The organism is Chloracidobacterium sp., assembly GCA_016716305.1.
Lineage (GTDB): Bacteria > Acidobacteriota > Blastocatellia > Pyrinomonadales > Pyrinomonadaceae > OLB17.
In genome coordinates, this window is the sequence record JADJWP010000001.1 from 1 (window position 1) to 57671 (window position 57671).

Sequence of the window (57671 nt, forward strand, 5' to 3'; positions counted from 1 at the left end):
CACGTGTTTGATTGTTGTTGATTGATCGCGAGGCTTTTCTGAGAAGGTCATGTTCTATTCCCTCAAAACACAATCCAATCCGATCGCCGGGCATAAAATCCGGGACGGAGTGTGAGGAGGTTCCGCGGCACACGTCTTGCATCTGCCTATTCACCGAGCAAACACAGATCGAGAAATTCGAAACGTGCTAGATAATTTTGTTTACATTTGCGTGTCGTAAGTTGTATAACAGTCAATACTTAAGCAGAACAGGAATTCAATGGCCGGTTGGAAAGAAGGTAACGTTTCTAACCTCTAAAAAAGCGTCTCTACGAATAATGTCAGTTATCGATAAGAACGTTGGATAACGCCATTTGTTTAATATGATCTTGTTATAACGAGTCCGGTAAAGGGAATTAAAATTGTGGATAACCCGATCCTTTCCAAGTTGCAAACTTCACCAGGCGATCCGCCGAGTGGGTCTGACGGTGCGCTTGATCGGGAGGGCTTTTTTGCAGAATCGTTAAAGCTGATTCGCAAAGTAATCGCTGGTCGTAGATCCGTTCTGGCCGATGACGTGCCGGATATTTCGCAGGAGGCTGCGTTAAGGCTTTGGAAGTGGCTCACGAAGTTTGAGGACAAAAGCTCACGAATGGCAGAAGCCGATTGGAAGTCCTTCACCGCGCGTACTGCTCACAACGAAGTAAATCGAAACCTCTCAAATCGAAACAAACGGATCGAGACATCTCTCGATGAAACCGAGGCTCTCGGTACCGAGCTAGATGCTTCGTCCGCAGAGACTTTTGTTTTGGTCAAAACGGTCTGGCAAGGTATTTGCAGGCTGAGTCTTTATCAACGCCAAGCGCTTATTTTCAATTCGGTAGATCTCGTGCTTTATCTTTTCCAATTTGGAATCGAAGAGAATGAACTGTTAGCAAAGCTCGAACTGACAAGGGAGTCTTGGGAAAGGATTTTAGCACGAATGCCTCTAACCGATATTGAAATCGCTGAGATAGCAAACCCGAATTCGGCCAATGGCCCAAAGATTGGCAACCGCAGGCGGTTAAGAAGGCAGATTTGACGCTCGCAAGAGACTTAAGGAGTTGATGAAATAAATGAATCAAGATCACTTATCAGCTGCTGAGGTCGCCATGTTTCGGGAAGACAGTTTTTCCTCGCGATCGATTGAGATCGGCCGACATCTTCTCGCCTGCAAAGAATGTCGAGCAAAATTACCATCGGTAACGCCGCAGGAGTTCCGGGACTGTGTTCTCGGTGCCGACGGTTCACGACTGGATGAATCTGAACACAAATCCCGATTTTTCAATTTACCGGTGTTGTCCGTCGCTAGAGTGACTGCTTTTGCAGGATTCGCAATTCTGCTTCTGGCCGGAATCTATTTTGTTGGTGTTCAACAGTTCGGTACGTCGAATACTGTTGCAAAAGCGAGAATAACCCAGCCACGAATGATTTGAATCCAGTCAACGACACTGTTGCCAATCAGACAACCCGTGAGAAGGAGCAGTTACCGACAAAGAGTGTGGACGTGCCAAAAAGAGATTCGAGGCCCAAGCCCCTTTGCCAAAACCGATCCAAGGAAAGTGGCGGGCGTTCGCAAGCAACCAAAGTTTACAACGCCGAAACTGCGGAAGCGAAAATCTGCTCGGGCGGGGCCACGATCAATCTTGAATCCAAATCCGATGGGAAAGAGGTCTTTCTCAAATGGAATTCTGTAAAGGGGCCGAGTCCTACGACATTTACATTTCAGGACCCTCGATGAGAACCTGATCAGACCATTTCGAGTCAAAATCTCAAACATATTACCGTTTGACGGTGAAGCTCGATCCGAAAGCCCTATCGCTGGAAGCTGATCATTACGCTAAAGAACGGCAAAGATCGTTGGTCCGCCCAAATTCTTACTTCGGGAACGCACGGAAGACGCCCTAAGATCGGGGGGCAAGGAAAAACAACGAGGGTCGTTTGAATTGCGGTGCGTGGAATCAAAATGAACAGAATAAATCACAACCAAATGAAGATTCAGACGCTGGCGGTCATCCTTTCTTGCTTGCTCATCTCAGTACACGGCCAGCAGTCTGACGATTTTCCAGTGCCAGCTAGCTTCCAATCAGAGGGTATTCCGCGCATCAAGAACGACGATGTTAAGCACCTTTTCTTTGAACCATCTGCGATAAAGAGCAATTTGATCTGGGACGTCGATCGAACCGCTCGCAAATTACTTGTCACCGATGAAAAGAACGCCATCTACTCTGTGGATTCTCCTTTGTCCGCGCCAAGGTTGGCCCTCGACGGAAGGGTGCCAAGCACTCTACGGGTAAATCCGACTTCGTCGGTTGTTGCCTTCAACAATGACAAGGAAGATCCAGACAATTACGCCCTTTTCCTTTGGGACGGAAAATCTGAGGCTCGAAAGCTATCGCGTTTTGACGGTAAAGACGATTCAGTCGATTCGTTTGTCTGGGATCGGGATGGAAAGAGTATCTTTTACACCCTGAACGACTACGAGGCAAAAACGACAAAGCTCTGCCAAAGCGATCTCACAGCAAGCAAGTGCTTCGCGGTGGAGCTCAAGGGACTATGGAATGTAATTGACAATAACCGAGGCAACATTCTGCTTAAGTACTGGAAATCTTCGAGCAACCAGCACATCTACCTATACTCGATAGGAAGCGGGAAACTCACACCTCTTTCGGAATCGGGAAATGCAACAAAGGCATTTTTCCTGGACGGAAAGCCACTCGCGTTAAGCGAAGACTCGCCAGAATGTGGTGGAGGTCGGTGCTTAATTTCCGTTGATCCGCGTTCCGGAACCAAAGAGATCATCAGCCTTAAAAATGTGCGCGGCCATCTGGGCGACCTAAAACCTTCGCCCGATGGAAAATCGCTGTTGATTCAAGAGGCGTTCGACGGAATCGACAGTTTATGGATCGGAAAACTCAAGAGCAAAAGTATTGTGCCGGTCGTTCCGAACTTTCTAAACGGTTCTTACGTTGTTTGGAACACCCGTTGGCTTTCAAGCAGCGAGGTCGTTTTCACTGTCGAGAACATCGGTCAACCCGCATTCATAAAGTCGTTTGATTTGAAAACTAAAAAGACAACTGTTTGGACAAAGCCCCGACTTCCAGAGGTATTGACCGACTCTGTAAAGCCGCCCGAGACGATACGCTGGAAATCCTTTGATTCTAAGGAGATTTCGGGATACATCGTCAAACCCGCGAAGATTGAAAAGAAAAGTCCCGTTCTGGTGTTTATCCACGGTGGACCCCAGGTGCTCGACCGTCCGACATTTAGTTCTCTCGATGTCCGGTTTGCGACGTTTCTCGGATTGTCAATTATCCACACCAACATCCGAGGATCGAGAGGATTCGGAAACGACTTCATGGACGCTGACAACGGGGCCAAAAGAGAGGACGCTGTTCGAGATATTAGCTCGCTTCTCGATTGGATCGAAAAGCAGCCAGACCTCGATGCGGATAACGTATTCATCCGTGGCGAAAGCTACGGGGGCTTCGTGGCTCTAGCGACCGGGCTAAAGGAATCTTCCCGAATCCGGGCCGTCATCGCCGAATATCCGCTCGTGTCGATCAGGAATTATCTGCAGCAAAGTTGGATCGATGAATTTGCAAAGAATGAATACGGAGATCCGAAAGACGAAATCTTGATGAAAAGCTTGATGAGCTTTCGCCACTGAACAATGCTTCGAAATGGAAAGGAACGCCGTTGTTCTTGACCAGGGGAAAACTCGACTCAAGGGTCCCGGAAGGGGACGTTCTTGGTCTCAAATCTCAACTTCGAGATGCAGGGGGCCGATGTTTGGTTCATATTTGCCAATGAGGCGGGACATGGCGTCTCAGGACGCTTCGTCACAGCGGCTATGTATGAATTTATTAAGACTCACCTAAGGAGGAAATGAAATGAAACGAACTAAAGCACTTCTCTTGGCGTTGACCATGACAACTTTGTTGGCTGGCAACATTTTCGCGACAGGCGGAGCATTGCCCGCGGCCAACAGTATAGTCACCTATGCGTTGACGGCCCTGCTCTCACTCGCTGGCGGCAATGATCAATGTCCCCTGCGCCAATGTACGACTTGTAGACCAAACAATGAGGGCGGAGACAACGGTGATTGTCGACCGACGCCGGACTAGGAGCGACGTTGATGAGAAGCATACCGAACATGTGGGCTAATGCGAAAAGGGCGATCCTGGTCATCTTCGCATTAGTTCTCATGTCGGAAATATCTCTGAGCCAAACCCGCTCACAATCCATATCTACGCTGTATTCAAAGGGTTACTTCGAAGAAGTAGCCAAAATTGCACCAGCTCAGATTTCAAGACTCTCCAAATCTGGACGGGTCCAAGAGGCGTCTGATCTGGCCGTGATATCTTGTCGGACGTTCATTCAACTGGGTCGGCTTGACGAAGCTGCTCAAATCGTTGAGCGATTCATTTCTGATTCCAGCTTACGAACTCGCTCTCCCGGATCTGTCGCTTCCCTTTACCTGTGTAAGGCGGGCGTTTCTCGCTCGAAGCGCTACGCGGAAAAATTAGTTACAAAATCCTCGATCGGAGAATACGAACATCGAAATAGGATCGCCCATCTTGAGTTTGCGAGTCTCCTCGATCTTACCGGCCAGACACGACGATCGAAGGACCTTTATCTCAAAGGCCTTGCCCTTTCGACTCGAGCTAAAGTGAACTATCACACCGGACAGTTCCTTTCCAGCCTCTTGCTGCGATCGTTATACGAAAATGATATCGAGTCCGCGAAAAGCTATCTAGCCAGGTTGGAGACAATCGATAAAGAAAAGCAATTCAGCTTTGAGCGTCTTCTAGGTAGAGCCTTGGTTGAGAACTTCAACGGAAACCGTACCCTTTCAGACGACTATTTCGCAAGACTGGCAAACGAAAAAGGTACATCCGATTTCGTTGTGCCATATTGGAAAAGCACGATCGCTGAGAAAGAACAAAACTGGAAAGAACTTATCGCGAATGCTCATCATCTACGCAAATTGACCGAAGATGAGAAGTTTCAAGACGACCTTCCCCAGATCTATTACAAACTTGCATTGGGTTCATGGCGACTAGGCGAGGAGAAATCCGCCAAAGAATATGCGGTGAAATCGCTCTCATTGTTCGAGCCATTTAGAAACGCATCGACGGTGGATCTTTCGATCGCTATGATGGAAGCCCACCATTCCGTCTATCGACTGCTCAGCGAGATTGAGGTAACCGACAATCCCACAAAGGCCTTTGAATATTCTGAGCTACTCAAAGCAAATCTGCTAAGAGACAGGATCGAAGGGTCGGTGTTGAAGCCCCGTCCTGATCTGTCCGAGGCAGCCCGAAACGAACTGATTAAGACTTCTCGCAACTACATCGAAGGAAAAGAAAATGAATCGGCTCTAACAAAGCTGGAAAATGGCATCGTGGCCGATAGACAAACAGCGAGCCAGCAAACTCAGGATTTCTCAACGCAGGGTTTGAAACTTCCAGATGGTGTAGCGATCGTTTCCTACGAATTCACGCCATCAGGTGAGCTATTCGCATTTGTTCTTGAATCAGGAAAACCGCTACGTGCCGTCAAACTTACTGTCAACGAAGAACGGGTCGTAAAACTCGCCTCAGAAACCCAAGCTAAAATAAAGGATCGCATTTTCTTCAAAATCGATGGGAAAAACTATTCGATCTTTGTTGAAACCATTGGACTTGAACTCAAGTCACATAGTTATCGTCCCCGACAAACTATTATGGAGAATACCTTTCCATGCCCTGAGCCCAGACGGTAATAAGTATTTGATCGAGACGAATACGGTTTCGTATTCACCTTCTGTTTATTTGCTGAAGCAGCAGCTTTCATCCGAACCACCACGAAGAAGAACAATTCAGATCTTTGCGAATGATACATTCAACCGCCAGAAACTAGCCTATGTAAATAGCGAAGCGACAAGTATTGGGAAGTTGTTCGGAATTTCACCTCGGCTGAATGCCGCTAAATCGGATTTCCTCAAATCTTCGGCAGACGCTGACATCCTTCATTTCTCCATGCATGCACAACTCGATGGCGAAAATCCTCTATCTTCATTTCTTGCCTTTCGGCAAAATTCCGCAGACGCTGGCAGATTAACAGTCAGCGACCTCTTATCGGTTCGTCTAAAGCCGAATAACCTAGCATTCCTTGCATCCTGTGACACAAGCAAAGTGCACAGCGGCGAAGGGCTGGTTAGTATCCCGTGGGCAATGCTGGGATCTGGGAGCTCATCGGTAGTTTCGTCGCAATGGGAAGCAAGCGATCGTGCAACCCAAACATTCAGCGGAATTTTCTACCGAGAACTTCTTAAAGGGTCATCGACGGCATCTTCACTGCAAACAGCTGCACGTGAATTGATTAACGACAAGTCATCTGGATTCCATGAACCCTATTTCTGGGGAGGTTTCACACTCCTTGGAGATTTTCGGTAGACAGGCTCGAAAGGATCTGAATTGGATTCGTGACGACCTTCGTCTTAGAATCCCTCGCTACTCAGCCATAGTCTAACTAGCCATCAGGATAATCCGCATAGAATCCAAGAAATACTTAAATAAGCGAAAGGCGATATTTAAAAACTATTCGGAAATGAACAAATCCAGATTTGGATCCGGCATAGGTGTGAGCGTAACTACGCCAGCGGAGAAATGTTCATGAAACCAAGTTTTTCAATTGTTTTGCAGAAGGCTGAGCGGCAGAATCGGAATTCTCTCATGCAGAAGGCTTTTTTGGCGAATCGAATCGCGAAAACGGTTAAGGGATTTTCTAGAAAGAACTCCTATACGGTTAAGGCTAAAGCACTTAATGCTATAATTGAGAAGTTCCCTAATGAAGTGGAGATTCGACAAGACGCTGCTCTTCCGGAGATGGTCGTTGTTAGCGTTATTCAAACGAGGTTTGGTTTACATGCTCCGAGAATTGCATTGGAAGCCTATTGCTAATCATGTCACTTTGGATCGAAGCGCTTAAATCGGCGGGACGTGGCTATTCTGATCGGGCCAGAGATCTGCTGAATGAAATTATTATCGCTCTTCGGTACCCGAAACAGGGTCGGACAGCCGCAGACTGTGCCTACGACGGCCCTGTCGCGAAGGCCGTTCTTCATGCGGTCAACGGTTTTACGGACACAGAAGATAGGCAACTCGCGTTAAACAATGCGGAAGAACTGATTGACTATATCGTCGACCAGATTGGCAGGAAGATACAACGGACTATCGAGTTGGCAGAGTATTGTCTGACACATTCTGATAAAGGTTTAGACTCCGTAACTAAAGACTTTGAAGGACTAGGTGCTCTAAAGCGAAGTCCGGCGGCCTTGCAGGCGTATGTGGCTCTGAGACTTCAGTCGATGGTCTCAGTTGGTGTCGAATTCGCGATACAGAGTGTCGCAGTAAATCAAGCCTGTGCTCTACAGACTGACGAGACGAGACTGCTGGGTTTTGACGAACGCCAGCTTCTTAAAAGCCTTCAAATAAATGAAAAGTGGCTGGATTTCCGCGAACGCCAAAAGTTGACTTACAAGCACGAAAGCTATGACTTGTTGTATGAAAATGTTTCATCGGAAGCTTCTGATTTCGGAGCAATTGCTTACAAGTTCGCCAACTTTTCATTTGAACATGATCTGGAATTTGACCAGCTTACAAAACAAATTTCGGAGTTGTTGAATCAGACGCTCAATGAATTTCATTCAGACAAGCCAACTCTCGGATTTGGTCCGATTGCTTGGCATCGTGTTTGGTGGAGTTATGACCAAGACGGGTACTTAAATCTAACTTGCTTAGCTCCCGAATGTTCAACAGATGAGATTTTGGCGGCACACATTTCAGGAGAATATCCAGAAGTACAAAATATGAACCGCCTTATAGCTCAGCGAAGGCGCACAAGACTCGAGTATGTCTGCCAAGAACGGGTGACGGAACTCTATCAATTATACGGACGAGCAAGGTAGCTAAGTTATCATGAACGCGAATATCAGACTTGAAATTACCCGCGAGGTTCTAGAGAATGCCGCTGCATCAGCGCAAGCAGCGTCCACGAAGAAGGCAAAACAAAGATTACTAGTTTCGCAAGCCGTTAGCCTAACCTTCAGGGATCATCTTGAAAAAGATCATGGCTTAGAGTGTTTCGATGGGCGAGCTGAGAAATCAGATTATTCTGACCTTCTTGATGTTAACGATTTCGCTGTCAACGGTTGGAGTGTCGAGGTCAGGACCGCAACTGACTCGGATGAACGTGCAATCTACATTCCCACAATTCCGATGATTGTTGGATTCCTGTCTGACTATTATGTTGCGGCAATTGTTGATCGTCATTTAACCATTGTAGAAATTCTAGGATTCGCTAACCGAAAGCTTGTTGCGGATGCCGATTTAGCACCGAATGGCCTTATGGCGATACTTCCGGAAGATGAGTTACTTTCCATCGAAGAATTTGTTTCCTTGATTCATGCAAGTCACACACAGGATGCTGAAAGTATTCGGCTATTTGAAGAATGGACAACACGAGCGGGCCGCCTATCGCGGAAGCTCGAGCAAATCTTAGGTGGCGAGTCAGATCTAACACTTGAGGATCGTGACCGTCTTGCGGCCTCGCTGAGCGACGAGGTACTTCGCCTATACGGCGAAAAAGCTCCGCCACTGGGAATTGAGCAATTAATGGTAAAGCTCAAGGATCGCTTTAATCTAGGTGAAGTCATTCGCAAGCATCCTAGCAGTCCAATCTTATTCTCAAATTCTACCCGGGAAGAACAGGTATCGTCTGATCCGGCAACGGAGCGCAAACTTCTAAAGGACGAATTACCAGTCGCAAGGCGCGTTGGCCTCTATCGACGCTTTCTCGAATCTCCTGAAGAGCACAATGCCCATAAGAATACAGTTACGCTGATCGACAAGATAACTGACGGTAGTTATCAAGTCTCGCCTCCCAAGCGAGCCCAACAAAGAGAACTCAATAGTTTGGATGCTAAGACCTCTGAATCTCAAGCAATTCCCCCAATTTCGGATGATGTCGAGCAGACTGAAACAGACGAATGGTTTTCGGAATTGGATCGCACGTCAACAGAAGAACAATTAGAAAAACAGGACGCGTTCGATCCAAAACAAATTATGGCAGAGATAATACCAAACGTTATACTCGTGGGCTCACTGTTCAATGAACCCGTCCGGGTAATCACTACTCAATCGGTTGGCGAGAAGTTGAAGATAATTGGAAAGGGCCTAAATACCGGCAAGGTGCACGAGCCGATTCTAAGTGCAGAACAGATCGCAACCCTACAGATCACTAGTGACACGCCGACATTTGACGGTAACCCGCTGAAATTCAAGTTGGGAATCGAATCGCTCCGGCTGAAACTGGCTTATGAGTACGATCCGTTCTTTGCATTGTCGGTCGCGCGCGTCGATCCCCTTCCACACCAATTGGAGGCTGTCTATGACTACTTTCTGAAGTTGCCAAGAATACGATTCTTGCTCGCAGACGATCCGGGCGCTGGTAAAACAATAATGGCCGGATTGCTCATTAAAGAGTTAAAACTCCGTGGGTTGATCAAGCGGATCCTCATCATCACTCCAGCTGCATTGTCGTTTCAGTGGCAACGTGAAATGAAGGATAAATTCCGTGAGGATTTCCGAGTAATTAAGGGCGGTGATATGCGTTCTCAATATGGGGTGAATCCTTTTCAGGACATCGATCAGGTCGTAACTTCGGTAAGCTGGGTTTCCACGCAGGACTACGCAAAGCAGAGCCTCCTTCGAAGCGAGTGGGACCTAATCGTTGTCGATGAAGCCCACAAACTAAGCGCTTACGGTAACGATAAGACAACACTGGCCTATCGGCTCGGAGAAGATCTATTCCCTAAATCTGATCACTTGTTGTTAATGACGGCAACACCACATAAGGGTGATCCAAAAAATTTCCGTAAGTTTCTAGAGCTACTTGACCCTGACGTCTACGGTGACATCGAGAGCTTAGAGCAAGCTATGGAAAGGAAAGAAGCTCCGTTTTACCTTCGACGTACAAAGGAGGCTCTCGTAACCTTTCCTGACCCTGAAACTGGCAAGTCGAAAAAGTTATTTACAAAGCGTAACGTTCACACGATCGCATTCAACATTGACGCCGACGAGGCCGACCTTTACAACGCTCTCACCGGGTATGTCGAAGAACAATCTATCAAGGCCTCACACGCTGAGAACCGATCGCAAGGGCGAATTCTAGGGTTTACGATGGCGATGCTTCAAAGGCGGTTTGCATCGAGTATTTACGCACTACGCCGTTCGTTGCAGCGGATGAAAGACAAACGACAAGCCATTCTGGACGATCCGCAGAAGTACATCGAGGAGCAGAAACGAAAGCAACTGCCAGACAACTACGAAGACCTTCCCGACGAAGAACAGCAGCGAATCATGGCTGATCTTGAGGACTTCGTGGCCTTCTTTGATCCGGACGATCTCCGAGAAGAGATCGAAAAGCTTGGCGAACTAATCATAATGGCCGAGGACTTGGAATCCCGCGAGATTGAAACCAAGCTCTCCCGGCTAAAGGAAGAGATTACAAGTCGAGGCATTTTTGACGATCCTAAGAACAAGCTTCTGATATTTACCGAGCACGCGGACACGCTTAAATATCTTGTGGAGAAGATTCGTGAATGGGGTCTATCGGTAACCCAGATATCCGGTTCGATGAAGGTGGGTGATTCGGAGGAACGCGGCACTCGTATATTTGCCGAGCGCGAGTTCAAGGAATCAGTACAGGTAATGGTCGCAACCGAGGCCGCCGGCGAAGGTATCAACCTCCAGTTCTGTTGGTTCATGATCAACTATGACATGCCATGGAATCCGATGCGGCTCGAACAGCGAATGGGACGAATTCACCGCTACGGCCAGACGAAGGACTGCTTGATCTTGAATTTTGTCGCGGAGAACACCCGTGAAGGTAGGGTGATGGAAAAACTGCTTACAAAACTTGAGGAAATCAGTTCTGAGCTTGGGCGTGATCATGTTTTCGATGTTGTTGGCGAGCTGCTCCAGCCTAACGAGATTGAGAGGCTTTTCCGAGACTTGTACGCTCACAATTTAACCGAAGATGTTATTACGTCCCGAATCGTGGAGCAGGTCGATATTGAGAAGATCAAGAAGATTTCTGAGTCCACATTGGAAGGTCTCGCGAAGCGGAATCTCAACATTTCGGCCCTGACGCAAGAACGTGAGAAAGCGAAAGAGCGGAGACTTGTTCCAGAAGTAATCGAAGATTTCTTTTTGAGTGCCTCTCCGGTTTCAGGAGTTCAACCTAAAGAGATCGGTGGAAAGGAAAAAACTTTCCGTGTCGGACGCCTTCCTCGCCCATTACAAGTGATTGGTGAAAGACTGGAGCCAAAATTCGGAAGACTCACGAGAGACTATAAACAAATTGTATTCGCTAGAGAGTTTGCAGAAAAAGACCCGTCCTCAGAATGGGTCACTCCGGGACATCCGCTCTTCGAAGCTGTCCGAGAAGATGTTGAGGAAAAGGTCAAGAAGGACCTCCAGAAAGGTAGTTTTCTTTATGATCTAAATACAAGCGAACCCTACCGCCTAGACGTATTTACAGCCGCAATCAAAGATGGGCTTGGGGAAACCGTACACAAACGGATTTTCGTGGTCAAAACGGCGATGTCAGGCGAGCAAGAACTTCGCGAGCCAACCCTTTTCCTCGACCTAGCTCTTAGCGACAAAGGGTCTGGCGTTTCAGAAAGCGTAACGAGTTCGTCACTGCCAGGAAAGGACGACAGTGAAGCTTATTTGCTCAGCGAAGCTATGGACGGGCTGCTTGCAGACGTTCAGGCTGAGCGCCAAAAACAATCAGGCATGGTGCTCGAACACGTTCAAATTAGCCTTAATGCCCTTCTCGCTCGTCAGAATGTAAGGCACATGGATCTACTGGACAAGCAGTTGCGCGGTGATTCGTCTGAGCCTCTTGAGGCGAATCTAAAGACTGTTGAAGACAAGCTCGACGATCTTAATAAACGTCTCGAAAAACGAACTACCGAGATCGAGCAGGAAAGAAATTGTTCGATCGGCGACGTTACATTCGTTGGAAGCTGTTGGGTGCTACCCCATCCGGAACGCCAAACACCTGAGATCGCACGAATGGTTAGCGATGCAGATATAGAACGGCGGGCTGTAGATTTCGTGATAGCCCACGAACAGGCTCATGGCCGAATCGTCGAGTCGGTCGAATCTCAGAACCGTGGATTCGATCTGATATCGCGACTGCCTCACCCTGAAGATCCTCAGACTGCAATGGATGTCAGGTTCATCGAGGTAAAAGGAAGATCCGCAGTTGGTGAGATCGCACTAACCACGAACGAATATAAAACGGCCGGGCGACTGAAACACGATTACTGGCTTTATGTTGTTTTTGACGCAGGGTCCGAAACGCCAGACCTAAACATTATCCGCGATCCGGCTCGACTTGGCTGGGAGCCGCTTTCGATTGTCGAGCGTTATCATGTAGGAGCAAGTGTTATCCAGGCTGCCGGTTCACAAGAGAGATGAAAGTAAGGAACTCATCGGGCCGCGAATATTACATTCAGCGTGCAAAAGACGACCGGATGGCAAACTGGTGCTCGCGCGTTACGCCCGTAGTTCTGGAATTTGACGGCGTGCGGGCCGACGCGTACGCGGATACTGATCGGTCAGACTGGATCTACATCCGGTTCAACGACACTACGTATTGCCATTGGGCAAAAGAAGCCGGTGGATTCGACCTTTTGGATGAAACCCACCTTGAGATCTCTGATCACGGCCGGACATATCGCAAGAGAGATCATGTTGGTGACAATGTTGATAACCGGTCCTCTTCGAAATCGGATGGTGATGACCGCTTATTGACGCGTGAGGATTTGGAAGCAGTTGTCGCTCATTTGCCTGCTCTTAAAGCGGCCGTTGCCGAACGTGACACTGACCCAGCCACGAAAGGACACGAGTATTCGAAAGATTTTGGTTCGATCGTGAGGCAAATCGTTCATGAGTTCCATTCCCGTCAGTTCATGTATGCGTTCGACTACATGGGCTGGATGGATGAAGGCCGACGCCTCATGGAGGATTCTGAAGGCTTAGCCGCAGCAGATCTTGAAACCATCCGCAAGTTGCTTGTTGTCCACTGGCGATCGGATTACTGGGATTCGGATAATGAACATTGGGAACACATCGCCGCGACCGGACATCTTTCGGCTCTGCTTGAACGGCTAGCAGTAATAGCGATTGAGTTGGAGCCGTCACCACAAAAAAGCGTCGGTAAATTTACTTGGGAAGATGGCGATATTGACAAAACGTCAATTCAGTTGCCCGAATCAGATTCCGACAATACGCAGGAATTTGTTCCGCCTGGATCGGACAAATACAAAGCAGCATTTGCAGAGGTCCGCGAGAGTTTGACGGAGAATCAGTTAAGAATGCTTCGCGCACACTATCATTCCGGTGGTCGAGCGATCACGGTACGAGAACTCGCTACCGCAATGGGCTATGACGATTTTAATCAAGGGAACCTCCAATATGGATCACTTGCAAAAAAATTGCTCCGCGCAATGGGCCGGGACGCTCGTGTCAAGATAATGGTATTCGGTGAACTCGTTTCCCGAAGAGAATTTGGTTTAGAAATGCATATCGTAATGCATGACGCCGTTGCCGCAGCCTTAAAGGAACTGAAATGGTTCAATGAAGTAGCAACAGATTAGAGGCAGAAGAAAGAAGGTAAATGAATCAATATCCCAAAAGACTTATCGAAGTGGATCTTCCGATCAAAAGGATCTCCGCGCACGCTCGACGCGAAAAGAGTATCCGACATGGACATATCTCGACGCTTCATATTTGGTGGGCACGACGGCCATTGGCCGCGTGCCGTGCAGTGATCTGTGCCTCATTGTGGTTTGACCCGGCGGACAAGAACTGTCCAGAAAGTTTTCGAGGGATTGCTCGTGAACAGATGCGTCTTTGGGGTGAACATCAACGCTCTCTAATGAGCAGCGAGAGCTTTGATGCGTTTGAGAAAGCAAATAAGAACGCTAATTTGTATGAAGACAATATATATCTCCGGGGACTGTTACTAGATTTCGTAGCTGATTTTTCCAACTGGGACAACTCTACCAATGAAAGCTTCTTGGAAACAAGTCGTTTAATAACGGACGCAGCACACTTAGCTAACGGGGGCGAACCCGGAACACGGCCGCTTGTTGTGGACCCTTTTGCTGGCGGCGGAGCGATACCGCTTGAAGCCTTGCGAGTAGGGGCGGATGCATTTGCATCAGACTTAAATCCGGTCGCTGTTTTACTTAATAAGGTCGTTCTCGAATACATTCCGAAATACGGCCAACGCCTTGCCGATGAGGTCCGCAGATGTGGCAAAGAGATAAACAAACAAGCTTCAAAGAAACTTGAGGCTTTCTATCCAAAGGGCTCGGACGGATCAATACCCATTGCGTACATTTGGGCCCGCACCGTAAGGTGTGAGGGCCCGAGTTGCGGAACTGAGATTCCGCTACTACGCACACTTACTCTGACGAAATCAGGGCATAAATGGCATTTGCAACTAGATCCTGATGAATCCGGCGAGATACGAGTCACAATATCTGAAGGAAGTAAGTCGTCCGGAATGCCGACCGTTACGGCCGGCAAGGCGATTTGTCCGCGATGCGGGCACACCACTGCGGCAAGTGCAGTAAAAGCGCAACTCTCCAGCCGACGCGGGGGGACTAACGACGCTCGACTAGTGGCGGTTTACGTTCTACGTAAAAGCGGTGACAGGGCCTTTCGAGTGCCCGAAGTCTCGGAGAAAGAATTGAATTCGGCAGCACAATCTCATTTAGACGTCGAATCTCTACCAACGGACAAAATAAACCCGACAAGACCGTATAAGAACAGTCGTGGTCTTAGCGCAGTCACAAGAATTGGCATAACTCAGTTTCGCGATCTCTACAGTTGGCGTCAATCACTCGTATTGCAGAGCTTTCGAAAACTTGTAAAAGATCTAGAGATTTCGAAGGACGACGTGGAATTTGAAGTTGCCGTCCGCACGGTTCTAAACTGCGCTCTCTCGAAATTCATTCCGCAGAACTGTACTCTTGCTCGCTGGGATGCGGGCCGCTCAACGGTGGTGGGAGCGTTTGGCAAACAGGCACTACAGATTACGTCCGATTTTGCCGAAGTGAATCCGATTAGCGACGTCGGAGGAAGCTGGTCCAGTGCTCTGGACTGGGTAGATCGAGTTATTCACGCGAATCTTGCAATAACCAACCCGGAGGCAATCGGAGCTCTTCCGAGCTCAAGAACAAGTTCAACCAGACGACAGCGTCGATGCATTGATAACCGATCCGCCGTACTTTGCTGCAATTCCCTACGCCGACCTGTCGAATGTTTTCTATGTTTGGGAACGGGATTTCATTCGAGATGTGCATCCGGAGTTATTTTCCAATGGATTGGTTAACCAGGTAGACGAGATAATAGTGACGAACGCGAATTGTGCTCGTGATGGTGTTGAAAAGACCTCGGAGTTCTTTGAATCTGAAATGAGAACCGCTCTATCCGCTCAACGTCGAAGTATTCGGCCCAACGGAATTGCATTGATCGTATTCGCGGATAGCGCCACAGATTCCTGGGAAGCCATTCTCAAAGCTATCGTCTCTTCCGGCTGGTATATTACGGGTCTTGGCCAATTGATACAGAACTTCAAAATCGGACGCAGGCCACCGAGTCCGCATCGCTCAATCGTCCGTACATGTAGTTTGTCGGCCAAGAGAAGATGCTAACGGCGAACTGACCAATGAGGTCGGCGACTGGCGAGACGTGATGCGGGAACTGCCTGTTCGTATCCATTCCTGGATGCCACGATTGGCTGAAGAGGGTGTTGTCGGTGCCGATGCGATCTTTGCGTGTTTGGGTCCTGCCTTAGAAATTTTCTCGAAATACGCATCGGTTGAAAAGCCGAATGGCGATACGGTAGAGCTACGTGAGTATCTGGAGCACGTGTGGGCGGCCGTTGCTAAAGAAGCTCTCAATATGATTTTTGCCGGCGCTGACACTGCCGGATTTGAGGAAGACGCTCGGTTGACAGCGATGTGGTTGTGGACACTTTTTTCAGGAACCACAAATACAAATCTTGATGACAAAGAGGACGGCAGCGATGACGAAAGCAGTGACGATGACGAAAACGCCGGTAGCAGAAAGAAGACGTCTGGCTACGTTCTGGAATACGATGCTGCCCGTAAGATTGCCAAGGCTTGGGAGCTCATCTCGAGGATCTTGATTCGATTATCGAGATAAAAGGCGACAAAGCTCGTTTGCTGCCCGTAAGCGAGCGGGCTAGAGATCTGTTCGGGATTCATTCGGCGGAAACGGGAGCAGGAGAGAGCAGACGCAAAACTAAGAATAAGGCTCAGGGCAAACTTTTCTCCGAAATGGATGACGGGGACTTCGAGACAACGTTAGGTGTCGGTGGACCTCCAAATTCTGCCTCGACCACATTGGATAGAGTTCACCAAACGATGCTCCTTTTTCGGAGCGGGACGCAGCGATGCAGTGAAACGGTTTCTGGTCGATGATGGCGTTGGGAATAGCGAGAACTTCTGGCGTCTCGCCGACAATCTTTCGAAACTCTACCCAACTGGAAGCGAAGAAAAACGCTGGGTCGATGGCGTTTTGGCTAGGAGGAAAGGACTCGGATTCTAAGCATGCAAGCTCGACAGGCAATAACTGACGCGGATCGTGACCTGCTGAGATCCATTCTCAAGCAGGATAACGAACGCATCCAAAATGAGATAGCCGACGCGACCGCCGAGATAGTTTTCGAGCTTGCCTTCGAAGGAGGCGGCATCGAGGTCACCCAATTTACGACAGCGGAAGGAAAAGTGTATTTCCGTAACTCGGGAACGAGCATGAGGCTTGATGACAACGATGACGAAGAGTGGGTAGATTGGCAATCTGATCCCACGACTTCGTTCGAAGGAGCACTAAGAGATCTGAAAATGGGCAGGGATATTTTGTGTATCTCGCCAATCAGGCTTCATCGGGATTACTCCGAGCTAGTGCGGCGGCATATCGAAGCCGCCCTTGCAGAAGTGACATCTGACGATCGAGAACGAATGGGAACGTCCCTTCCCCACAGCGTTGAAGGATGGTTTTCAAGAATTAGGCATTAGGAAGAATATGGCATTAAAACCCTGGTACAACGTAGTAACGCCCCGCGAAGACCTTCGCGAAGGACGCCCATTAGATGCGTCGGAATTTGCGGCGCATCTTGAACTCATACGCGACGGCAAAGCTCCAAAGGACTATACCGATCCAAAAACGTTCTTTGAACGAACGTATATGACCAAGAGTCTGACGGATCTTGCATCTGAGGTTATCAGGCGCCTCGCGGGCGAAACGACCGAGACCAACGCGATCTTTAACATGGCCACGCAGTTCGGTGGTGGTAAGACCCACGCGTTGACCCTGCTCTATCATCTGGCCGGCAATGGTTCGAATGCGAACGAATGGCAGGGCGTCCAAAAACTACTTCTCAAAGCCAATATAGCTTCAGTCCCAGAGGCGAAGACCGCAATTTTGGTCGGCACGGAGTTCGATTCGATTAGAGGTCGAGGCGGCGACGACGGTACGCCTCTTCGCAAAACGCCTTGGGGCGAGATAGCTTTTCAGCTCGGCGGCGAAGAAGGCTTTGCAGCCGTTGCAAAGCACGACGAACTGGGACAGGCTCCCGGCGGCGACGTAATTCGAGACTTCCTTCCCGACAAGCCGTGTCTCATCCTGATGGATGAGTTGATGAACTACATAACGCGACACCGCAAGAGTGGCCTGTCCGCACAGTTCTACACGTTCCTGCAAAATCTTTCCGAAGAGGCTCGCGCACGCAAGGGGATGGTTCTTGCCGTTTCGATTCCTGCTTCTGAACTCGAAATGTCTGCCGAGGATCAGAGTGACCACGATCGTTTAAAAAAGTTACTCGATCGTTTAGGAAAGCCGATTGCGATGTCAACAGAGAATGAAACCTTTGAGATCATTCGTCGCCGACTTTTTGAGTGGGATCCAAATTCGGTAGATGCGACCGGCAAGGTGATGCTTTCAAAGGAAGCGATCGCAACGTGCAATGCGTTTGGAGATTGGGTCGAGGAACACAAAGATCAGATGCCTCAGGTCTTTGACACTGAGAATGCCCGAAAAGCATTCGCCGAAACATACCCGTTCCACCCGATGACGCTATCTGTGTTTGAACGAAAGTGGCAGTCGCTTCCAAGATTCCAACGAACCCGCGGCGTTCTGCGGATGATGGCCCTTTGGGTTTCGCGTGCGTATGTCGATGGCTTTACGGGAGCGCATAAAGACCCGCTTATCTCGATGGGCACAGCACCGCTCAACGATCCCCTTTTTCGAGATGTAGTTTTCGAACAGCTCGGTGAAGAGAAATTGAAGGTGGCAGTGGATGCGGACATTTCAGGAAAGTCTGATTCTCATGCCATTCAACTGGATAAAGAGGCTTCAGACTCGATAAAGAAATCCAGGCTTCACCAGAAAGTCGCTACGGTAATTTTCTTCGAATCTAACGGTGGACAGTCGAGAGGCGAAACCACCTTACCTGAAATTCACGCCGCAGTCGCCGAACCTGATTTGGACATCGGAAACGTAATCACGGTTCTCGAAGAACTTGCTGCAAATGCGTATTACCTGACTGTCGAAGGAAGCAAATACCGTTTCGGTATTGCTGCAAATCTAAACAAGATCCTTTCCGACAAGCGGGCCGCGATCGACGGAAAAGAAGTTGAATCTCGGGTTCGGCAGGAAGTTTTGGACGTATTCAAGAAAGGGTCTGGTATTGAACGGGTGTATTTTCCGGAACGAAGCAACCAGATTACAGACCGCCCCATTCTGACGATCGTGGTCGGAGATCCGTCATCTCAGCTCAACGACCAGACAAAGGCAAACATCGGTCAGATGATCACTGAGAGCGGCCAGTCGGCCCGCACCTTCAAGAGTGCGTTGATCTGGGTAGTTTCGGACGCCGCTTCAACACTATTCAGTGATGCAAAAAAAGTGCTCGCTTGGGAAGCAATTGAGGGCGATCCGACGATCAGGATTGAGGATTCCCAAAAGGCACAGCTACGCGTAAACATCGAGAAAGCCCGACGCGATGTAAAAGAAAGTGTTTGGCGTACATATAAGCATATCGTTTTGCTTGATAAGGACAATTCGCTTCGCATCATTGACCTCGGATTGGTGAATTCCAGCGGATACAGTTCGCTCTCGGAATGCATTATCAATCGGCTAAAACAGGAAGGCGATGTCCAGGACTCGATCAGCCCAAACTTTCTTGTCCGTAACTGGTCGCCTGTCTTTGATACGTGGAGCGTTAAGTCCGTTCGCGATGCCTTTTTTGCTTCTCCACTATTCCCGAAACTACTTTCGGGCGATTCTATCAAGCAGACGATCATAAACGGCGTATCTGGCGGCCAGTTTGCTTACGTCATCAAATCAGGTGACGGCTATGATCCATTCCGTTTCAAAGAAGGGCTTCTGGCAAGCGAGGTCGAAATCGCGGATGACGTCTATATCCTGAAAAAAGAACTTGCCGAAAAGTACCTTGAGGCAAAACAAGCTCCCGCTCCTATAGGCAGACCGATGGATGACCCCGTTCCCCAGACACCAACAGAAGATGCGCCTTCCAACAAACCAAGACGATGGTGCGGATGAACCGCCTCTTTTCAAACAAACGGTATTGCAAGAATTTTCTGGTCCGGTGAAATTTCGTCCCAGAAATGGTCGCTGTTCTACCAAAAAGTTCTTTTGAAATACCACGGGCAAGACCTGAAAATTTCCCTTAAGTTTGAAAGCGCCCCCGACGACGGGATTTCGATGCAGAAGTTAGAAGAAACTAAATCCGCACTGCGCGAATTAGGACTCTCTGACGATGTGTCAACCGACTAATTAACCCACCCTCAGCGATCCAAGGGCTTTCTTCTATCTCGCTAGCAATAGCCAGAAAGTAGAAAGCCCTTTTTGTTAATTATTTCCGCCTCGAGTGAACAAATCACTTTTCCGATCCGGCCTAGGTATGAAGGACGGCAAATCGCCGCAAATAAATTCGGAAATGTCGGGGAAAAATGAACAAAGCACATTCGTGATCCGGCATAGGAATGAAAAGACACATTAGCAGGAGAAAAATCATGAGAACACGCGAATTAACAGAAATAGTCGGACGCCGTGACGCGGAAGCAATCGGTCTTGCGTTGGAAGAAAACTGGAACGACTGGGGCCGTTTCGAACGCTCTGAAGCGACCGCCACAACGTATGCAGAACGACTTCGACGAATTGAAGACAGCTTGCTTGGAATAATTTATGGCGACCAGGACTTAATTTTTGCTTAGTCTGAAAAGGAGATTTTTATGCATTCAGCAGCCCCCGCAATAAGCGGTTCAGAATTTGAGGAAAACGACGTCGCAATGTGCAGTGAAGTATCCTCCGTATCCTCTACAACTGTCCATCTTGAACTGGATGTGAACGATCCGGAGTCTGTCCGGGAAATACTTGGCAAAAAAGTCGGGAGAGAAAGAACGGAATACTCTCTCAATGCTTTAACCGTGGGATTGCTTTCACTTCGCCATGCGCGGGGTCAGGTTGACGCAGACGCGGTTCGTCGCGAAGGTGAACGGATCCTCGGCGATCTCGGAACCTCACTAGAGTCATACCGTGCAAAGATCACCGAGGGGCTCGGCAGTGTCTTGAAGGACTATTTTGATCCAAAGAGTGGCAGTTTTCAGCAGCGAGTCGAACGTCTAATCAAAGGACGGTGACCTGGAACAAGTCCTTCGGAGGCAGGTCGGTGCCGAAGGCTCAGAACTCGCAGCAGCATTAGCGTCACATGTTGGAGCAAACAGCCCAATAATGAATGTGCTCGATCCAACTCAGACCGGCGGTATCGTCAACGCAATCCGCGTTTCTGCGGAAGAGGCTCTGAAACTGGAATCGGAGAGGATTCTCTCCGAATTCTCACTCAACAATAAGAGTGGTGCAATGTCTCGAATGATCGCCGAATTGACTGAGAATAACGGCAAACTTACCGGGGACCTTTCCAGCCGTATTAACGACGCGGTTGCTGAATTCTCTCTAGATAAGGAAGACTCAGCGTTAAGCCGCCTGATGCGTAATGTTGATAAGGCGCAAAAGACCATAACCAGTGAATTCTCTCTCGACAACTCGGGGTCGTCACTTGCCCGGCTGCGCGAAGAACTGCTTGGGGTATTCGAGAAGCAGGCGGAGACTAACACACGATTTCAAAGTGATGTGACATCTGCCCTTGAAGCAATGAAAGCACGTCGTGAAGAATCTTTGCGATCAACTCGCCACGGCAATGATTTTGAATCTGCTGTGGTCGAATTCGTCACTCTTGATGCTCAAAGAGCTTGTGATATCGCAAGGTCGACCGGGGCGACGACTGGACTGATAAAAAACTGCAAGGTGGGTGATGCGGTGATTGAACTTGGTCCGGACTGTATGGCTGCTGGCGTAAAATATGTAGTAGAGGCAAAAGAGTCGGCGAGTTGTGACATCGGAAAAGCAAGGGACGAAATAGAGATCGCTCGGAAGAATCGAGGAGCCGCTGTTGGAGTATTTGTTTTCTCGAAGAAAACCGCTCCCGCAAACATCGAATCCATAGCACGATATGGTGAAGATGTGTTCGTTGTTTGGGATGCGGACGACTTGGCGAGCGATGTAATACTAAGGACAGCCTTGAGCCTCGCGAAGGCTATATGTGTCCGTGAATCATGTAAGCGCAATGCAGAGGCGGCCGAGTTCGAGGCAATCGATACCGCGATACTCGGGATCGAGAAAGAGGCTAAGCGTCTTGACGACATGCGGCGTTGGACAGAAACTATAAAAGCTAGTAGCGATAAGGTACTGGATTCTGTACGCAAAATGGCTGATGGTCTGCAGTCACAGGTAGCTAGGTTGCGAGAGGCTGTCGATGGCTTGGATCCAAACGACTGAACACCGAAGAACCACAAATCTGAGCCACGAGATTGGGGATGGAATTTTCGAAAATTCTCAAAAAGATTCAAAAGAAACAGCGAATGCTGCTAAAAGTGATCGCCGTCCGTAACCTGGAGCCAGACTCAGATGGTCGTTTAGAGAGGATTGCGTCGGGACTGCGTGATTTTGGACTCATTGAAGAGACGTCCCTTTCACTATCCTCAACCGGTATTGAACTTTTAGCGAACTTTGGAAATACCATCTTTCAGGATATTCAGATGGATGACAAAGCTCTTTTAGATAAGCTGCTCCAAAGAATTGCGACATCATCGGAACCCAAGATCAAAAAGATCGAAAAACAGTTTCTTACCTTTCTTTTCGATGGGCCAGTTGCGAAGTCCAATATTCGTGGGGGAAAGAAGCTAATGCCTCACTTGCAAAGCTTGGGGGCAATAGTTGTTTCAGAAGAAGTGAGTCTCACTGACCTCGGCCGGCACTCCGTTGGAACGGTCTCAGCCATAGCCAAAGAGGAAGCGAGATCCCGATTTTTCACATCCGTCCGCTCAGATGGACGGAGTAAGTTGGCTGATAGGGCGGAGCGGTTTCTGGCTCTCTATAGGAACGGATTTACTTATCAGGAGATTGGAGATATACATGGATTGACTCGTGAGAGGGTCAGGCAGATTCTTAATATAACCCCGAATTTTCCTGCCTACCTACAAGAGCATGAGGAAGGAGAGAGGCAACGTGAACTGCAAAAGGAAAAGGACTCAAAGTGGAAACGCCTAGAAAAAAGTCTCGCCAACCAATTCCCAGATCGGGTTGATGAGCTTTGGGACCGCGAGAAGAATTTAGGGCTTGATCCAACACAGATCTCGTCGCGAAGCGCGTCAGTTGAAATTTGGTGGAAGTGTCCAAAAGATGGTCATTCATGGTTGAAGCGTCCTTGCGATATCGTTGTTAGCTGGTGGCGATCGGGAACATCTGGATGCCCGAAATGTGCCGGGAAGACAAAGAAACCCGTAAAACAGGAGAAACTCGTCGATGCTTATCCTCAGTACGTTAGGCAATATTGGGATTTTGAGAAGAACGAAGCGGATGGATTGGATCCAAACGAGCTGACGCTAGCAAGCAACTGGAAGGCATGGTTTAGATGTCCGAAAGACTCGCATTCTTGGCAAGGCCGAATTCACGCGACAGTAAGGCAGCAGTGGTCACGTGGAAATGCTGGATGCCGAGTGTGCAATGGAACAATTGATCGCAAGTTAGGCGAATGGGGAAAAGCTCCAAAGCTTTCCGACGAGTTTCCGGAACAGGTTCGCGTTTATTGGGATAAGGAAAAAAATGACGAACTTGGCCTCGATCCATCTGAAATCACTTTGGGATCGTCAAGAGAGGGTTGGTTCCGGTGTCCCGTTGACGCCCATCGCTGGACAGCAAGAATCACAGCGATCCGTCAATCTTGGAGTAACGGAAGTAGCGGGTGCCCGTCTTGTCACGGACGTTCAAAGGGAGAAGGCTCTAAATTGACAGAAATATATCCCGCTTTCATTGCAGAAATTTGGGATTTCGAAGAGAACGAGAATGACGGACTTTCCTATGAAAAACTAACGACAGGTTCTGGTAAAACTGCTACCTTCTATTGTTCCCAACACGCAACACGATGGAGCGAGCCAATAAAGGAGATTGTCAGGTACTGGGAATTAGGAAAAAATGGATGCCCAACGTGCACGAAAGGCCGCAAGATTAAATTCTGATCAAGATCTCGTTCTAATCCCTTGTGTTCCATACAGTTTTCTCGCGGCTGCCCCTATATTTCAATCCAAAAACTCTACATAGTCAGTAAAGGATCGACTCTTCTTAACCCAGATTCGCATTGTCAAGCCGTTTTACTGCTTCCAACATCAGATCGGCATCAGTCTCGGCGTAAATGTTTGTGATGCTCATGTCGGAATGAGCGAATAGATTTTGAACTATTAGCGGATTAGTGTTCCTTCGAATCAGTTCACTTGCAAAGTAGGTTCTTAGGTCGTGGAAATGATAGTTTTCTTCTCGCGTGCCGTCGGGCTTATTGATCTTTGCTCTTACGAGAACCGGATGCCACCGTTTTCGGAAATCGACAATTGGAAATGGTAGTTGTTTGTCGGCGATTAGGTCCCGTAAAACCGATGCTGCGGTTGCATTGATCGGAACGGATCGCGGAGGGCGTCCCTTCGAACCAATTACCCACACCCTTTGATTCTCAAAATCGATCACCTCCTCATTCAAAGCCAATAACTGGCCTCGGCGCAACGGCATGTTAACGGCCAATTGGACAAGCCTGTAAAGTAGCTGATCGGATTCAAGTTCCTTCCAAAGTGCTTTCTTCTGCTCGGTCGTAAGTAGGCGCTTTCTTGGCGGTGGTTCTGGTAAGGCCTTCACATACTGCATCGGATTGCGATCGAGAACGTCTTCTTCGCAAGCGAGACTAAAGATCTTCGACAAAGTCGACATGATCCTATTGATCGAGGAAGGAGATATCGAACTTTTCTTTTTTCTCTGGTTTTTTCCGTACTGAAGTTTATTCCTGCAATCGCGACAATCCTGTGGCGTAATGGTATGCAGAGGTTGATCCTTTAGGTGTTTCAAAAGAAGTTTTATGTAAAGATTCTTCGCCCCTTTATTGACGTTGTTTTGCTCTACATATTTTCGATAGGTTGTTTCTACAAAGTCTCCAAAAGTTACAGTCGTATCTGTTTGTCCGAATGATCTGTCGAATAGTTGCTTGACCAGTTGTCGCTCGGCGAGTTCCGCTTCTTCCTTAGTACGGGCTGTCGGAATAACCTGATGAATGGTCTTGTGTCCTTTAACTCGTCTGTATACCCACCAGCGAGCTGCCGCATACGCCGGATGCTTAGCGTTTATCCGCTTACCGTTATATTTCTTAAAAACTGACATACGCTTAGTAATTCGCTAACCAGGCATCCACCTCAGTTCTGTTGAAAGTTGGCCGGCCCACTCCGTGAAACGGAAGGCCATTCTTTCTCATCCATCGATTGATAGTTGCTCCCGATTTCTTCAGATATTTCGCGACTTCGGACTTCGTCATAATCTGCGGCGGCTGAGATGAATGAATAGCTTTTTCGATGGCCCCCGCGACGGAGGTGTCGATCAAGCGAATCAGCTCTTCTTTTTCTATCGTGATAATTTCAACCATTTCCTGAACCTCCGATCACCAGTTGGCAAAAAATGTGCCTCGCCAAAAAGCCATGAAAATAGACAGCATCGGCCATAAAAGTCGCGAAAACGCGCCATTCGGCGCAGTTTTGCACCACACAAAGGATGTTTATAAACCAGCCTGATCAAGAGTGATGATCTTTGAGAGTTTTGAGCGGAAAAAGGCAGACAAAAAGAATACTGCAACCAACCTGCAACCAAGTCAAAAATGGGGCTTCCAGCAATCGCTGAAAGCCCCATGTTTATTGGTCGGGACGGCGAGATTTGAACTCACGACCTCTCGCACCCCAAGCGAACGCGCTACCAGACTGCGCTACGTCCCGAAAAAAGCAAAGGTTAGATTAGATTTACGTTCGGCAATTGTCAAACCAGATGGTTTGGCGATCGCTTTTCGCTATCGCGGGGTTCCGTTTTTGAGCATTTCGCGAAGTTCGAGCAGTTGTGAGGCAATATTGCGGGAGCCTCGCGGCGTTCTGGATCAATGGTGTCGATATGCGGGCTGCCCAAACCTGCGACGTCGCCGAGTTCGAGCTCTTCATCAAATAGCCCGGGGAGCACTAGAGGCTTTCGAGGGCGTATCTGCGGAATTTGGCTCGGGATGAACGATTTTCAGTTTCGGGGCGTCGCCTCGAAGTTCTAATTGAAGCTTTTTCCTGGCTCCTGCGATCGTGAACATCTCATCGTAGAGCAGTTCTTTTATTCGAAGCGATATCTCGACATCACGACGCCGATAGCTCCGTTGACCTGACCTATTTTTTTGGGGCGAGAGCTGTGGAAACTCGGTTTCCCAATAACGCAACACGTGGGCCTGAACGCCGACCAGTTCGCAAACCTCACCGATCTTGAAGTAGATTTTCTCAGGTATTACTACAGCTGCTTGTCCCATCCGTATTACTATTGTGTTAAAGTTTTTTAGAGTTAAGTCGCCGTTATTGTATGTATTTACAACGTTTGTGTCAATAGCGTAAGTATGCGGTCCGAATTCGAGTTCATCCAACACATTAAGAAGCAATACTCCCTGTCGGCGATCGGCGACGACTGTGCTGTTCTGCCCAAAGACTCGGATACCGATAATGTGGTCACAACCGACATGCTCGTCGAGACGATCGATTTCCGGCTTGACTGGACGACACCCGAACTGCTCGGACATAAAGCACTCACAGTTTCCCTCTCGGATATCGCTGCTATGGGGGCTGCTCCAAGATGGGCGATGTTGTCGATCGGCGTCCCCGAAGAGCTTTGGACCACTGATTTCCTTGATCGCTTTTATGATGGGTATATCCAACACGCGAAGCGGGCTCGCGTCGAGCTGATAGGCGGAGACGTCTCGCGTTCTCCAGACCGTCTGGTCATCGATTCGATCGTTGGCGGCGAGGTTCCAAAAGGAAAAGCGATACTACGATCAGGAGCGAAGACCGGCGACGCGATCGTCGTCACGTTCAGGCTTGGCGGAGCGGCCGGAGGCCTCAGACTTCTTCAAAACGGACGGCGACTGACCGACGATCTCGAATCATGGGAGGCAAACTTGATCAACATGCAACTGCAGCCTTGGCCGCAATTGGGTACTGGCCCATTTTTGCAGCAGATCGGCGTAATTTCGTCGATGATCGACATAAGCGACGGCGTTTCGTCCGACCTTTTGCATATTTGCAACGCGAGTGGCGTTGGGCCCGTCTCGATCGCGAAAAGATACCGATCGATCCGAACCTGTATCATCTTTGGCCGTCGCCGGACGAGCAGTGGAACGCAGCATTGAATGGCGGCGAGGACTTTGAGCTGCTCTTTACGTTACCGAGTGACCAGGTCCCGCAGCTCGCCGAAAACATGATCGGCGGCAACGACCACGGTCTGTTCACGGTGATCGGCGAGATCACTTCAAACCCGGGCATCATCGAAGTTGTTCGGGATGGAAGAACAGAGATCCTCGAGCCGCACGGCTTTCAGCATTTCGAATGACCGATCGGCCGAACACTGTCGCCGCTCAACCATCCTGCCGCCGATGCTGAGCAGAGAGCCACTCGGCCTCCGCTTTTCGGCGAACGGCCGGCAGCAGGAGAAGACGAATAGCAATGATGCCGAAACGTGCCCAAAACCAGTACCGAAGAAATTTACGTTTCGCTCCAGCATCAGTGGCGACCGCGCGAACCTCGTGTGCAAAGTTCGTAACGTCCGGCTCGATCTCATGGGCCTCTAGCGACCAGACGATCTTGACCTGGTCCGGTTCGTTGTACGTAGCAAATTCAACAGCCTTGATAGGTGTGAACGTCACGTCGCCGAACCATGGTTGGCAGACCGCCCCGCAGATCAATATCGCACCGGGTTCTTCGACCAGCGTTCCCCAACCTAGAGCGCGGGTTTCCTCGACCATCCCGACCGACCGCCTTTTTTCCCATGTACCTCCGAGGATCATCTTTCGGGCGTTGACGATAGCGCGAATCAGCCAGATCGACTGCATGTCGAAATCATAGGCGGTCCGCATCACGACATCAGGCGGAGCATTTACGCGACGCTCAAAACGCTCGCGGATATCCGGATCATATATGAACTGGTCAAGTTGGGACATTATTCGCGCTGCAACCGCCGAAATGGGACACGGTCGATACGGCCTACTTCGCCAGCAGGAATTTCAAAATAGTTTGCATCACACGGCTGGAATCCTCGGTTGCGAACATTTGCTGGGCATGTGCCGAGCCTTCGAAAATCACCATTTCTTTTTGTCCTGCAACCTTTTCGAATGCAGCACGGATCGCCGGCAGTCGCGGGCCGGAACCACTGGTATCATTTCGGGTCGCAACGACCAGTAAGGGCACGGCGATCCTTTCGGGTTCAGTCTTCCACGTCAGGGAGCCTAAAGTGATGATCCGGTCGATCTCGCCGTTTTTCGCATCGAGCGATGCTGCCGTAGCTGCCCACCCGCCGAGACTTGCACCAACGACCGCCACTGACTCCGTTCCCGTGCGAAGCAGATAACGAACCGCGGCAAGGACATCATTCTTTAACGGTGCACTCAAAATATCATCGTCTCCCGGCCCTTTTGAACAGCCAAATCCACGAAAGTCTATCGAGAGTACTCGGAATCCCGACTTGACGAGTTGACGGGCCTGCGGTTCCCAGCTTTCTTTATTGAACTGTCCGCCGTGGGCAAGAACGACACCACGCTTGCCTTTGCCATATTCAAGAGCGCAAACCGTTCCGCTGTCGATCCCGGAAATCGAGACCTTTGTCGGTTCGTTTGACGGTTGCCCGAAAAAAGACGCCGCCGAGGCGCCGATCGCAACCAAGATCAGTGGCAAATTCCTAAGAAATCTCCTGTCGGCCTTGTCCATCTTTCAAACATCTTAGCAGATACTGCAAATGCAGTTGAAAGGATTTGCGGCGATCGTTAGCTAAGTTGGACAAGTTCCGTATGGCCGATATATTGCCTTAACTTGTCGTTACACATCAACATATTGTGCTTGCCTTAAACTACTGTTTGATATTAAATTACTCTTGATATGATAGGAGGACGATGGGCTTGCTGACCGGAAGAGTATTGCTTTTGAACTTTTCATACGAACCGCTTGGGACCGTCGGCGTCGCACGGGCGGTCTGCCTTTGGTTTCGCGGTGCCGTGTTTATCGAAGAGCATGACGGCGAAAACGTTCTTCGCTCTCCTTCGACGGTCTTCAAGGTACCTTCGGTGATCCGACTTCGCCACTATATCCACGTCCGCCGAAACCGTCGCGAAACAACGATGAAACGGGCCCGGGTTTATATTCGCGACCGGTATCGCTGCCAGTATTGCGGCGAGCACAAGCACGCAAAAAGACCTGACGCTTGACCACATTTTGCCGCGGGCACAGGGCGGCGAAAGCACGCCCGCGAACTTGGTGACCGCCTGTGTTCGGTGTAATCAGCGAAAGGGTAACCGAACGCCTGAACAGGCACGCATGCCGCTGCTCACTTCGCAAAAGCTTCTTCGACTGGGCCTCGACCACGTTCTTCTTTGCCACTATGCGGAGTCGCGTCCCGAATGGAAGAAGTATCTCTTCATGGATGATCATGGCGAAGATTCCGTAAGGGTCGCGGCTTAGGCCAGAATGTTCCTGCCGGTCGGTACATAATGGACCTTTATGACGACGCATTCCTTTACGATCTCGTTCATGGGCCGATAGCAGGAGCTGAGATAGTCAGTTTTCTCCTCGATTACTGCAAGGTATATGGATCGCCGGTCTTAGAGTTGGCTTCTGGAACGGGCAGCATTCTTTTACCGATCGCAGAGGCCGGGATCGAGATCCGGGGCATTGATCTTTCTGAAAACATGCTTCAGGCCTGTCGCCGAAAAGCGGCCGAGCGTGGCATTAGGGCGAAGGTCACGAAAGGCGATATCCGAGACTTCTCTCTCGGACATAGATATCCGCTGATCATCATTATTGGAAACTCATTTCAGCACCTCAATTCCCTTCCCGAGATCTCGGCCTTTTTCGAATCCGTGAAACGCCACCTCGAACCCGACGGCCGTTTGTTGATCGAGGTATTCAATCCATATATCCCGCTGCTGAATCGCGAAATGGGGATTCGCTATGTAGTGGGCGAATTTGATGGTCACATTCTGACCGAAGACGTCAATTACGATCAGGCCACGCAAGTGACAAATCTCAATTGGCATTTCCTGCATCGTACATCCGGCCGCGAGCGTTCACTTTCCTTTTCGATGCGTCAGTTCTTCCCGCAGGAGTTTGACGAACTCATTTCTCTTCATGGATTTGAGATCGAGGACAAGTTCGGCGACTTCGACCGCTCGCCATTCGTCAGCGGTTCGCCGGCACAGCTCGTCGTTGCTAAGGTGAGGAACAACTGAACACTGCCTTGAGCTGTGATCACGTGACACAGACGTCGAAATGCGCTATTATTCTTACATTACGAAAGCCGCGACAGATTGTCCGGCTTTCGTTTTTTTTTGAGGTTGGTATTTCAATATGAGAACAGCTATCGGAATAGAAGAGATCGACGAAATAGTCCGAAAGTTCGAAACATGTACGATCGAGCGCAGCAACTGGCACCATCGCGAACATCTCTTGGTTGCTCTTTACTACGTGGAGCGGGTTGGGGTCGAACACGCGATCGAGAAGATGCGCGAGGGGATATTCCGCCTTCTCACCGAGGCTTTTAATGTCGACCTTACAGCGGAAATGCCTTACCACGAGACGTTGACAGTCTTTTGGGTTCGCGCTGTCGACGCTTTCCGGTCGGCGCATCCGAACTCCTCGCTTAATGAATTAGCGGATGAGATGACCCAACACTTCGACAAGGAACTTCCACTTCGTTTCTATTCGCGCGAACTTCTGTTTTCGGATCGGGCCCGTGAGACTTTCATCGAGCCCGACGTTCGTGCTTTTGAGCCTTCGGCTTTGCTAGCCGTCGGAGAATCGGTCAATTCTCATTAAAATCGAAATCGACGGTGAAATGATTGCATAGCGCGGACGGCAGATCGGGATCCTTTTTTAGATCGTCGTAATAGGCCCGATGCAAGACAAAGTAGTCGACATTGAGGTAGCAAATCGTAAAAACGCGGCCCTGCTTTTTCGAGATCAGGCTGTCACCCTGGGCGGCCGTGACCATTCCGTCAGCAACGCAATTCCATCTCGTTTGATAATCCTTGATCGCCCGCCAGGTCTTTCCACCGAATAACCCATCCGGTTCCAGGATCTTTGACCGAGCAACCTTATTCAAAAAGAACTGGACGAGCATAACATCGAGCCAACGGTTCTTATAACCGTAGCCAACGTTGTCCTGCAGCGTCCAGAACGTGTCAGTTTCGCCTCCAGAGCTGAAATGCGAGCTGAATCGCTTGTCCTTGATCTTCTGTTTATATGGCATTTATTTAGCACCTCTTATATCGAAATGGTATTCCGCATGGTTCGATCGGCGTGTGAGAACGTCCGTCGAACACGCAGTCGATTAAGAATGCGAACGTCGGGACGAAAAACTATCATCGCCATAAGAATTTCTTTGTACGGACGCGGATGTGATAAATTTATAGCGATTTTTGCTGATCTTGACTGTATGCCGGAGCCTGACGATCAGAACTTGACCGAACTCCTCAAGCGATGGTCCGAGGGCGACGAATCGGCGCTTGAGCGGCTTTCGCCCATTGTTCATGAAGAGCTGCATCGGATCGCTAAACGGTATATGGCTCGTGAACGCGGCGACCACACGCTCCAGCCGACGGCTCTCGTGAACGAAGCATTTGTTCGCCTGATCGGTTGGGAGAGTGCTCGATGGGAGAACCGTTCGCATTTCTACGGCGTCGCGGCTCAGCTGATGAGGCGGATCTTGGTCGATTTTGCCCGTAAAAGGCCGAAAAATGATGGTACGGTGCTTCTAAAGGTCTCGATCGAGAATGCTCTCGACAGGGCCGATTCGAAAGATCCTGACATCATCAGCCTCGATGAGGCATTGACCGCCCTTGCAGAGTTTGACCCAAGAAAGGCGAAGATCGTTGAATTGCGGGTTTTTGGCGGGCTTTCCGTCGAAGAGACGGCTGAGGTGATCGGTGTCGCGCCGATCACTGTGATGCGCGAGTGGCAAAAGGCTCGCGCCTGGTTGTTCGTTCAACTTTCCAAAGCCTGAAAATGGATCCTGCACGCTGGAAAACGATCGATCGCTTGGTCGACGATGCACTTGACCTGCCCCCATCGGAGCGCAAGGCATTTATCGTCGCCAATACCGATGACGAAACCATTCGCGCTGAGGTTCTTGCCTTGATCGAAGCCTCGACCCGATCAGAGGGTTTTCTCAAAGCTCCCGCGCTCGACATTGCCGCACGAGAAATAGCCGCAGACATATCAGACCTCGAGACCGAAGCCGTCCCAATCGAGTTCGAAAGCCGATTGATCGCATCGTATCGAATAATCAGGCCCATCGGTGCTGGTGGAATGGGCGAGGTATACCTGGCCTTTGACGAAAAGCTGAAACGCGATGTCGCGTTGAAGATGCTTCCCGCGACATTCGGAAAGGACGACGAACGCGTCAAGCGATTCGAACTCGAAGCCCGGGCTGTTTCGAAGCTCAATCATCCGGGTATCGTAACGGTTTACGACGTCGGCTCATCTGACGGTGTGAATTATATCGCTACCGAATACGTCGACGGGAAGACCCTTCGAGACCTGATGGGCGGGAAGTTCAAGCTTCGGAACATAATTGCGAATTCTATCCAGATCTGCGACGCACTTTCAGCCGCGCATTCGGCCGGTATAATTCATCGTGACATCAAGCCGGAGAACATAATGATCCGAAAGGACGGTTATGTGAAAATACTCGATTTCGGACTTGCCAAACTTACCGAGATCGGGCCGGAATCGATGAGAGATATCGCCGCAACTGCAAAAGGTTCGATCATGGGCACGCCGGCATATATGTCGCCGGCGCAGATCAGCGACGACGGCGTCGATCATCGGACCGATCTCTGGAGCGCCGGTGTTGTCCTATACGAATTTCTTTCGGGAACTCACCCGTTCAAAGGAGCGTCAAGACAAGAGACCTTTCGCGCGATCCTTTCCAAAGAACCGCCACGATGCAGCTCTATCAATCCCGAGATACCTCCGGAGATCGATTCGATACTGGCAAAATTATTGGCGAAGGATCCGGCAGACGGATATCAATCCGCGGCAGAACTGCGTGCCGACCTGAAACGTTTGAAGATACGTTTCGACTTGTCGTCGACCTTGTCCGGAGAATCACGCGACACCGCCGAGAACCTGCGTTCGGACACTCGCGATCGGGCGATGCCTGCCGCGTTCGCATTCGCGGCGTTTCTTGTCGCTTTCGCAGTCTACTTCCTGTTCTTTCGCGACCCACGACCGCTCGTTTCTGAATGGATATCCGCGAGGAACGTTCCCCTTACGTTCCAGGCCGGTACAGAGGCCTATCCCTCGCTTTCGCCCGACGGAAAAAATCTGCTCTACAGCGCTGATATCGGCAGCGGCGAGGACGTATTTCTGCAGCGGATCGGTGGCTCTAACAGTGTCAATCTTACGGCTGAATCACCGGCTGACGACACGATGCCGGCGTTCTCACCCAATGGCGAGATGATCGCGTTCCGATCTGATCGAACCCCGGCCGGGATCTATGTGATGGGAGCGACGGGGGAAAATCCGCGGCGAGTTGCGGACTTTGGTTACAGCCCGTCGTGGTCGCCGGACAATAAGCAGCTCGTCATCGCTGAACGCCACCAACCGGTTCCGGCGGTTCGCTCGAAAAGCGCGTTATGGATAGTCGACATCGCTACCGGCGATCGCCGACGTCTGATCGATTCTTATTGTCTGCAGCCGTCCTGGTCACCCGACGGAAAACGTATCGCCTACTGGTATACGGGCAACAGCGGAAATCGAATCGTCGCTACGATACCTGTCGATGGCGGCGATCCGGTGGACTTCGCCGACACCGGAAATACGAACTGGAATCCGGTCTGGTCGCCAGACGGCAAATATCTCTATTATTCGAGCGACCGCGGCGGGAATATGGCGTTCTGGCGGGCCAGGTTCGATCCGGTTTCCGGACGTTCGAGCGGCGAACATGAATTGATACCGACGCCGGCCCGATTCAACCGGCACCTTACGTTTTCGGCAGATGGCAGGAGACTTGCTTATGTGCAAACGCGCAACCGGTCGAATATAAAGGCGGCCGGGTTCGATCTTGCCAGCGAAAGAATGATCGGCGAACCCATAGCGGTCACTACCGGTGAACTCGAACTATCGGCACCGCAATTGTCCTCCGACGGATCGCGATATTTTGCACGGATCATTCGCGGAACACAGGATGACATCATTTCGGTCAATGCCGACGGTAGAGGAATGCGCGACCTCACCAACGACGCACCGTTTGACCGATATGTGAGCTTATCGCCGGACGACGGCCGGTTATTGTTCTCGTCGGACAGATCGGGCAGTTATCAGATATGGGTGATGAACACCGACGGCACCAACCTCAGACAGCTCACGTTCGTTGAGAATGAGATAGCATCGATCCCGGTCTGGGCTCCGGACGGAAAGCGGTTTTCCTTTGACACAGAAAAGACACTCTATATCGCCGACGCCGGTGCGCCTGTCGATCTCGCGTCGGCGACCGCACTTCCAAGAACCGACAACGGCGGCTTTTTCCGCGCCTGGGATTGGTCACCTGATGGCTCCATGCTGGCAGGAAACTTCGACCACGCATTTGGACCCGGAACCGGCTATTATTCGTTTGCGACCGGCCGCTACGAACGACTCACCGATTTTGTCTCGATCCCGAGGTGGCTTCCCGACAGCCGTCGAATGATCTTTGAGCGAAACGGCCGCCCGATGATCGCCGAGATCGACACGAAGAAAATCCGTGAGGTCCTGCCCGAGATCAAGGAAGAGATCCGAAACATCGCTGTCAGCCGAGATGGCAAGCTGATCTATTTCACGACCCGAGAAAGTGAATCGGACATCTGGATGCTTGACCTTTCCGAGACGCCATAAATGCCGAACGAGCAACCAAACGCGTTTGGCGGCATCGGAAGCAGATAGGAAATAGCAAGATATCTTTATGCTCCGACTGATACTGCTTTCGTTCGTTGTTGTTCTTATTGGCGCTCTTGCTTCGGTCGCTCAAAGCTATCCCGGCGCGGCAAATTGCTTCGATCCTCTGCCCCAGAAAGTCGACGAATTTGTCTTTACCAGCGATGAGGAGTTCGAGCAACGAACGGCGAAATTCCTCAAGACGATCGAGGCTGCAGGTGGTCCCGCCACTGGTTGGGTGAACGTCTACGGCGGGCGAATCGCGGCGTCGAACGAGGTCGAGCGATTGTCAGATAAGTTGAAAAGAGTCGCTGCCTGGACGATCGGCAAACTCACGATCGTCGATCGGGGTTATCGCGTCGAGCCGTCCTATGAGTTCTTTCTTCGAACGCTGAATTGCACAGCCATTCCCGTCGGCATCGCGGACCTCCGGGTCGACGAGATCGAATTCACAGATATTCCGTCGATCCGCGTTGCTTCGTCAGATATCAATTCACACATCCGATTCACTCCCGAGGCATTGTGCAGCCCCGCGGGTAGGGCGGTTCGCGCATGCGGCGAAGGCACGGAGGTCGATGTTTTTATCGTGATCGATGAGAAAGGGACCGTCATCTTTGCGAGGGCGATCGACGGGCATCCGTTAAATCGTCAGAATGCTGCGAATGCCGCCCGGCAATACAAATTTACGCCGTTCTTGATCGATGGGGTTGGTTCAAGGGTTTCCGGTACGATGAAGGTCGTTTATACTAAGTCTCCGGAAATCATTACCAACTAATGCTCAGATTCTTTAATACACTTTCGCGTCAGATCGAAGAATTTCATCCGCTCGAAGAGGGAAAAGTACGGATGTACATTTGCGGCCCTACGGTCTGGAATTTCGCTCACATCGGGAATTTCCGCACGTTCATCTTCGGTGATGTTCTTCGGCGATACTTGAAATTCAGGGGCTTTCAGGTTACCCATGTCTTCAACCTGACGGATATCGATGACCGGATAATAAACGAGGCAAAGGTCCGCGGTATTGCGATCGACGAATTTACTGCGCCATTCATAAACGCGTTTTGGGAGGACTTCGATGCTCTCGGAATGGAGCGCCCGGAAGTCACACCGAGAGCTACGCATCATATTGCCGAGATGATCGAGATGATCTCGAAGCTGATCGCAAACGGGAAGGCCTACGAATCGGATGGGTCGATCTACTATCGTATCTCGGCATTTCCCGATTACGGAAAACTGTCAAAGATCAACTTTTCGGGGAACATCCACGGCGGGAGTGAACGCATCGACACTGACAAATACGAAAAGGAGGATGCCCGCGATTTCGCTCTATGGAAGTTGGTTGACAGCGACGAACAGCCCGGCTGGGAAGCTCCCTTTGGACGTGGCCGGCCGGGATGGCACATTGAGTGTTCGGCAATGTCGATGAAGTATCTTGGTGAGACCTTCGATATCCATGCAGGCGGACAGGATCTGCAATTCCCTCACCATGAGAACGAGATCGCCCAGAGCGAAGGTGCGACCGGCAAACAGTTTGCCAAATACTGGATACACAGCGAGTTCCTAAAGATAGACGACGTCACAATGTCGAAATCGAAGGGTAACTTCTTTACGTTTCGCGACCTTCGAGAACAGGGATATTCCGCATTGGCAATAAGGTATCTCCTCTTGAGTGTCCCGACCCGAAAGCAGCTAAATTTTACCTTCGAAGGGCTGAAAGGCGCCGAGGCGACGGTGGAGCGGCTTCGGAATTTTCAAGCTCTGGTCCGCGAAACGAAAGCCGCTGCAAGTTCGACCGGAAATGCTTCGAGCGCGGTACAAAAAGCGCGAAGCGAATTTGAAGCCGCGATGGACGACGATTTCAACACGGCGGCCGCACTCGCAGCGATCCACGATATGGTACGAGAGGTCAATTCACTCGTAGCGGCCGGCGACCTGGGCGAGGCTGAACGCGGGTCAGTGCTGGATGCGATCGATGCGTTCGATTCTGTTTTGGGCATTTTTGATCGGGGCAGCTTACAAACGCTCGAGACCGAGATCGAACTGCTTATTGAAGAACGTCAGGAAGCGCGAAGGCGGCGCGATTTTGCTCGGTCCGACGCGATCAGGGATGAATTGATCGAGAGAGGAATAGTCTTGGAAGACACAAAGGACGGAGTCCGTTGGAAGCGAAAGTAGCCCTGTGCCCTCTACTCCCAAAGAACCGCTGAATGCGTAAGATATTGAAAATGGCGAAATGGGGAGCGACGCTCGGCGACGCTCCTCAATCATTTCTGGGTGCAGGCTGGATACCAAGACTGCTCGGTCGGGTTGGCGATAAAAAAAAGCGACTTTGGGCTTTGCGCATTCTTGCACTCAGCCCGCATTACTTTTTCAATTCTGACGATCCGTCGTTCAGAACACTCTCAGAGGCCGATTATCTCGAGGCCGAGTATTGTGAAGGTGTGATCTCGCGTCAGCGGATCTTCGACAAGATACTTGCACAGCGATTGACGACCGAGGACGTAGTTATTGACTACGGATGCGGACCGGGATTCCTTGCCAAGATCGTCGCCGAAAGTGTTCGTCGCGTCTACGCCTTCGATATTTCAGATGGAGCACTTGCATGTGCACGCGTTATCAATCCGGCACCGAATCTCGAATATCTGAAGGCCGATGAATCGGGATTGGCCTCGGTCGATGATTCCAGCGTGGATGCCGTAGTGAGTTTTGCAATGGTTCAGCACGTCACCGATTCGATCCTTGGCAAAATTGTCTCGATATGGGCCACAAAACTGAAGAGCGGCGGTAGGATCTATGTCCACATTCAACTGTTGAACGAAGAATGGCGAGCCGAGAATGAGTGGCGTGATGATACTTCGATAAAAGGGAAGCTAAAATTCAGATACGGCCTTCATTGTTTTGGACGTTCTGAATCGGCGATCGAAGCGATGCTTAAAGAAAATGGGTTTGAGCGGATAGAGTTTAGGCCGATGTCGTCATTCCTCGATGAGCCGCGAACCGACGACGTTTGGCCGCAGCATTTTGTCTCGGCCGTTAAGCTGTGAGATCCGTTTCAGCGCAGTTCAGCCGCACGCCATCACAGAGCTTTCCATCGATGCTTGTATAAAAAAGCTTTACCGTCTTAAAAGTATCCGTGTCGCGGCAGTAAGAAACACATGTGTCGAACGGCTTTGAATAGATGTGAACGCTTACCGCACGCTCATTGAATTCGGCAAGATTTAAGACCTGATGGATCGGTTCTTCGAGTTCGACCTTCGCCGCCAGGCAGTCTGATAGGTCAAATGCATCGGTTTCTATCAACTTACAGTATCCTCTGCTCTCGTCAATCTCGCGTACCGCGAAATTCTGCCCGCGAAGCTTCCCTATCGGAACGGTCATCCAGCATCGCTGATCTGCATGGTTGTGAACTCGTGAAGTTTGCCCGCGATCCCAGCATATCGCCATCATCTCGAAGCGTTCATCTTTGTAGATCAGATTTCTCGTGTAACAATCGGCGTCCCAGAACAAGAACCGATCTAAAGACGCCACCTCGATCGGGTTAGCGCTCAAAAAGTCGTACACATTTTCGCAAACGAACGATTCATCGGGTATCGACCTCAGCCCTTCGATAAGTTCAGTGATTTTGACTCGTTTTCCCATTTCTTCACGCCGCAGACCCCACAATTTTGAAGCGATTCCGGTTTATTGTCAATGGAATTGCCAAAACTCGGACCGCGTCCGATATTAACGCTTCTTTTCGCCTATTGCTCCGGATACGCATTGCTTTCAGTCTGTCGTCTTGCTTATAATTATCGTTTACAATGCTTTAGGTGCATTACCGTAAGCGATACGGAGGAAGGAACTTTGCCCAAGACCGCTGCAACACAGAAAACCCGTTCAAAAAGTGTCGGTTCGGCGACCAACGGCTCGAAAGCAACGACCGTCGAAACCAAACGCGACCTCAAGGCCGTCGTTGACCTGATGAAGGCCGAGTACGACAAAAGGCGGTCATCACAGATCGAATCGATCAAACGAACTGACCGAAAGCTTCTTCGCGAGATGCTCTACCTGATGGTCCTAGGACGACGTTTTGAGGAAAAATGCGCCGAGGTCTACCGGATGGGAAAGATCGGCGGATTCTGTCACTTGTATATCGGACAGGAGGCTATCGGGGTCGGAACGATGACCGCTCTCGAACCTACCGATATGGTCATCACGTCCTATCGCGACCACGTGCAGGCGATGATCAAAGGCATCTCACCTGAAGCCGTGATGGCCGAACTTTACGGCAAAGAAGGCGGCTGTGTCGGCGGGAAGGGTGGCTCGATGCACATGTTCTCGAAAGAGCATGAGTTTTATGGGGGACACGGGATCGTCGGAGGCCAGATCGGTGTCGGGACCGGAATGGCGTACGCGTCGAAGTACCGAAACTCGGGTCAGGTCGTCGTTTGTTTTTTTGGCGAAGCGGCTGTGAATCAGGGTATCTTTCACGAATCGCTAAATATGGCGCAGTTGTGGGGGCTTCCGATCATTTACGTTTGCGAGAATAATCAATACGGCATGGGCACATCGCAGGAAAGAGCGATGAGCACACAGAACGTTGCGAAAAAAGCAGAGTCATATGAGATGGCAAACGAATTCGTCGACGGGATGGACGTGATGGCCGTCCGCGATGCGATGCTCCGTGCGATCGACCGTGCCCGCAACGAGTCGCAGCCAACGCTGCTGGAGGTCAGATCCTACCGATTCATGGGACATTCGATGTCCGATCCGGGAAACTACCGAACCCGCGACGAGATCGCTAAATATCAGGAACGCGACCCGATCTCGCTTTTCAAGGACAGCTTGAAAGTTGCTAAGGTCCTGACTGATAAGGACTTCGATGCGATCGAAAAAGAGGCTGCCGCATCGACTGAAAGGGCCGTCAAATTCGCAGACGAAAGCCCGTTCCCGAGCGAAAGCCAGCTATTGACCGACGTTTACGCATAGACTATGGCAGTATTAACGATCCGCGACGCCCTTAATCAGGCTTTGCGTGAAGAATTGATAAGAGACGAGAATGTCTTCGTCATGGGCGAAGAGGTAGCTGAATACGATGGCGCTTACAAGGTGACCCGCGGACTGTGGAAAGAGTTTGGTGACAAACGCGTCGTTGATACGCCGATCACTGAGCTTGGGTTTGCCGGACTTGGCGTTGGTGCGGCGATGGCCGGTCTGAGGCCGGTTATCGAGTTCATGACCTTCAATTTCTCGATCCTTGCGTCCGACCAGATAATCAACCACGCGGCGAAGATGCTGTATATGTCGGGCGGAGAGTTCAAGGTGCCGATCGTGTTCCGAGGCCCGAACGGTTCGGCATATCAAGTGTCGTCTCAGCACTCACAGGCTCTCGAAGCCCTTTATGCGAATTTTCCGGGCCTGAAGGTCGTTATGCCATCGACTCCGGCGGACGCTAAGGGCTTACTCAAGTCTTCTATCCGTGACGACAACCCTGTCATCTTTATGGAACAGGAACGAATGTACGGGATGAAGAGCGAAGTGCCCGAGGGCGAGGATTTCACCATCCCGCTCGGCGTTGCTGACGTTAAACGCGAAGGTACCGATTGCACGGTCGTCGCACGCTCGATGACCGTTCCCATGGCCCTCGAAGCTGCAGAGAGGATGCAGTCGGAATTCGACGTATCGGTCGAGGTCGTCGATCCACGAACCATCAAACCGCTTGATATCGATACGATCGTCGCCTCGGTGATGAAAACGAACCGGCTGGTGATTGCCGAAGAATCGCATTCGTTTGCAAGCGTAGGTGCGGAGATCACATATCAGGTCATGGATCATGCGTTCGACTATCTAGACGCCCCGATCAAGCGTGTTTCGACCGCTGAAACGCCGATGCCGTATGCAAAGAATCTTGAGGCTGCGGCGCTGCCGAGTGTCGATAAGATCGTCGCGGCCATCAAGGAGGCGTGCTATCTTTAGTGCGGTCAAGGTAGTCCATGGACAATAAAGCTGCGAAAATAGCATACAAACTCTCGTGGCGGCCTATGGGCGTTTTCCAGATCCGAAACACAGCAAACGACAAGATATATGTCGGATCGTCCACCGACCTGAATGCGATATTCAATCGGACGCGCTTTCAGCTCTTCGCTGGCGCTCATCCGAATAAAGGACTCGAAGCAGACTGGAAACTCTTCGGCACAGGCAAATTCGAATTCGAGATCCTCGAAGAGATATTCCCTCGCGAAGACGTTAACTACGATTACATTGCCGACCTCGACACGCTGGAAGATCTTTGGCTCGAGAAGCTGCAGCCGTACGGCGAAAAAGGCTACAACGAACGAAAGCGGTCGCGGGAAGAACGTCTGCAGATGATCGCAGCGAACAGAAAACAATAAGCATATGGCTGAAAAATTCTTAATGCCGAAGCTTTCGCCTACCATGGAGGAGGGGCAGATCGCTCGCTGGGTAAAGAAAGAAGGCGAAGCCTTTGAAGCGAACGAAACGCTTGCCGAGGTAGATACGGATAAGGCGACAATGGAAATGACCGCCCTTTCGGGCGGGACGCTCCTCAAGATCCTTAAACAGGCTGGCGACTCGGCGGCTCTTGGCGAAGCGATCGCGATCATCGGCAACAAGGGAGAAGACATCGCCAGCTTGATGTCTGAGGTTTCGTCAAACGGTTCTGCGAAATCCGCTCCCGCTGAACATCCCGTTGAAGAAGAGCAGCCTGAGCAGCCAAGACCGGAAACTGCGGTTCGATCGAATGTGGGAGATAAAGGCAGATCGGCTCCGCCAAACGGCCGCATGATCGTTTCCCCCATAGCCGCACGGATGGCGGCTGACAACGGCGTCGACCTACGAAGCATCACCGGCTCCGGCCCGAACGGCCGCATCATCAAGCGTGACATCGAAGAAGCTCTCGCTGGCGGCGGAACCGCAAAACCGACCGCGGTGAAAGCATTCACACCCTCAACGATCGTCGGAGCATCGGCATATCACGATGAACCGGCCTCTAAAATGAGGCAAGTGATCGCGTCGCGTCTGGCCGAATCGATCGGCCCGGTCCCGACGTTCTATCTCACGGTCGAGATCGAAATGGACAATGTGCTTGCGACACGGAAGCAGATAAATGCCAATCTCGATGACGACTCGAAGATCAGCGTCAATGACATAATAATCAAGGCTGCCGCAATGGCATTGTTGAAGCATCAGTGGGTAAACGCATCGTACCAGGACAAAGCGGTGAGGTTTTACGAACAGGCCGACATCGGCGTCGCAGTTGCGATCGACGAGGGACTTATCACACCGGTCGTTCGAGGGGCCAACCTTAAGGGCCTTGCCGAGATCTCGGCAGAGGTCCGCGACCTTGCTGCTAAGGCACGTGCCAAAAAGCTTCAACCTGAGGAGTATACGGGAGCGACCTTCTCGATCAGCAACCTCGGAATGATGGGCATAAAAGAGTTCACAGCCATCATCAATCCGCCCGAAGCCGCGATCATCGCCGTCGGTGGAGCAAATCCGACACCTGTCGTTCGCGACGGCCAGATCGTGGTTCGCACAGTTATGAACGTCACAATGTCCTGTGATCACCGAATTGTAGACGGAGCGACGGGCGCAAAATTCCTGCAGACCTTCAAGCAGATGCTTGAGAGTCCGGCGATGATGCTGCTTTGATCTTTCGGTCTAGGACTTTGGTTTTTTTTCAATAGCTTCTGCCCGTTTCTTATCGGCATCAGCTTTTCTTTTATCCCCTAATTGCTCATACGCGGCGGCCCGATTCCCGTAGGTGATCGGGTTATTCGGGTTCAACCTTATCGATGTTGTGCAATCCTCGATCGCCTTCCGGTAATCGCCTTGTCTCAAATAGATCAAACCGCGGTTTGTGAAAGCGTCGGCGTTCTTAGGCGCAAGATCGATCACTTTGTTATAGTCCGCCAGGGCCTTCTCGTACTCTTCGATATCGATGAAGACCGCACCTCGTGAAAAATAGCCGTCAGGATCATTGGGTTCGAGTTCGATATATTTCGAAAGATCAAGGATCGCTTGTTCGTAGTCGCCTCGGTCGGATCTGATCACACCTCGAGAATAGTAGGGACCGGAGACTGCCGGATCTATCTCGATCGCCCGCGTATATTCCTTTTCTGCCTGTTCGGCATTGCCCTTTTCTACGTATGCCGACCCGCGGCTGTCAAGAATCTCTGCGTTTGTCGGATCGAGTGCGATAGCACGGTCATAATCGGCGATAGCTTTGTCGATTTCCCCTGTCTTCAAAAACGCATAACCGCGGTTGTGCAGCGCATATGCATTGTCAGGCCGAATCTTCAGAGCCGCGTCGAAATCGTTGATCGCAAGCTGGTATCGCTCGGCGGCCGAATAGGCCCTTCCGCGATCGACCAGGTGCTGCGGTTCGGTCGGTTCCAACAAGACGGCATTTGAAAGGTCTTTGATCGCCGATTGAAACGAGCCCATCTCGATGTAGACATCGCCGCGTCGGGCATAACCCAATGCATCTTTTGGCCGCATCGAAATATACCTGGAATAATCCTTGATCGAAAGTGGAAACTGCTTGCTGTTGAAATAAGCAGCACCTCGGTTGAAGAAATAGTCGGGCTGCTTTGGGTTTATTGCGATAGCCTTGTCGTAATCCGCTATTGCCTCATCATACTTTTCTTGTGCTGAATACGTGTTGCCTCGATTGTTGTATGCGTCGGCATCCTTCGGATCTAATTCGATAGCACGTGAAAAGTCGGCGATAGCTTCATCGTATTTTTCTGCCTCGTGATACGAAGCACCTCTGTTTATCAATACATCAGCGTCATCCGGATGAAACTGCAACGCCTTCGTGTAATTTGCTATCTGGCAATCGGTGTCGTCGGCTTCACAGTTTTCGGACTTCGCGGAGTAATCGTCGCAGAGACGCAGCCTTATCGCATTCAGGAGTTCATCGGAGGCACCATTTTCAAGAAGTGTTCTTTCGATCGCCGGACTGATCTCGAATCCGATCCCGCGATCCTGCAGCTGTTTGATCAGGATCTTGTTCGTGGTCGCCGCCCCGGTACGGCTCGCCTCGAGCGTTGCGACGATCTCATCAAGCTTGAGCGGAGACTGAGCAGTCGGGTCCTGAGCGTTGATATTTGCGGCGACCACTAGAAATAGCAGTGAGGCTGGAACAATTTTCATGCGAATCCTCAAATCGAACTTCTGAGAGCGTACAGGAATCATCCAGCCGCGTTCGGCACGATCGGATTTACGTTATTTTAGCACCGGAAAAACTTTGCGGGAAGCAAATTATCTTCATCCCAAGGTCTGCTATCATTGAACTTTTGGCAATGGTCACCGACGACTCAGAATCGACGCAGAAAACGGCGGCCGTCGCGCCGCACATCGCTTTGCTCAGCGTTCAGGCTTTCTTTGGGACGCTGCCTGTGATCGGAAAGATCGTCCTTGCGGTTATTCCAAGTGTTGCGGTCGTCGGGTTTCGCGTCGGGATCACAGCCGTCGTTTTGTATGCATTTCAACGGACACGTGGCAGCCTTAAGCTCGCGGATCGAAAGGACTACAGCAGACTCGCCATACTTAGTATTTTCGGTGTTACGCTAAATCAGCTTTTGTTTGTCGGTGGACTTTCGCTGACCAAAGCGGCGAATACATCGCTTCTTGCCGTCACGATCCCGATCTTTGCGATAGCTATCGGGGCCTATCTGGGAACCGAGCGGATGCGGATCCGAAAGATCGCCGGAATTCTGATCGCCGCGGCGGGTGTGATATTTTTGATCGACCCGCGTTCGGCCTCATTCTCTTCACAAACCACCCTTGGCGATGTGATGATCATTCTAAACTCGTTCTCGTACGGGGTCTATGTTGTCCGGTCAAAGGACGTGGTCACTCGCAACGGCGCTCTGCGGTCGATCGTTTGGATATTTATTTTCGCGAGCACGATCTGTGTGCCGCTCGGAGTCATCTCGCTTTCATCCATCGATATTGCAGCCGTTCCGGGTCATGTTTGGTGGCTTGTGATCTACATAGCCATCGTTGCGACGGCCGCCCCTTATCTTCTGAACGCCTGGGCACTCGCAAGGGTCAATCCGTCGACCGTTGTGGTATATATTTATCTTCAGCCGCTTATCGGTTTCGTTTCGGCCGTCGTGTTTTTGAATGAGAGGGTCGACCTCAAGTTCGCGGCGGCCGCAATGTTGGTTTTCGCTGGAGTCTATCTGACGACAAAAAGACGAAAACAACCCGATGCGGCAACTCAGATCTGACCGGACTTCTTTCAGCTTTTCTTATAGTTCGGGCAGAGAGGTCGAACCGAAAAGGTCGTCCTGAAACGAACATCTGCCTTTAATTTGAAACTCCGGCGATCCCGGGACGTAAAAAGATCAGCCAATACGTCGATGCCGACACATATAAAACAACACTCTGATCCTGAGTCCGGAAGAACGGTCTTTCGAGTCGACGGCGAGATGCTTATCGACGATGCCCTTTTGTTAGAACGGCTTATCGCCGAAAGTCTGAACGAATCGGGTAAAACGGTCGAGATCGATCTTGCCGACCTTGATTTCCTCGATAGCGAGGCAGCATCAGTTCTACGCCGCATTGCCGACGATGATAGGGTGACGATCACAGGCGTTGAGTTCTTTCTGCAATCAGCCATCGATTCGGCCGAACGCTCTCGATCCTGACCGACCTGACATTTCCATCAAAAACCTTTAAATTGTAACGAATGAAAGTTCGTGAAATTGCGGAATTCCTTGGGCTGGACCTTGTCGGTAATGGAGACGCCGAAGTCGTCTCGGTCGCTGATCTTGCGATCGCCGGCCCGCGGCAACTGGCGTTTTTCGAGGGTTCCGATTCGGCTATCGAAACAGATGCGTCGTGCCTGATAGTTCCGACGAGCTTTCTATCCCAGGCCGGACAGAAAATGCATATGCCCGATCGCGCGCTTATCGCGGCTCCGTCGCCAAAGCTCGCATTTTCGCGGGTAGCCGCGATCCTCCATCCGAAGCCTGAGTTATTGTGCGGCATTCATCCCGGAGCCTGGATCGACGACACAGCCCGTCTCGCGGATACGGTCTCGGTCGGTATGCATGCGTCGATAGGAAAGGGTTCTAGGGTCGGAGCAAGAACTCAGATCCTTCCCGGTGTCCGTATCGGCGACGACGTCAGCATCGGCGAGGACTGTGTCCTCCATCCGAATACTGTCATTGAGAGCGGCTGTTCGATCGGAGACCGTGTAGTGCTTCAAGCGGGCGTCATTATCGGAGCTGACGGTTTCGGATACGTCAAAGAACCGAACGGCGAATATATCAAGTTTCCGCAGATCGGAACCGTCGTTATCGAAGAAAATGTCGAGATCGGAGCGAACAGCTGTGTTGACCGCGGTGCCCTCGGCGAGACACGTATTGGTGCCGGCACAAAGATCGACAATCTCGTACAGGTCGGCCACAACGTCAATATTGGCAGACGGTGTGTAATAGCCGCACAGACAGGCATCTCAGGCAGCGTCGTGATCGAAGACGACTGTGTGATCGGCGGCCAGGTCGGATTTGGCGATCATGTGCGGGTGCAAAGCGGAGCGGTAATTGGTTCACAGGCCGGGATCCTTCCCGGTAAGATCGTACGACCAGGCGTCTGGTGGGGTACGCCGATTCAGCCGCTTGATGAATACAAGCGGCAAAATGCTCACGTAAAAGGCCTTGAGCGATTGAAAAAAGAGGTCGCTGATATTAAGAAACGTCTGCCTTAACCTATCAAATTAAGAATCGCGGCTGCCGCACGCTTTGATGCGCCGCCTTGCCCAAGTTTGTCCGCAGCGACCTTAAGTTGCTTGCGGATGCGCGAATTAGTCTCGGGTTCAAGTATTCGAGAGAGTTCATCGGCGAGTGTTCCTGGCGAAAAATCGTCTTGTATCAGTTCGCTAGCGATGCGGTCTCCCCCTATCAGGTTTATGAGACCGAAATGCTCGACATCGATCAGCGGCCTCAATAATCTATAATTCAGAACGGAAGTCTTATAAACGATCGCCATCGGAGTGCCAATGATACCGGTCTCGAGGGTGGCGGTCCCGCTCGTAACGGCGGCGGCATCCGCGGCGAACAATGCATCATAGGTCTCGGCCGAAACTACTTTGATTTTCTCAGTTAGGATACGGTCACCTTCTGATATTTTGGCTCGCGCCGCTTCGAACTCGTTACGGTGCCGCTCGGCAGCAAATGCTACGATGAACTGAATCTCACGGTCCTTTCGCATCAGGACCGCAGCCGCCCGGAGCATTTCCGGAAGTATCCGGACGATCTCTTTGTGACGGCTGCCAGGCAGCATCGTAATGATACGCGCTTCCGGGTCGAGCCCATGTCTGCGGCAAAATGATTCTTTCGTGCTGTCAGGATGCACTTCGCTCGCAACAGGGTTTCCAACATATTCCACGTGGTGGATACCGCGTTCGGCATACCAGTCCTTTTCAAAGGGCAAGATCGCAAGAAGCAGGTCGATGTACTTTCGCACCGAGCGCATTCGATACTGGCGCCAGGCCCATATTTGTGGCGAAATATAATACACGATCTTATAGCCTTTGTTTTTCAATGCTCTCGCGAGTTTCAAATTGAAATCCGGAAAATCGACAAGTACCACGACATCCGGTTGCCTTTCGCTCGCCGCCCGCTTCAACCTCCGGAACGCACTAATGAACATTGGCAGAGCTCGCCCGATCTCGATCAAGCCGACGATGGAAAGTTCATCTGCCCGAACGACCGGTTCCACCCCTGCATCTCGCATCTTCGGGCCAGCCGAGCCAAAAAATCTGAACTCAGTATTGGGGTCGAGTTCGCGGATCGCCGAACAAAGTTTCGCTGCATGCGAATCGCCGGATGCCTCGCCTGCAACGATCATGATTGTCTTTTTGAGTTCGGCCATTGTTTGCTGAATGCGGTGGAAATCTATGTTATCTGATTGCGGTGAAATGTGAAATGACAACCAATTGGCACGATAAGCGCATCAAATGGAACGATTTCAGAACGTCGGCTCCTAATTTCATCGGTCACATGCTTGCAGAACCGGACATTAGTCTTTAAAATGCAATGTTTTGTGTCTGTTTGGAATTTCGGGGTCGTATATTGTATTCGCTTTTATAAATTGCGGTTGGAGGAGTCTGTGAAGATTCGCGTTCTTTTAGGTATTTTCAGCCTTTCTTTGTTTGCCTTTTATTCTGTCGTGTCCGGACAGATAGACTCGATCATAGGTCAGGTCACCAATTCAGCCTCTGAGGCATACGCAGGCGGTGTCAGCGGTGACGGCCGTTTTGTCGTCTTCGAGTCTCGCGGGAATTTAGCGACGGTGAATCCAAGGAATGCCGATGGCAATCCGGAGATATTTCTCTTCGATTATGCCCAACGGCGCATCTTTCAGATAACCGATACGAAAAGCGTACTTTTCGACCCGTTCAGGGCCGCAACCTTTGACAACGTCCGTGTTGAGATCGTTAACACCCGGCCTGTTATAAGCAACGACGGGCGGTGGATAGCATTCAGTTCCAACGCTACGTCGTCGACACCAGCGGCACCGAACGCAACGAATCCAAGTAACTTTAACGGGAACGATTATACCGTTCCTGCTCCGACCCCGACTCCAACCCCGACGCCGACGCCGAACCCTGCTCCGTCGCCAACCCCGACACCAACGCCGGCACCGAACCCGTTAGCTAGCGACGGCAATCTCGAGATGTGGCTTTATCAGGTCCCGACATTTGCTTCTGCCGATTTGACCACGGGTGATGAATTGCCATTGACCGATCTCGCCGGCGGTACTTTTATCGCGGTCACGAACACCGATGCGAGCCGTTTTCCGGTCGCCGGAACCTCGACCACCGGTCCGTTCATTGCCGATGACAACCACGATGCCAGCATCAGCGATGACGGCAACGTGATCGCATTTGTCTCGACACGCGATCTGGTTGCCGGAGGAAACCCGTTTCCTAATGCGGACAATGACGAGATCTTTGTATTTGTGAGAAACGGTGGCGGTAAGCTTGGCGGCGGATCCACGCGGCAGGTCACGCAAACTGAACGTGGTCCGATATCCGATCCTATTTACAACAAGAATCCTACGATCTCCGGCGATGGTTCGCGCGTGGTCTTTGCAAGCACGGGCGACAATCCGATCATCGGGATGACCGGCGGCAATAATCCTTCAACCAGCCGAAATGAGGAGATATTTTTCAGCGACCTGGACTCAAGCGGTGCTCCTACTGGTACACGCCGGCAGGTAACGACGACAACACCGACAAATCCGGGCGATCCGGTCAACATTCTCGACCTCGGCCGCCGAATGAGCCGCGATGGCCGTTATATCGCATTTGATTCTTACGCCGACCTTGCCAACGAGCATACGGGTACGAACCAGACCGCGTTCGCATTGTTCTTATACGACACGGTCGCAAGCACATTCAGGCGTGTCGGCCCTCGGAGCAATGCGGATGCTGCCGCTTTTGGAGGCGACGTTGCCCGATATCCGGGCTTCTCTGACAATGACGTAAATGGAACTCCATCGACGTTCATCGTGCAGACAAGGATGAACATCAAGCCTGACGGAACGATACCGACCAATGAAGACGATGGCCTGAATCCGGACGAGTTTCGGCCCGTTCAGCTTTACTCTTATCCGCTCAATACGCCGCCCGCCAGTGCGACCTTCAAGCGGCTGACCAAACTTCCGATATCGAATACATTTCTTGCCTCGACTCGTGCGTTGACGACCGATTCGTCTCGCCGTATCGCTTTCAGCCTTGCCCTGACCGAGGTCGGCACAGGGAATTTCGACGGAAACGCTGAGGTGTATTACCTTTATCACCCGGTCGCGGTCAACCAGACGGTCGCTTCATTTAATTTCGCTACTGGTGCCACACGTATCCCGGTTTCGCCGACGGCCGTGCCGACGCCTAGTCCGACTCCTACGCCGAGTCCGACTCCGACACCGACACCGACGCCGACACCGAGTCCGACACCGACCCCTAGCCCGACCCCGAGTCCTACACCGGTAACGCCACCGGCGGTTCTGGGTATCGCACCTGGAATGCTGGCGGTCATGAATTACAGTGCAGGCACGAATCAGCCTGTTATCGCTCGTACGGCGGTCGGCTCCCTCGAACGAAGTTTCGAACTGCCGATCGAGCTGAGCGGGTTTACAATGTCGATAAATGGGGTCGCTTGCGGATTGAAGTCGGTGAGCCGACATCAGGTGATCTTCGTTGTGCCGTATGGTATCAGCAGCGAGGCTGCCGGAACCGAATACCCGCTCGTTGTAAATAACAATGGTACGGTTTTCAAAGGGAACGTAACGATCGTGCCGACGCGGCCGGATATCTTTTCGACCGAGGTCGGGCCGGGCGGCAGGGCTGACGTTAGAAACGTCACCAACAGGGTTCATACGACCGAGCCATTCACTGTTACGACCGTCCGGATCCGCGGTGGAAAACGTGTGCCAACGGTCTTTCGTGTACGATTGACCGGCGTGGCGAATACCTCGTCCGCAGTGATCAATCTTCGCATCGGAAGTCTTGTCGTTGTTGGCGGTACGATATTGACCGGTGGAATCCTTGTCGAACCCGGTGTTCAAACTATTGACTTCACTGTTCCCGGCGGACTCAACGGCTCCGGCGACCAGCCGATCACTGTCGAAGTCAATGTCGGGGGACAGATCTTTTCGTCCAGGCTGGCAGATACCGCCCCGAGATTGAATTTCCTTTGATGATGGGAAGAGATTTACGGAGGGGCGGGCTGAGCTCGCCCTTTTTCGTTTTTAGATTCGATCTCGTTATGATGTTATAAATAATGCTGATGTTTGCGCGTGATCAACTGATGTATTATCCTTGTACCATCAAGTACTTCTCGCGTCCAAAACTTAGAAATTCATACAAATTATTCATTTCTAGCCCATATCAGATGTTCGCGCGGGAAAATAAAGGAAGAAGATATTTATATGGCAGGTAACGATGTAGCAACGATGAAGATCGCTCCGAAAGTATGGAAGAACGGAGAATTGATCGATTGGGACGACGCACGGATACACGTAATGTCACATGTGGTCCATTATGGTTCGAGCGTTTTCGAAGGCATGCGATGCTACAACACTACGAAGGGATCCGCGGTATTTCGATTGACCGAGCACATGCAGAGATTGATAAATTCGGCCAAGATATACCGAATGGATTCGAAGTACACTCGTCAGGAACTTTGCGATGCGACGATCGATCTTATTCGTGACAGTGAACTTGATTCCTGCTACCTCCGTCCTTTGATCTTCCGTGGACTCGACGAACAAAAGCCGTCGTTTGGCGTAAATCCGCTCCCGAATCCGATCGAAACATGGATCGCAGGTTGGCAGTGGGGCAAATACCTCGGCGAAGAAGCGCTCGAAAACGGCATCGACGTCTGCGTATCGAGCTGGACGAGGATCACGTCGAATTCCCTGCCCACAATGGCGAAGGCCGGCGCGAATTATATGAATTCGCAGCTCATCAAAATGGAAGCGTTGCTCGGCGGTTTCTCAGAGGGCATTGCGCTTGACGACCGAGGGATGGTATCAGAAGGATCGGGCGAGAATTTGTTCATCGTCAACGGCGGCAAGCTGATCACACCGCCGCTAGGTGCTTCGATCCTTCCAGGGATCACTCGTGATTCGGTCATCCAGATCGCTCGCGAGATGGGCATCGAGGTTGTCGAAACTACCATACAGCGTGCGGCTCTCTATCTTGCCGATGAACTTTTCTTCACGGGAACCGCGGCCGAGATAACCCCGATCCGTTCGGTTGACCGTATCACCGTCGGCTCGGGCCGTTGCGGCGAGATCACAAAACGCCTGCAGGATGAATTTTTCAAGATCATCCTGGCCGAAAGGCCGGCTCCGTTTGGTGCACAATGGTTGACGTTCGTGAATGACGCCGGTGAAAAAAAAACGGCATCAGTATGAGTAACGTCTGACGTCGGCGACAAACTCTGGATTTGACCCTGTTCTGTTTGTGGTATTCACTATCAGAACAGGGTTTGTCTTTTTATGAGTGACGCATCAAGATCATCCGGTCCGTCGATCGTTCTTGAATTCGTGGTCTTAGTTTGCGGTGCAGTTGTGATGGCGTATGAGATCATAGGATCACGCATCGTCGCCCCTTATATCGGAACCTCGACCTATGTTTGGACGAGCCTGATCGGTGTCATCCTTGCATCGTTAAGCCTCGGTTACTGGCTCGGCGGCAAGACTGCCGATGAGCGTCCCGATGTAAAGGTTCTCGCCTCGGCAATCTTCGTTGCCGGCGGTTTGGTCTCACTGACCATTCTGATTCGCGATCTTGTATTGTCATTCATCTCTTCGGCACCGGCGATTCTCGAACTAAAGGCCGTTCTTGCGTCATTGATACTCTTTGCTCCCGCGAGCGTAGCACTTGGATTCGTCATACCTTATGCGACCAAGCTTCGGATCGCAACGCTCGATGACGCTGGCAAGACCGTTGGCCGGCTATATGCGCTTTCAACCATCGGCAGCATTGTCGGGACATTTGCGGCCGGTTTCTTACTGATACCCTTTGTAGGAAGCACACGGTCGCTTTACATTATCGCCGGTTCCTTGTTCCTTCTTTCCCTTCTGTTGGCCACGTTCGCATTCAATCGAATCGCAATGATCTCGCTTCTGCTTTTCGCAGCGGGAGTTGTGGGCAGCGAGTTAACTTCGGCATATCTTAAAAAGGCATTCGACTTGCAGGAGTTTGATACGGAGTATAGCCATGTCCGGGTTTTTACGTCCAAACAGCCAAAAACTGAAAGGCCGATGCGAGTACTTTCCACTGACCCGTATTCGATACAATCAGCGATCTATTTCGATACGGATGACCTGGCTTTGACATACACGAGGTATTACCACCTCGTCAGGCATTACAGGCCAGGCCACCGAAATACGCTTATGATCGGTGGTGCGGGATATTCATTCCCGAAGGAACATTTGCGGGTCTACCCTGAAGCGAAAATCGCGGTTGTGGAGATCGATCCAGGTATGACCCAGATCGCGCGGCGCTACTTCAATCTGGTCGATCATCCGATGCTGTCGATCATACACGAGGACGGCCGGACGTTCCTGAATCGGGCACGATCGTCCACTTTCGAGGTCGTGATGGTCGATGCGTTTGGTTCGCTGTTTTCCATTCCGTACCATCTGACAACCGTAGAGGCTGTGCGAGAGATACATCGAATACTGGACGACGACGGTGTCGTGATCATGAACTTGGGTTCAGCATTGAGCGGTGATGCCGCAATGTTCTTTCAGGCGGAACTTGCCACGTACAGATCGGTTTTTGCATCGGTTGATGTTTATAGGGTCGATGCCGGTGCTGCCGATTCCAGCCTTCAGAATCTGATGCTGGTCGGTCGAAAACGAATAGAGACCGCAGGTGTCGTGTTGGATGATCCGGTCCTCGAGGAACTACTTGCTGGTCGATACGAACCTGGCCCACCGAATTCATCCCTCGTCCTGACTGATGACCTGGCTCCGATCGAATATTTCAGTTCGGTCGCCCACGCTTTGGCCTCGGATGCCAGTACCAGGTGAGGCTCACCTTAATCCCTGACCGAATTGCTCGGTACCGAAACTCCCGATCCCATTCAATCTGAAGCTGAATACGATCCTATTCTCGTTTCGAGCACCAACATTGAAGGTGTAATACTGAACTGCAACCGCACAGCAATTACCGGCGTAACCCAAGGTATACAGAGAGCTTATTAACGGTGATAGACGTGTTGCCCGGCGGTTTTCAAAATCGAAAAAGACCGATGCCCCGCCATAAAGGCCCTTATCGCGATTCCCTACAAACACCGATGGGCTCCATTGCGAACCTCGCAGTGTCCCCGGTTCTTTTCCGTTTCGATCGGCGAATTGAGCGAGTGATGGAACAAGGTCAATGGCCCTCGTGTAATAGAACGTCTGGAAAAACTTCAGCAGTGGCGTATCGTAGCCGACCGTGGCCGATACGGTCCGCAAGGCGTCGCCCGATGTACTGACGTCCGCCCTGGCGTTGACAAAAATCGTTCGCCTCGGCCGGTAGGTCATATCAACGCTGAGAGGTGAAAATCTTCTCGGCACCCCGCCAAAGGTGTAGAAGCTCAAAGCGGTGATCGGAGCGATCTGATTTCGCTGGCCGGGAACCAACGCATCACCGAAGGTCTTGTCGAAAAAGTACTTTCCGCGTATCGCGAGGCTAAATATCTCGTACGGCTGAGTAGATAGCGGTTTGTCTGCCGTGCTTGCAGCGTCTCGCAGCTTCAACTGAGCATCGCTTGTAACAGCTTCTGCGTACTTACGTGTGTATACCCGGTTGATCAGACCAATTTCGATCTCGTTAGTGTCGCTGATGGTGTCCAAATGGTCGAACCTGATGATCCGGTTAAAATTGTCGACGCCCTTAATGTAACGATACGTGGCGTAAGGTTCGATCACATGACGAAAGCGAAACGCTCCGCCTTTGCCGTAGAAATTGCGGGCGAGTGCAACGGGTCTGATATCAAATTCGAATTCGCCGTACTTTCTTATCACATCGCGTCCTACAACCTGGCGCATGTCGTTGAACGAGTTCGAATAGTAGGTGACCCGCATCGAGCCGGTAGCCGTAAAATTTATATACTTAGTACTGATCGGAAGCGTCACCTGCGGGTAGACGTCGAACCGCTGGCCGATCGCGGGTGAGACTACGGGGTCGCCCCCTGTCGCCTTTTGATATTGGCCGAGATCATCGACCTCTTCACGCCGTGAGACGCCCTCAACGCTCGTCTTGAACGAAAAATAGACCGGTTTGAGGAACGAAAGCATCGACGGTCGCTTCTCGAAATTGACGCTCGGAAGATTACGGGTCTTGACCCTGACGTTCGGGATCGATATGACCTGAGACCTTGCCAGCAGGTTCATCGTATAGTTGCTCCAGCTCTTGTTTACAAAAGCCTGCGAAACTTCGATCGGCGAAATTATCTGTTGAACGCCATCTGAAAAGACCTGCCGAAACGCGAGATTCGATGTAAGCCTGACATCGACAGCTGCGGTAAAGCCATTTGGGAAATACTGAACCCCTTCGGCATACAGGATCGTTCCGCCCTGATCGGGATATTGCTCACTGGCCGATTTGCCGAAAATGCGGTCCTTTACGGCATAGAAACCAAAATTGAGATACGAACGCGAATTCGCACGCGTGCGGACATCAAGGCCGTACCCGACCCCGCGTGAGGTATATACATCGGTCCTTATCGTTACGTCGGCAGATCGCCCAAGCGTCAAATAATACGCTCCGGAAAGACGAAGGCCTTTGTTCCGGGAATAACCGATCGTCGGCGTCAGAAATCCGCTCGCCCGGTCGCGTTCCTTTATCGGGATCGACGCAAATGGCACGGGAACGATCGGAATATCGCTCAGCCGAAATTTCGCGTTTTTCAGTTTTACGCGATCGTTGACCTTTATCCGGGCCTCGTCGGCCGTGAATGACCATTTTGGAACGGCTTCGTCGCAGGCGGTGAACTTGCCTTTTGTAACGACGACCTCGGTCAAGGAAACACGCTCGACGCGATCTGCCGTAAAATACAATACCGTCCCGTCATTCGTCTGATTGGTAAAGCCGGTCGAATCCTCAAACACACCCAGTTTGGTCTTCAGATTCCAGATCGCTTTCGCACCGGTGATACGCTGATCATCGCCCTGATCGAATATAACGCTTCCTTCGGCGTCCAACTTGTCTTCAGCTTCGTAAAGCGTTATCTTCTCGGCCTGCATCCGGTAAATGCCATATCGTACGTCGACGTTCCCGATATATGTGATAATGCGTTTCCCTTCCTCGCCTTCGACCGTCTGCCGCTCTGAATACACGACCACCTCGCCGTCTCCGCCCTCCGGAGCGACCGTCGGCTTTTTAGGCTTGGGTGCTGAAATATCCTGAGCAGCGGAAACCGGATTTATGTTCGGTGTATCAGTTATCGGGTTGGTGACTTGCCTTTCGACGGGATTCGGCTGCTGAGCGATCCCGATATTGATGAACAGGAGGATCACTAGCGGGAAAAGATGGAAGGTCTTGTAAAAACGCATTTAGGATCGCCGTTGATAATCACCGATGCTATCACGAAACCAAACAAACAATAAAGCTTGTGCTAGACTAAAAAATACCTATTGTTTCAGTTCATTTATGGCGGGACAAAACATTCTTATAGTTGAGGATGAGGAATTGATGCGTTCGATCCTCAGACGCCTATTGGAGGCCGAAGGATTTGCCGTATTGACCGCCGATAGTGCCGAAACCGCATTGCGGATATTCTCTTCCGCAGAGGTCTCTGTGACACTTTCAGACATCAAGATGGCGGGAATGGATGGTATTGAGCTGCTCGACCAGATCAAGACGATCGACCGCGATGCCCTTGTTATAATCATGACAGCCTTTTCGTCAGTTGATTCGGCGATCGCGGCTCTCAGGAAAGGTGCCTACGATTACATTACCAAGCCGTTCGTCAACGACGATCTGGTCAAGACGGTTCGCAACGCTATCGCCCAACACGACCTGTTTAGGGAGAACCGGGCATTGCGGCGTGAGTTGAATCGGGAATCCAAATTCGATGAGATGATCGGCAAAAGCACCGGCCTTAAAGGCGTCACGGAGCTTATCGAAAAGATAGCTGACACGAACACGACCGTATTGATCCAGGGTGAAAGCGGCACCGGGAAAGAACTCGTCGCTCGTGCACTCCATTTCAACAGCCGCCGAGCGGGCCATCCCTTTCTCGCAGTCAATTGCGGGGCGATACCCGAAGATCTTCTCGAAAGCGAACTTTTCGGCCACTCAAAAGGAGCGTTCACTGGTGCGGTCAACGACAAGGCCGGGCTCTTTCGTGCTGCATCGGGCGGAACCGTATTTCTCGACGAGATCGCCGAACTTCCCTTGGCATTGCAATCGAAACTGCTGCGAGCGATACAGGAACGCGAGGTGACGCCGGTCGGCACCTCGACACCGGTCAAGTTTGATGCAAGGATCGTCGCCGCGACCAATCGCGACCTCGAAAAGGAGGTAAATGACGGCAGGTTTCGCGAAGATCTCTTCTACAGGCTCAACGTGGTCGAGATCGATCTGCCTTCGCTTCGCGAACGAACCGAAGACATCCCGCTGCTTGTACGCTATTTTTCCGGGCGAACGGCTCGAGGTCAGAATCTGCCCGAAAAACCGATCACGATCCCGGCAATGGAGGCCCTAACGGCCTACGCGTGGCCGGGGAATATTCGTGAACTCGAAAATGCGGTCGAGCGGGCCTTCATCCTTAGCGGTGATGAGATCACGGTCGCTGATCTTCCAAAGAAAGTGGTTTCTGATACATTCAAGCAGGTACGGCAAGATGTTGAGATGCGGTCACTTGAGGACGTCGAGCGTGATTACGTTGCTGAGGTAATGACAGCGTTTGACAATGATAAGGTTCGAGCGGCGAGGGTCCTTGGTATCGATCTTTCTACGCTTTACCGGAAGCTCAAACGTTACGACGAGATCTGAAGCGTCATTTGGCCGATAGTTCGACGACGAAGAAATCGGTTTCGTCGATACGTGTCAGCCGGCCTTCGATGTACGGTTCCTGGAAAAAAGCCGCAGCCGAGTAGGACTGGCCTGCAAGCTTTGGGTCACCGGTCATTTCACTCTTTGTAACAAGTTCGGTCGGGAACCAGTCCTCAAGCTCGACCGAATACGGAACGGGTGCCGTCAGTTTCGCCGCGTCTGCTGCCAGCTTGTTGGCGTCAGCTGCAGAAAACCGGATAACTGCCGTTAGCTGCCGTGAATAGCCTTGTTTCGAAGACACCGACTCGATCCAATAAGTTTCGATCGCCTCATAAGGAAGCTTGATCAGCATCCCAAGTTCTTCGACACTGTCTTTGGCGGCGATGCGGTTATTTGATT

The 57671-nt window shown here is 50.9% G+C and carries 48 protein-coding genes, 1 tRNA gene and 2 pseudogenes (1 of these 51 running past the window's edge); 39 read left to right on the forward strand and 12 right to left on the reverse strand.

Annotated elements, in window-relative coordinates:
• Positions 1-403: 403 nt before the first annotated feature.
• From IPM28_00005 to IPM28_00085, 17 genes and pseudogenes are all read left to right on the forward strand, one after another.
• Positions 404-1060 (forward strand): sigma-70 family RNA polymerase sigma factor, encoded by a 657-nt coding sequence (locus IPM28_00005; protein MBK9171381.1) that lies wholly within the window; start codon positions 404-406, stop codon positions 1058-1060.
• A gap of 34 nt (positions 1061-1094) precedes the next feature.
• Entirely contained in the window at positions 1095-1454 is a 360-nt protein-coding gene (locus tag IPM28_00010) for a hypothetical protein (protein MBK9171382.1), read from the forward strand.
• 554 nt (positions 1455-2008) lie between these two features.
• Entirely contained in the window at positions 2009-3688 is a 1680-nt protein-coding gene (locus IPM28_00015; protein MBK9171383.1) for a S9 family peptidase, read from the forward strand.
• 223 nt (positions 3689-3911) lie between these two features.
• The gene (locus IPM28_00020) at positions 3912-4145 is read left to right on the forward strand and encodes a hypothetical protein (protein MBK9171384.1); all 234 of its coding nucleotides are present in this window, start codon (positions 3912-3914) and stop codon (positions 4143-4145) included.
• A gap of 545 nt (positions 4146-4690) precedes the next feature.
• Complete coding sequence (locus IPM28_00025; GenBank protein MBK9171385.1) at positions 4691-5785, forward strand: hypothetical protein; 1095 nt, start codon at positions 4691-4693, stop codon at positions 5783-5785.
• On the forward strand, positions 5706-6458 hold the full coding sequence (locus IPM28_00030; protein MBK9171386.1) for a CHAT domain-containing protein: 753 nt from the start codon (positions 5706-5708) through the stop codon (positions 6456-6458). Before IPM28_00025 ends, IPM28_00030 begins: the two co-directional genes overlap by 80 nt.
• Positions 6459-6677: 219 nt before the next feature.
• The gene (locus tag IPM28_00035; GenBank protein ID MBK9171387.1) at positions 6678-6965 is read left to right on the forward strand and encodes a hypothetical protein; all 288 of its coding nucleotides are present in this window, start codon (positions 6678-6680) and stop codon (positions 6963-6965) included.
• Between the two features lie 2 nt (positions 6966-6967).
• Positions 6968-7972 carry a hypothetical protein gene (locus IPM28_00040; GenBank protein MBK9171388.1) on the forward strand — a complete coding sequence of 335 codons (1005 nt, stop codon included), beginning with the start codon at positions 6968-6970 and terminating at the stop codon, positions 7970-7972.
• Between the two features lie 10 nt (positions 7973-7982).
• A complete protein-coding gene (locus IPM28_00045; protein MBK9171389.1) occupies positions 7983-12554 on the forward strand; it encodes a DUF1822 family protein in 4572 nt (1523 codons plus the stop codon).
• The gene (locus IPM28_00050) at positions 12551-13735 is read left to right on the forward strand and encodes a hypothetical protein (protein MBK9171390.1); all 1185 of its coding nucleotides are present in this window, start codon (positions 12551-12553) and stop codon (positions 13733-13735) included. Before IPM28_00045 ends, IPM28_00050 begins: the two co-directional genes overlap by 4 nt.
• 20 nt (positions 13736-13755) lie before the next feature.
• Positions 13756-16721, forward strand: a pseudogene (locus tag IPM28_00055) (DUF1156 domain-containing protein).
• Positions 16722-16723: 2 nt separating this feature from the next.
• On the forward strand, positions 16724-17191 hold the full coding sequence (locus IPM28_00060; GenBank protein ID MBK9171391.1) for a hypothetical protein: 468 nt from the start codon (positions 16724-16726) through the stop codon (positions 17189-17191).
• A gap of 7 nt (positions 17192-17198) precedes the next feature.
• Positions 17199-19970, forward strand: a pseudogene (locus IPM28_00065) (ATP-binding protein).
• Between the two features lie 239 nt (positions 19971-20209).
• Complete coding sequence (locus tag IPM28_00070; GenBank protein MBK9171392.1) at positions 20210-20410, forward strand: hypothetical protein; 201 nt, start codon at positions 20210-20212, stop codon at positions 20408-20410.
• 18 nt (positions 20411-20428) lie between these two features.
• Positions 20429-20836, forward strand: a complete 408-nt coding sequence (locus IPM28_00075) for a hypothetical protein (GenBank protein ID MBK9171393.1) — start codon at positions 20429-20431, stop codon at positions 20834-20836.
• Between the two features lie 91 nt (positions 20837-20927).
• Complete coding sequence (locus tag IPM28_00080) at positions 20928-22031, forward strand: hypothetical protein (protein ID MBK9171394.1); 1104 nt, start codon at positions 20928-20930, stop codon at positions 22029-22031.
• Positions 22032-22069: 38 nt separating this feature from the next.
• Entirely contained in the window at positions 22070-23770 is a 1701-nt protein-coding gene (locus tag IPM28_00085; protein ID MBK9171395.1) for a hypothetical protein, read from the forward strand.
• 103 nt (positions 23771-23873) lie between these two features.
• On the opposite strand, the gene IPM28_00090 is transcribed toward IPM28_00085, so the two are convergent.
• The 4 genes from IPM28_00090 to IPM28_00105 form a co-directional block, all read right to left on the reverse strand.
• Positions 23874-24950, reverse strand: coding sequence for a site-specific integrase (locus IPM28_00090; protein MBK9171396.1), 1077 nt, complete (start codon positions 24948-24950; stop codon positions 23874-23876).
• 4 nt (positions 24951-24954) lie between these two features.
• Positions 24955-25209, reverse strand: a complete 255-nt coding sequence (locus IPM28_00095) for a helix-turn-helix domain-containing protein (protein MBK9171397.1) — start codon at positions 25207-25209, stop codon at positions 24955-24957.
• A gap of 266 nt (positions 25210-25475) precedes the next feature.
• Positions 25476-25552 (reverse strand) — tRNA-Pro (locus IPM28_00100).
• A 215-nt stretch (positions 25553-25767) separates the two neighbouring features.
• Positions 25768-26115, reverse strand: coding sequence for a MerR family transcriptional regulator (locus tag IPM28_00105; protein MBK9171398.1), 348 nt, complete (start codon positions 26113-26115; stop codon positions 25768-25770).
• Positions 26116-26199: 84 nt separating this feature from the next.
• Between IPM28_00105 and thiL the strand changes: the two genes are divergently transcribed.
• Together thiL and IPM28_00115 are read left to right on the forward strand one after the other, a co-directional pair.
• Complete coding sequence (gene thiL / locus IPM28_00110; protein MBK9171399.1) at positions 26200-26985, forward strand: thiamine-phosphate kinase; 786 nt, start codon at positions 26200-26202, stop codon at positions 26983-26985.
• A complete protein-coding gene (locus IPM28_00115) occupies positions 26982-27185 on the forward strand; it encodes a hypothetical protein (GenBank protein ID MBK9171400.1) in 204 nt (67 codons plus the stop codon). The genes thiL and IPM28_00115 overlap by 4 nt, the downstream gene beginning before the upstream one ends.
• A gap of 25 nt (positions 27186-27210) precedes the next feature.
• Here the strand turns inward: IPM28_00115 and IPM28_00120 are convergent, their stop codons facing one another.
• Positions 27211-27792: a hypothetical protein gene (locus tag IPM28_00120; protein MBK9171401.1), complete on the reverse strand. Its 582-nt coding sequence runs from the start codon at positions 27790-27792 to the stop codon at positions 27211-27213.
• 43 nt (positions 27793-27835) lie between these two features.
• Positions 27836-28522, reverse strand: coding sequence for an alpha/beta fold hydrolase (locus IPM28_00125; protein MBK9171402.1), 687 nt, complete (start codon positions 28520-28522; stop codon positions 27836-27838).
• A 215-nt stretch (positions 28523-28737) separates the two neighbouring features.
• Between IPM28_00125 and IPM28_00130 the strand changes: the two genes are divergently transcribed.
• The 4 genes from IPM28_00130 to IPM28_00145 all read left to right on the forward strand — a co-directional run bounded on the left by IPM28_00130 (position 28738) and on the right by IPM28_00145 (position 30655).
• Positions 28738-29049 (forward strand): HNH endonuclease, encoded by a 312-nt coding sequence (locus tag IPM28_00130; protein MBK9171403.1) that lies wholly within the window; start codon positions 28738-28740, stop codon positions 29047-29049.
• A 7-nt stretch (positions 29050-29056) separates the two neighbouring features.
• On the forward strand, positions 29057-29302 hold the full coding sequence (locus tag IPM28_00135; protein ID MBK9171404.1) for an HNH endonuclease: 246 nt from the start codon (positions 29057-29059) through the stop codon (positions 29300-29302).
• A gap of 29 nt (positions 29303-29331) precedes the next feature.
• Positions 29332-30069, forward strand: coding sequence for a class I SAM-dependent methyltransferase (locus IPM28_00140; GenBank protein ID MBK9171405.1), 738 nt, complete (start codon positions 29332-29334; stop codon positions 30067-30069).
• 118 nt (positions 30070-30187) lie between these two features.
• A complete protein-coding gene (locus tag IPM28_00145) occupies positions 30188-30655 on the forward strand; it encodes a hypothetical protein (protein MBK9171406.1) in 468 nt (155 codons plus the stop codon).
• Here the strand turns inward: IPM28_00145 and IPM28_00150 are convergent.
• Positions 30642-31088: a hypothetical protein gene (locus IPM28_00150; protein ID MBK9171407.1), complete on the reverse strand. Its 447-nt coding sequence runs from the start codon at positions 31086-31088 to the stop codon at positions 30642-30644. The two genes, IPM28_00145 and IPM28_00150, sit on opposite strands and share 14 nt — an antisense overlap.
• 186 nt (positions 31089-31274) lie before the next feature.
• On the opposite strand from IPM28_00150, the gene IPM28_00155 reads away from it, so the two are divergent.
• The 5 genes from IPM28_00155 (at position 31275) to IPM28_00175 (ending at position 37797) form a co-directional block, all read left to right on the forward strand.
• Positions 31275-31841: a sigma-70 family RNA polymerase sigma factor gene (locus IPM28_00155; GenBank protein MBK9171408.1), complete on the forward strand. Its 567-nt coding sequence runs from the start codon at positions 31275-31277 to the stop codon at positions 31839-31841.
• Positions 31842-31843: 2 nt separating this feature from the next.
• Positions 31844-34714, forward strand: a complete 2871-nt coding sequence (locus IPM28_00160) for a serine/threonine-protein kinase (GenBank protein MBK9171409.1) — start codon at positions 31844-31846, stop codon at positions 34712-34714.
• A gap of 67 nt (positions 34715-34781) precedes the next feature.
• A complete protein-coding gene (locus IPM28_00165; GenBank protein ID MBK9171410.1) occupies positions 34782-35528 on the forward strand; it encodes a hypothetical protein in 747 nt (248 codons plus the stop codon).
• The gene (locus tag IPM28_00170; GenBank protein ID MBK9171411.1) at positions 35528-36928 is read left to right on the forward strand and encodes a cysteine--tRNA ligase; all 1401 of its coding nucleotides are present in this window, start codon (positions 35528-35530) and stop codon (positions 36926-36928) included. Before IPM28_00165 ends, IPM28_00170 begins: the two co-directional genes overlap by 1 nt.
• A gap of 50 nt (positions 36929-36978) precedes the next feature.
• Positions 36979-37797: a class I SAM-dependent methyltransferase gene (locus IPM28_00175; protein MBK9171412.1), complete on the forward strand. Its 819-nt coding sequence runs from the start codon at positions 36979-36981 to the stop codon at positions 37795-37797.
• Here IPM28_00175 and IPM28_00180 read toward each other — a convergent pair.
• Positions 37787-38392 (reverse strand): cysteine dioxygenase family protein, encoded by a 606-nt coding sequence (locus IPM28_00180; protein MBK9171413.1) that lies wholly within the window; start codon positions 38390-38392, stop codon positions 37787-37789. The genes IPM28_00175 and IPM28_00180 overlap by 11 nt on opposite strands.
• A 321-nt stretch (positions 38393-38713) precedes the next feature.
• On the opposite strand from IPM28_00180, the gene pdhA reads away from it, so the two are divergent.
• Genes pdhA through IPM28_00200 form a run of 4 tightly spaced genes read left to right on the forward strand, consistent with a single transcriptional unit; the run spans position 38714 to position 42403 of the window.
• Complete coding sequence (gene pdhA / locus IPM28_00185; protein MBK9171414.1) at positions 38714-39721, forward strand: pyruvate dehydrogenase (acetyl-transferring) E1 component subunit alpha; 1008 nt, start codon at positions 38714-38716, stop codon at positions 39719-39721.
• Positions 39722-39724: 3 nt separating this feature from the next.
• Positions 39725-40708 (forward strand): pyruvate dehydrogenase complex E1 component subunit beta, encoded by a 984-nt coding sequence (locus IPM28_00190; GenBank protein MBK9171415.1) that lies wholly within the window; start codon positions 39725-39727, stop codon positions 40706-40708.
• A 17-nt stretch (positions 40709-40725) separates the two neighbouring features.
• Positions 40726-41124: a GIY-YIG nuclease family protein gene (locus tag IPM28_00195; protein MBK9171416.1), complete on the forward strand. Its 399-nt coding sequence runs from the start codon at positions 40726-40728 to the stop codon at positions 41122-41124.
• 4 nt (positions 41125-41128) lie between these two features.
• A complete protein-coding gene (locus tag IPM28_00200) occupies positions 41129-42403 on the forward strand; it encodes a pyruvate dehydrogenase complex dihydrolipoamide acetyltransferase (GenBank protein ID MBK9171417.1) in 1275 nt (424 codons plus the stop codon).
• 9 nt (positions 42404-42412) lie between these two features.
• Here IPM28_00200 and IPM28_00205 read toward each other — a convergent pair whose 3' ends face one another.
• Complete coding sequence (locus IPM28_00205) at positions 42413-43909, reverse strand: tetratricopeptide repeat protein (protein MBK9171418.1); 1497 nt, start codon at positions 43907-43909, stop codon at positions 42413-42415.
• A 149-nt stretch (positions 43910-44058) separates the two neighbouring features.
• Here IPM28_00205 and IPM28_00210 point away from each other — a divergent pair, with 149 nt between their 5' ends.
• The 3 genes from IPM28_00210 (at position 44059) to lpxD (ending at position 46475) form a co-directional block, all read left to right on the forward strand.
• On the forward strand, positions 44059-44991 hold the full coding sequence (locus IPM28_00210) for a DMT family transporter (GenBank protein MBK9171419.1): 933 nt from the start codon (positions 44059-44061) through the stop codon (positions 44989-44991).
• Between the two features lie 132 nt (positions 44992-45123).
• Positions 45124-45411 (forward strand): STAS domain-containing protein, encoded by a 288-nt coding sequence (locus IPM28_00215; protein MBK9171420.1) that lies wholly within the window; start codon positions 45124-45126, stop codon positions 45409-45411.
• Positions 45412-45452: 41 nt separating this feature from the next.
• Entirely contained in the window at positions 45453-46475 is a 1023-nt protein-coding gene (gene lpxD, locus IPM28_00220; protein MBK9171421.1) for a UDP-3-O-(3-hydroxymyristoyl)glucosamine N-acyltransferase, read from the forward strand.
• On the opposite strand, the gene lpxB is transcribed toward lpxD, so the two are convergent.
• Positions 46472-47641 carry a lipid-A-disaccharide synthase gene (lpxB, locus tag IPM28_00225; GenBank protein MBK9171422.1) on the reverse strand — a complete coding sequence of 390 codons (1170 nt, stop codon included), beginning with the start codon at positions 47639-47641 and terminating at the stop codon, positions 46472-46474. The genes lpxD and lpxB overlap by 4 nt on opposite strands.
• Positions 47642-47878: 237 nt before the next feature.
• On the opposite strand from lpxB, the gene IPM28_00230 reads away from it, so the two are divergent.
• From IPM28_00230 to IPM28_00240, 3 genes are all read left to right on the forward strand, one after another.
• Positions 47879-50470, forward strand: a complete 2592-nt coding sequence (locus tag IPM28_00230) for a PD40 domain-containing protein (protein ID MBK9171423.1) — start codon at positions 47879-47881, stop codon at positions 50468-50470.
• Positions 50471-50725: 255 nt separating this feature from the next.
• Positions 50726-51691: a branched-chain amino acid transaminase gene (locus IPM28_00235; GenBank protein MBK9171424.1), complete on the forward strand. Its 966-nt coding sequence runs from the start codon at positions 50726-50728 to the stop codon at positions 51689-51691.
• Positions 51692-51775: 84 nt separating this feature from the next.
• Positions 51776-53317 (forward strand): fused MFS/spermidine synthase, encoded by a 1542-nt coding sequence (locus tag IPM28_00240; GenBank protein ID MBK9171425.1) that lies wholly within the window; start codon positions 51776-51778, stop codon positions 53315-53317.
• A gap of 3 nt (positions 53318-53320) precedes the next feature.
• Here the strand turns inward: IPM28_00240 and IPM28_00245 are convergent, their stop codons facing one another.
• Positions 53321-55828: an LPS-assembly protein LptD gene (locus IPM28_00245; GenBank protein MBK9171426.1), complete on the reverse strand. Its 2508-nt coding sequence runs from the start codon at positions 55826-55828 to the stop codon at positions 53321-53323.
• A gap of 97 nt (positions 55829-55925) precedes the next feature.
• On the opposite strand from IPM28_00245, the gene IPM28_00250 reads away from it, so the two are divergent.
• On the forward strand, positions 55926-57272 hold the full coding sequence (locus IPM28_00250) for a sigma-54-dependent Fis family transcriptional regulator (GenBank protein ID MBK9171427.1): 1347 nt from the start codon (positions 55926-55928) through the stop codon (positions 57270-57272).
• A 4-nt stretch (positions 57273-57276) separates the two neighbouring features.
• On the opposite strand, the gene IPM28_00255 is transcribed toward IPM28_00250, so the two are convergent.
• Positions 57277-57671: the 3' portion of a hypothetical protein gene (locus IPM28_00255; GenBank protein ID MBK9171428.1), read on the reverse strand. The gene runs 121 nt beyond the window's last position; 395 of the gene's 516 nt are visible here — the last part of the coding sequence; its start codon lies off the right edge, out of view — the gene reads right to left on this strand; it ends in the stop codon at positions 57277-57279.

What these genes read in the sequence shown, in the direction of transcription:
- IPM28_00010 (MBK9171382.1), top strand. Translation starts at nt 1,095, where the DNA reads ATGAATCAAGATCACTTATCAGCTGCTGAGGTCGCCATGTTTCGGGAA.
- IPM28_00015 (MBK9171383.1), top strand. Translation starts at nt 2,009, where the DNA reads ATGAAGATTCAGACGCTGGCGGTCATCCTTTCTTGCTTGCTCATCTCA.
- IPM28_00020 (MBK9171384.1), top strand. Translation starts at nt 3,912, where the DNA reads ATGAAACGAACTAAAGCACTTCTCTTGGCGTTGACCATGACAACTTTG.
- IPM28_00035 (MBK9171387.1), top strand. Translation starts at nt 6,678, where the DNA reads ATGAAACCAAGTTTTTCAATTGTTTTGCAGAAGGCTGAGCGGCAGAAT.
- IPM28_00040 (MBK9171388.1), top strand. Translation starts at nt 6,968, where the DNA reads ATGTCACTTTGGATCGAAGCGCTTAAATCGGCGGGACGTGGCTATTCT.
- IPM28_00045 (MBK9171389.1), top strand. Translation starts at nt 7,983, where the DNA reads ATGAACGCGAATATCAGACTTGAAATTACCCGCGAGGTTCTAGAGAAT.
- IPM28_00050 (MBK9171390.1), top strand. Translation starts at nt 12,551, where the DNA reads ATGAAAGTAAGGAACTCATCGGGCCGCGAATATTACATTCAGCGTGCA.
- IPM28_00060 (MBK9171391.1), top strand. Translation starts at nt 16,724, where the DNA reads ATGCAAGCTCGACAGGCAATAACTGACGCGGATCGTGACCTGCTGAGA.
- IPM28_00070 (MBK9171392.1), top strand. Translation starts at nt 20,210, where the DNA reads ATGAGAACACGCGAATTAACAGAAATAGTCGGACGCCGTGACGCGGAA.
- IPM28_00075 (MBK9171393.1), top strand. Translation starts at nt 20,429, where the DNA reads ATGCATTCAGCAGCCCCCGCAATAAGCGGTTCAGAATTTGAGGAAAAC.
- IPM28_00080 (MBK9171394.1), top strand. Translation starts at nt 20,928, where the DNA reads ATGAATGTGCTCGATCCAACTCAGACCGGCGGTATCGTCAACGCAATC.
- IPM28_00085 (MBK9171395.1), top strand. Translation starts at nt 22,070, where the DNA reads ATGGAATTTTCGAAAATTCTCAAAAAGATTCAAAAGAAACAGCGAATG.
- IPM28_00090 (MBK9171396.1), bottom strand. Translation starts at nt 24,950, where the DNA reads ATGTCAGTTTTTAAGAAATATAACGGTAAGCGGATAAACGCTAAGCAT.
- IPM28_00095 (MBK9171397.1), bottom strand. Translation starts at nt 25,209, where the DNA reads ATGGTTGAAATTATCACGATAGAAAAAGAAGAGCTGATTCGCTTGATC.
- IPM28_00105 (MBK9171398.1), bottom strand. Translation starts at nt 26,115, where the DNA reads ATGGGACAAGCAGCTGTAGTAATACCTGAGAAAATCTACTTCAAGATC.
- thiL (MBK9171399.1), top strand. Translation starts at nt 26,200, where the DNA reads ATGCGGTCCGAATTCGAGTTCATCCAACACATTAAGAAGCAATACTCC.
- IPM28_00120 (MBK9171401.1), bottom strand. Translation starts at nt 27,792, where the DNA reads ATGTCCCAACTTGACCAGTTCATATATGATCCGGATATCCGCGAGCGT.
- IPM28_00130 (MBK9171403.1), top strand. Translation starts at nt 28,738, where the DNA reads ATGGGCTTGCTGACCGGAAGAGTATTGCTTTTGAACTTTTCATACGAA.
- IPM28_00140 (MBK9171405.1), top strand. Translation starts at nt 29,332, where the DNA reads ATGGACCTTTATGACGACGCATTCCTTTACGATCTCGTTCATGGGCCG.
- IPM28_00145 (MBK9171406.1), top strand. Translation starts at nt 30,188, where the DNA reads ATGAGAACAGCTATCGGAATAGAAGAGATCGACGAAATAGTCCGAAAG.
- IPM28_00150 (MBK9171407.1), bottom strand. Translation starts at nt 31,088, where the DNA reads ATGCCATATAAACAGAAGATCAAGGACAAGCGATTCAGCTCGCATTTC.
- IPM28_00155 (MBK9171408.1), top strand. Translation starts at nt 31,275, where the DNA reads ATGCCGGAGCCTGACGATCAGAACTTGACCGAACTCCTCAAGCGATGG.
- IPM28_00160 (MBK9171409.1), top strand. Translation starts at nt 31,844, where the DNA reads ATGGATCCTGCACGCTGGAAAACGATCGATCGCTTGGTCGACGATGCA.
- IPM28_00165 (MBK9171410.1), top strand. Translation starts at nt 34,782, where the DNA reads ATGCTCCGACTGATACTGCTTTCGTTCGTTGTTGTTCTTATTGGCGCT.
- IPM28_00170 (MBK9171411.1), top strand. Translation starts at nt 35,528, where the DNA reads ATGCTCAGATTCTTTAATACACTTTCGCGTCAGATCGAAGAATTTCAT.
- IPM28_00175 (MBK9171412.1), top strand. Translation starts at nt 36,979, where the DNA reads ATGGCGAAATGGGGAGCGACGCTCGGCGACGCTCCTCAATCATTTCTG.
- IPM28_00180 (MBK9171413.1), bottom strand. Translation starts at nt 38,392, where the DNA reads ATGGGAAAACGAGTCAAAATCACTGAACTTATCGAAGGGCTGAGGTCG.
- pdhA (MBK9171414.1), top strand. Translation starts at nt 38,714, where the DNA reads ATGAAGGCCGAGTACGACAAAAGGCGGTCATCACAGATCGAATCGATC.
- IPM28_00190 (MBK9171415.1), top strand. Translation starts at nt 39,725, where the DNA reads ATGGCAGTATTAACGATCCGCGACGCCCTTAATCAGGCTTTGCGTGAA.
- IPM28_00195 (MBK9171416.1), top strand. Translation starts at nt 40,726, where the DNA reads ATGGACAATAAAGCTGCGAAAATAGCATACAAACTCTCGTGGCGGCCT.
- IPM28_00200 (MBK9171417.1), top strand. Translation starts at nt 41,129, where the DNA reads ATGGCTGAAAAATTCTTAATGCCGAAGCTTTCGCCTACCATGGAGGAG.
- IPM28_00205 (MBK9171418.1), bottom strand. Translation starts at nt 43,909, where the DNA reads ATGAAAATTGTTCCAGCCTCACTGCTATTTCTAGTGGTCGCCGCAAAT.
- IPM28_00210 (MBK9171419.1), top strand. Translation starts at nt 44,059, where the DNA reads ATGGTCACCGACGACTCAGAATCGACGCAGAAAACGGCGGCCGTCGCG.
- IPM28_00215 (MBK9171420.1), top strand. Translation starts at nt 45,124, where the DNA reads ATGCCGACACATATAAAACAACACTCTGATCCTGAGTCCGGAAGAACG.
- lpxD (MBK9171421.1), top strand. Translation starts at nt 45,453, where the DNA reads ATGAAAGTTCGTGAAATTGCGGAATTCCTTGGGCTGGACCTTGTCGGT.
- lpxB (MBK9171422.1), bottom strand. Translation starts at nt 47,641, where the DNA reads ATGGCCGAACTCAAAAAGACAATCATGATCGTTGCAGGCGAGGCATCC.
- IPM28_00235 (MBK9171424.1), top strand. Translation starts at nt 50,726, where the DNA reads ATGAAGATCGCTCCGAAAGTATGGAAGAACGGAGAATTGATCGATTGG.
- IPM28_00240 (MBK9171425.1), top strand. Translation starts at nt 51,776, where the DNA reads ATGAGTGACGCATCAAGATCATCCGGTCCGTCGATCGTTCTTGAATTC.
- IPM28_00245 (MBK9171426.1), bottom strand. Translation starts at nt 55,828, where the DNA reads ATGCGTTTTTACAAGACCTTCCATCTTTTCCCGCTAGTGATCCTCCTG.
- IPM28_00250 (MBK9171427.1), top strand. Translation starts at nt 55,926, where the DNA reads ATGGCGGGACAAAACATTCTTATAGTTGAGGATGAGGAATTGATGCGT.